At 65.4% G+C, this 55,527-nt stretch carries 59 protein-coding genes (1 of these 59 only partly in view); 18 read left to right on the top strand and 41 right to left on the bottom strand.

The genetic code is table 11. The features are described from left to right. The 4 genes from ACOOHP_RS19315 to ACOOHP_RS19300 all read right to left on the bottom strand — a co-directional run. Positions 1-954: the 5' portion of an efflux RND transporter permease subunit gene (locus ACOOHP_RS19315; RefSeq protein ID WP_420468103.1), read on the bottom strand. 1,914 nt of this gene lie to the left of the window's left edge; 954 of the gene's 2,868 nt are visible here — the first part of the coding sequence; its start codon is at positions 952-954; the stop codon falls past the left edge of the window. Positions 955-996: 42 nt separating this feature from the next. After that, positions 997-2,010 (bottom strand): YCF48-related protein, encoded by a 1,014-nt coding sequence (locus tag ACOOHP_RS19310; RefSeq protein ID WP_420468102.1) that lies wholly within the window; start codon positions 2,008-2,010, stop codon positions 997-999. Positions 2,011-2,299: 289 nt separating this feature from the next. Continuing rightward, positions 2,300-3,040, bottom strand: coding sequence for a peptidoglycan editing factor PgeF (gene pgeF / locus ACOOHP_RS19305; protein ID WP_420468101.1), 741 nt, complete (start codon positions 3,038-3,040; stop codon positions 2,300-2,302). 2 nt (positions 3,041-3,042) lie between these two features. Beyond that, positions 3,043-4,311: a DEAD/DEAH box helicase gene (locus tag ACOOHP_RS19300; RefSeq protein WP_420468100.1), complete on the bottom strand. Its 1,269-nt coding sequence runs from the start codon at positions 4,309-4,311 to the stop codon at positions 3,043-3,045. 265 nt (positions 4,312-4,576) lie between these two features. On the opposite strand from ACOOHP_RS19300, the gene trxA reads away from it, so the two are divergent. Further along, complete coding sequence (gene trxA / locus ACOOHP_RS19295) at positions 4,577-4,912, top strand: thioredoxin TrxA (protein WP_420468099.1); 336 nt, start codon at positions 4,577-4,579, stop codon at positions 4,910-4,912. A 349-nt stretch (positions 4,913-5,261) separates the two neighbouring features. Then, complete coding sequence (rho, locus tag ACOOHP_RS19290) at positions 5,262-6,479, top strand: transcription termination factor Rho (RefSeq protein ID WP_420468753.1); 1,218 nt, start codon at positions 5,262-5,264, stop codon at positions 6,477-6,479. Between the two features lie 145 nt (positions 6,480-6,624). Here the strand turns inward: rho and purD are convergent, their stop codons facing one another. Further along, the gene (gene purD / locus ACOOHP_RS19285; protein WP_420468752.1) at positions 6,625-7,911 is read right to left on the bottom strand and encodes a phosphoribosylamine--glycine ligase; all 1,287 of its coding nucleotides are present in this window, start codon (positions 7,909-7,911) and stop codon (positions 6,625-6,627) included. Positions 7,912-8,109: 198 nt separating this feature from the next. Between purD and ACOOHP_RS19280 the strand changes: the two genes are divergently transcribed. The 3 genes from ACOOHP_RS19280 to ACOOHP_RS19270 all read left to right on the top strand — a co-directional run bounded on the left by ACOOHP_RS19280 (position 8,110) and on the right by ACOOHP_RS19270 (position 10,331). Continuing rightward, positions 8,110-8,694, top strand: coding sequence for an autoinducer binding domain-containing protein (locus ACOOHP_RS19280; RefSeq protein ID WP_420468098.1), 585 nt, complete (start codon positions 8,110-8,112; stop codon positions 8,692-8,694). A gap of 176 nt (positions 8,695-8,870) precedes the next feature. After that, the gene (locus ACOOHP_RS19275; RefSeq protein ID WP_420468097.1) at positions 8,871-9,758 is read left to right on the top strand and encodes a phosphoribosylaminoimidazolesuccinocarboxamide synthase; all 888 of its coding nucleotides are present in this window, start codon (positions 8,871-8,873) and stop codon (positions 9,756-9,758) included. A 264-nt stretch (positions 9,759-10,022) separates the two neighbouring features. Further along, a complete protein-coding gene (locus tag ACOOHP_RS19270) occupies positions 10,023-10,331 on the top strand; it encodes a DUF6489 family protein (RefSeq protein ID WP_420468096.1) in 309 nt (102 codons plus the stop codon). 89 nt (positions 10,332-10,420) lie between these two features. Here the strand turns inward: ACOOHP_RS19270 and ACOOHP_RS19265 are convergent, their stop codons facing one another. Continuing rightward, positions 10,421-10,897, bottom strand: a complete 477-nt coding sequence (locus ACOOHP_RS19265; RefSeq protein WP_420468095.1) for a hypothetical protein — start codon at positions 10,895-10,897, stop codon at positions 10,421-10,423. A gap of 216 nt (positions 10,898-11,113) precedes the next feature. Between ACOOHP_RS19265 and ACOOHP_RS19260 the strand changes: the two genes are divergently transcribed. Then, positions 11,114-12,433 carry a YhjD/YihY/BrkB family envelope integrity protein gene (locus ACOOHP_RS19260; RefSeq protein WP_420468094.1) on the top strand — a complete coding sequence of 440 codons (1,320 nt, stop codon included), beginning with the start codon at positions 11,114-11,116 and terminating at the stop codon, positions 12,431-12,433. 127 nt (positions 12,434-12,560) lie between these two features. Here the strand turns inward: ACOOHP_RS19260 and minE are convergent, their stop codons facing one another. The 3 genes from minE to minC form a co-directional block, all read right to left on the bottom strand. Then, the gene (gene minE, locus ACOOHP_RS19255; protein ID WP_420468093.1) at positions 12,561-12,845 is read right to left on the bottom strand and encodes a cell division topological specificity factor MinE; all 285 of its coding nucleotides are present in this window, start codon (positions 12,843-12,845) and stop codon (positions 12,561-12,563) included. Position 12,846: 1 nt separating this feature from the next. Further along, on the bottom strand, positions 12,847-13,656 hold the full coding sequence (gene minD, locus ACOOHP_RS19250; protein WP_420468092.1) for a septum site-determining protein MinD: 810 nt from the start codon (positions 13,654-13,656) through the stop codon (positions 12,847-12,849). 114 nt (positions 13,657-13,770) lie between these two features. Further along, on the bottom strand, positions 13,771-14,484 hold the full coding sequence (minC, locus tag ACOOHP_RS19245) for a septum site-determining protein MinC (protein ID WP_420468091.1): 714 nt from the start codon (positions 14,482-14,484) through the stop codon (positions 13,771-13,773). A gap of 201 nt (positions 14,485-14,685) precedes the next feature. On the opposite strand from minC, the gene ACOOHP_RS19240 reads away from it, so the two are divergent. From ACOOHP_RS19240 to ACOOHP_RS19230, 3 genes are all read left to right on the top strand, one after another. Then, positions 14,686-16,224, top strand: coding sequence for a circularly permuted type 2 ATP-grasp protein (locus ACOOHP_RS19240; protein ID WP_420468090.1), 1,539 nt, complete (start codon positions 14,686-14,688; stop codon positions 16,222-16,224). Next, positions 16,224-17,156 carry an alpha-E domain-containing protein gene (locus tag ACOOHP_RS19235; RefSeq protein ID WP_420468089.1) on the top strand — a complete coding sequence of 311 codons (933 nt, stop codon included), beginning with the start codon at positions 16,224-16,226 and terminating at the stop codon, positions 17,154-17,156. The genes ACOOHP_RS19240 and ACOOHP_RS19235 overlap by 1 nt, the downstream gene beginning before the upstream one ends. A 199-nt stretch (positions 17,157-17,355) precedes the next feature. Next, positions 17,356-17,919, top strand: coding sequence for an HNH endonuclease (locus tag ACOOHP_RS19230; protein ID WP_420468751.1), 564 nt, complete (start codon positions 17,356-17,358; stop codon positions 17,917-17,919). A 21-nt stretch (positions 17,920-17,940) separates the two neighbouring features. On the opposite strand, the gene ACOOHP_RS19225 is transcribed toward ACOOHP_RS19230, so the two are convergent. The 3 genes from ACOOHP_RS19225 to ACOOHP_RS19215 form a co-directional block, all read right to left on the bottom strand. Then, positions 17,941-19,725, bottom strand: coding sequence for an SLC13 family permease (locus tag ACOOHP_RS19225; protein ID WP_420468088.1), 1,785 nt, complete (start codon positions 19,723-19,725; stop codon positions 17,941-17,943). A gap of 119 nt (positions 19,726-19,844) precedes the next feature. Then, positions 19,845-21,563: a SulP family inorganic anion transporter gene (locus tag ACOOHP_RS19220; RefSeq protein ID WP_420468087.1), complete on the bottom strand. Its 1,719-nt coding sequence runs from the start codon at positions 21,561-21,563 to the stop codon at positions 19,845-19,847. A 4-nt stretch (positions 21,564-21,567) separates the two neighbouring features. Next, complete coding sequence (locus ACOOHP_RS19215; protein ID WP_420468086.1) at positions 21,568-22,263, bottom strand: MBL fold metallo-hydrolase; 696 nt, start codon at positions 22,261-22,263, stop codon at positions 21,568-21,570. 238 nt (positions 22,264-22,501) lie between these two features. Here ACOOHP_RS19215 and ACOOHP_RS19210 point away from each other — a divergent pair, with 238 nt between their 5' ends. Both ACOOHP_RS19210 and ACOOHP_RS19205 read left to right on the top strand, forming a co-directional pair. Continuing rightward, positions 22,502-23,101, top strand: coding sequence for a Tll0287-like domain-containing protein (locus ACOOHP_RS19210; RefSeq protein WP_420468085.1), 600 nt, complete (start codon positions 22,502-22,504; stop codon positions 23,099-23,101). 201 nt (positions 23,102-23,302) lie between these two features. Next, entirely contained in the window at positions 23,303-24,550 is a 1,248-nt protein-coding gene (locus tag ACOOHP_RS19205; RefSeq protein ID WP_420468084.1) for an NAD(P)/FAD-dependent oxidoreductase, read from the top strand. Between the two features lie 49 nt (positions 24,551-24,599). Here the strand turns inward: ACOOHP_RS19205 and ACOOHP_RS19200 are convergent, their stop codons facing one another. Further along, positions 24,600-25,040 (bottom strand): DUF6691 family protein, encoded by a 441-nt coding sequence (locus tag ACOOHP_RS19200; RefSeq protein ID WP_420468083.1) that lies wholly within the window; start codon positions 25,038-25,040, stop codon positions 24,600-24,602. Further along, positions 25,037-25,477: a YeeE/YedE family protein gene (locus ACOOHP_RS19195; RefSeq protein WP_420468750.1), complete on the bottom strand. Its 441-nt coding sequence runs from the start codon at positions 25,475-25,477 to the stop codon at positions 25,037-25,039. The genes ACOOHP_RS19200 and ACOOHP_RS19195 overlap by 4 nt, the downstream gene beginning before the upstream one ends. A gap of 344 nt (positions 25,478-25,821) precedes the next feature. Here ACOOHP_RS19195 and ACOOHP_RS19190 point away from each other — a divergent pair, with 344 nt between their 5' ends. Beyond that, on the top strand, positions 25,822-26,058 hold the full coding sequence (locus ACOOHP_RS19190; protein WP_420468082.1) for a metal-sensitive transcriptional regulator: 237 nt from the start codon (positions 25,822-25,824) through the stop codon (positions 26,056-26,058). Positions 26,059-26,147: 89 nt separating this feature from the next. Here the strand turns inward: ACOOHP_RS19190 and soxB are convergent, their stop codons facing one another. Genes soxB through soxC form a run of 8 tightly spaced genes read right to left on the bottom strand, consistent with a single transcriptional unit; the run spans position 26,148 to position 33,132 of the window. Continuing rightward, entirely contained in the window at positions 26,148-27,857 is a 1,710-nt protein-coding gene (soxB, locus tag ACOOHP_RS19185; RefSeq protein ID WP_420468081.1) for a thiosulfohydrolase SoxB, read from the bottom strand. Between the two features lie 10 nt (positions 27,858-27,867). Then, positions 27,868-28,563: a sulfur oxidation c-type cytochrome SoxX gene (gene soxX, locus ACOOHP_RS19180; RefSeq protein WP_420468080.1), complete on the bottom strand. Its 696-nt coding sequence runs from the start codon at positions 28,561-28,563 to the stop codon at positions 27,868-27,870. A gap of 10 nt (positions 28,564-28,573) precedes the next feature. Continuing rightward, positions 28,574-29,374: a sulfur oxidation c-type cytochrome SoxA gene (soxA, locus tag ACOOHP_RS19175; protein ID WP_420468079.1), complete on the bottom strand. Its 801-nt coding sequence runs from the start codon at positions 29,372-29,374 to the stop codon at positions 28,574-28,576. A 45-nt stretch (positions 29,375-29,419) separates the two neighbouring features. Beyond that, positions 29,420-29,731, bottom strand: coding sequence for a thiosulfate oxidation carrier complex protein SoxZ (gene soxZ, locus ACOOHP_RS19170; protein ID WP_420468078.1), 312 nt, complete (start codon positions 29,729-29,731; stop codon positions 29,420-29,422). A 34-nt stretch (positions 29,732-29,765) separates the two neighbouring features. Next, a complete protein-coding gene (gene soxY / locus ACOOHP_RS19165) occupies positions 29,766-30,227 on the bottom strand; it encodes a thiosulfate oxidation carrier protein SoxY (protein WP_420468077.1) in 462 nt (153 codons plus the stop codon). Positions 30,228-30,275: 48 nt separating this feature from the next. Further along, the gene (locus ACOOHP_RS19160; protein WP_420468076.1) at positions 30,276-30,626 is read right to left on the bottom strand and encodes a c-type cytochrome; all 351 of its coding nucleotides are present in this window, start codon (positions 30,624-30,626) and stop codon (positions 30,276-30,278) included. A 29-nt stretch (positions 30,627-30,655) separates the two neighbouring features. Further along, the gene (locus tag ACOOHP_RS19155; protein WP_420468075.1) at positions 30,656-31,780 is read right to left on the bottom strand and encodes a c-type cytochrome; all 1,125 of its coding nucleotides are present in this window, start codon (positions 31,778-31,780) and stop codon (positions 30,656-30,658) included. 8 nt (positions 31,781-31,788) lie between these two features. After that, positions 31,789-33,132 (bottom strand): sulfite dehydrogenase, encoded by a 1,344-nt coding sequence (gene soxC, locus ACOOHP_RS19150; protein WP_420468074.1) that lies wholly within the window; start codon positions 33,130-33,132, stop codon positions 31,789-31,791. Between the two features lie 139 nt (positions 33,133-33,271). Here soxC and ACOOHP_RS19145 point away from each other — a divergent pair, with 139 nt between their 5' ends. Continuing rightward, positions 33,272-34,252 (top strand): MBL fold metallo-hydrolase, encoded by a 981-nt coding sequence (locus ACOOHP_RS19145; RefSeq protein WP_420468073.1) that lies wholly within the window; start codon positions 33,272-33,274, stop codon positions 34,250-34,252. A gap of 18 nt (positions 34,253-34,270) precedes the next feature. Here ACOOHP_RS19145 and ACOOHP_RS19140 read toward each other — a convergent pair whose 3' ends face one another. The 15 genes from ACOOHP_RS19140 to ACOOHP_RS19070 form a co-directional block, all read right to left on the bottom strand. Then, positions 34,271-35,296 (bottom strand): sulfurtransferase, encoded by a 1,026-nt coding sequence (locus ACOOHP_RS19140; RefSeq protein ID WP_420468072.1) that lies wholly within the window; start codon positions 35,294-35,296, stop codon positions 34,271-34,273. A 6-nt stretch (positions 35,297-35,302) separates the two neighbouring features. Then, positions 35,303-35,947 (bottom strand): DUF6969 family protein, encoded by a 645-nt coding sequence (locus ACOOHP_RS19135; RefSeq protein ID WP_420468071.1) that lies wholly within the window; start codon positions 35,945-35,947, stop codon positions 35,303-35,305. Positions 35,948-36,028: 81 nt separating this feature from the next. Continuing rightward, on the bottom strand, positions 36,029-36,292 hold the full coding sequence (locus tag ACOOHP_RS19130) for a hypothetical protein (RefSeq protein ID WP_420468070.1): 264 nt from the start codon (positions 36,290-36,292) through the stop codon (positions 36,029-36,031). A gap of 75 nt (positions 36,293-36,367) precedes the next feature. Next, entirely contained in the window at positions 36,368-36,994 is a 627-nt protein-coding gene (locus tag ACOOHP_RS19125) for a DUF6691 family protein (protein ID WP_420468069.1), read from the bottom strand. Continuing rightward, positions 36,991-37,509 carry a YeeE/YedE thiosulfate transporter family protein gene (locus ACOOHP_RS19120; RefSeq protein ID WP_420468068.1) on the bottom strand — a complete coding sequence of 173 codons (519 nt, stop codon included), beginning with the start codon at positions 37,507-37,509 and terminating at the stop codon, positions 36,991-36,993. Before ACOOHP_RS19120 ends, ACOOHP_RS19125 begins: the two co-directional genes overlap by 4 nt. 275 nt (positions 37,510-37,784) lie before the next feature. Then, complete coding sequence (locus tag ACOOHP_RS19115) at positions 37,785-38,528, bottom strand: HAD-IA family hydrolase (RefSeq protein ID WP_420468067.1); 744 nt, start codon at positions 38,526-38,528, stop codon at positions 37,785-37,787. Continuing rightward, positions 38,521-39,216 (bottom strand): ribulose-phosphate 3-epimerase, encoded by a 696-nt coding sequence (rpe, locus tag ACOOHP_RS19110; RefSeq protein ID WP_420468066.1) that lies wholly within the window; start codon positions 39,214-39,216, stop codon positions 38,521-38,523. The genes ACOOHP_RS19115 and rpe overlap by 8 nt, the downstream gene beginning before the upstream one ends. Continuing rightward, positions 39,216-40,280 carry a class II fructose-bisphosphate aldolase gene (gene fba, locus ACOOHP_RS19105; RefSeq protein ID WP_420468065.1) on the bottom strand — a complete coding sequence of 355 codons (1,065 nt, stop codon included), beginning with the start codon at positions 40,278-40,280 and terminating at the stop codon, positions 39,216-39,218. Before fba ends, rpe begins: the two co-directional genes overlap by 1 nt. Before the next feature lie 66 nt (positions 40,281-40,346). Next, positions 40,347-41,048 carry a phosphoglycolate phosphatase gene (gene gph / locus ACOOHP_RS19100; protein WP_420468064.1) on the bottom strand — a complete coding sequence of 234 codons (702 nt, stop codon included), beginning with the start codon at positions 41,046-41,048 and terminating at the stop codon, positions 40,347-40,349. Between the two features lie 19 nt (positions 41,049-41,067). Continuing rightward, entirely contained in the window at positions 41,068-43,134 is a 2,067-nt protein-coding gene (tkt, locus tag ACOOHP_RS19095; protein ID WP_420468063.1) for a transketolase, read from the bottom strand. A gap of 13 nt (positions 43,135-43,147) precedes the next feature. Beyond that, a complete protein-coding gene (locus ACOOHP_RS19090; protein WP_420468062.1) occupies positions 43,148-44,020 on the bottom strand; it encodes a phosphoribulokinase in 873 nt (290 codons plus the stop codon). 152 nt (positions 44,021-44,172) lie between these two features. After that, complete coding sequence (locus ACOOHP_RS19085) at positions 44,173-45,258, bottom strand: class 1 fructose-bisphosphatase (RefSeq protein WP_420468749.1); 1,086 nt, start codon at positions 45,256-45,258, stop codon at positions 44,173-44,175. A gap of 16 nt (positions 45,259-45,274) precedes the next feature. Further along, complete coding sequence (cbbX, locus tag ACOOHP_RS19080) at positions 45,275-46,174, bottom strand: CbbX protein (protein WP_420468061.1); 900 nt, start codon at positions 46,172-46,174, stop codon at positions 45,275-45,277. An 18-nt stretch (positions 46,175-46,192) separates the two neighbouring features. After that, entirely contained in the window at positions 46,193-46,627 is a 435-nt protein-coding gene (locus ACOOHP_RS19075; protein WP_420468060.1) for a ribulose bisphosphate carboxylase small subunit, read from the bottom strand. A 67-nt stretch (positions 46,628-46,694) separates the two neighbouring features. Beyond that, on the bottom strand, positions 46,695-48,173 hold the full coding sequence (locus ACOOHP_RS19070; protein WP_420468748.1) for a ribulose-1,5-bisphosphate carboxylase/oxygenase large subunit: 1,479 nt from the start codon (positions 48,171-48,173) through the stop codon (positions 46,695-46,697). Between the two features lie 106 nt (positions 48,174-48,279). Between ACOOHP_RS19070 and ACOOHP_RS19065 the strand changes: the two genes are divergently transcribed. The 4 genes from ACOOHP_RS19065 to ACOOHP_RS19050 all read left to right on the top strand — a co-directional run bounded on the left by ACOOHP_RS19065 (position 48,280) and on the right by ACOOHP_RS19050 (position 50,747). Next, positions 48,280-49,290: a LysR substrate-binding domain-containing protein gene (locus tag ACOOHP_RS19065; protein WP_420468059.1), complete on the top strand. Its 1,011-nt coding sequence runs from the start codon at positions 48,280-48,282 to the stop codon at positions 49,288-49,290. An 80-nt stretch (positions 49,291-49,370) separates the two neighbouring features. Next, positions 49,371-49,814 carry a DsrE family protein gene (locus ACOOHP_RS19060; RefSeq protein ID WP_420468058.1) on the top strand — a complete coding sequence of 148 codons (444 nt, stop codon included), beginning with the start codon at positions 49,371-49,373 and terminating at the stop codon, positions 49,812-49,814. Positions 49,815-49,916: 102 nt separating this feature from the next. Beyond that, positions 49,917-50,372, top strand: a complete 456-nt coding sequence (locus ACOOHP_RS19055) for a beta-lactamase hydrolase domain-containing protein (protein ID WP_420468057.1) — start codon at positions 49,917-49,919, stop codon at positions 50,370-50,372. Positions 50,373-50,375: 3 nt separating this feature from the next. Beyond that, positions 50,376-50,747, top strand: coding sequence for a YidH family protein (locus ACOOHP_RS19050; protein ID WP_420468056.1), 372 nt, complete (start codon positions 50,376-50,378; stop codon positions 50,745-50,747). 72 nt (positions 50,748-50,819) lie between these two features. On the opposite strand, the gene ACOOHP_RS19045 is transcribed toward ACOOHP_RS19050, so the two are convergent. The 4 genes from ACOOHP_RS19045 to ACOOHP_RS19030 form a co-directional block, all read right to left on the bottom strand. Further along, positions 50,820-51,182, bottom strand: a complete 363-nt coding sequence (locus ACOOHP_RS19045; protein ID WP_420468055.1) for a hypothetical protein — start codon at positions 51,180-51,182, stop codon at positions 50,820-50,822. A gap of 67 nt (positions 51,183-51,249) precedes the next feature. Then, positions 51,250-52,365 (bottom strand): molybdenum ABC transporter ATP-binding protein, encoded by a 1,116-nt coding sequence (gene modC, locus ACOOHP_RS19040; protein ID WP_420468747.1) that lies wholly within the window; start codon positions 52,363-52,365, stop codon positions 51,250-51,252. Further along, a complete protein-coding gene (gene modB, locus ACOOHP_RS19035; protein WP_420468054.1) occupies positions 52,335-53,012 on the bottom strand; it encodes a molybdate ABC transporter permease subunit in 678 nt (225 codons plus the stop codon). The genes modC and modB overlap by 31 nt, the downstream gene beginning before the upstream one ends. 5 nt (positions 53,013-53,017) lie before the next feature. Continuing rightward, a complete protein-coding gene (locus ACOOHP_RS19030; protein ID WP_420468053.1) occupies positions 53,018-53,995 on the bottom strand; it encodes an MBL fold metallo-hydrolase in 978 nt (325 codons plus the stop codon). A 197-nt stretch (positions 53,996-54,192) separates the two neighbouring features. Here ACOOHP_RS19030 and ACOOHP_RS19025 point away from each other — a divergent pair, with 197 nt between their 5' ends. Then, a complete protein-coding gene (locus ACOOHP_RS19025) occupies positions 54,193-55,518 on the top strand; it encodes an OmpP1/FadL family transporter (RefSeq protein WP_420468052.1) in 1,326 nt (441 codons plus the stop codon). Positions 55,519-55,527: the final 9 nt, after the last annotated feature.

Here is a 55,527-nt window from a genome sequence, read left to right as displayed (position 1 = left end):
CAGCGTGGCATCGATGACATCGCCGACGACCTTGGCGAAGCCGATGATGTGGACGTCGATATCGGGGTTGTACTGCGGATTGTCGATCTCCTCGACGGTCACTTCCGAACCCTTGACCGGGATGATCTCGACGCGATCCTCCTCGTTCTTGTAGGTGGCCTCGAAGGTGGTCAGGAAGCGCAGCTTCAGATCGGAAATCGGCACGAAGCCGTCGGCAACGACATCCCCGGCCTTGAGCGGGCCCTTGTCCTCCTTGAGCTTGTAGACGAATTTGCGCGGGTTGGTGAAGCGGCCGCGCAGCTTGTCTTCCAGCTCGTTGGCCACGCGTCCGTAGTCGAGCTTCTCGCCGGTGACCGGATCGATCTCCAGCAACTCGGAGAAGATCATGGCGCCGGTCTGGTCGATGGTGGTGTAGCGCCCCACATGACCGCCCTTGCTGACGTTGCCCTTGACCAGGTCGTACATCTCCTGGGTCGGCGCGTACTCGGCGGGAATCACGTTGCCGCCGCGAAAACCGCCTTCCACCACTTCGATGTAGCGCACGTCCGGGGTGAACAGCGAGGACACGCGCGAGCGATCGACGCCCTTGAGGAAGAACACCTCGTCGGTGGCCTCCTTCAGATTGAGCAGGAACTTCTCGTTGTAGATCTCGCCCTTGCCGTCTTTCTGGATCAGCGCCACCAGCACCGTGTTGGCGCCGCCGAAATCGGCCATGTATTGCTTGAGCACCTGCATGTACGGGTGTTTCAGCGGCACCGATTTGTCGAAACCGGCATCCGGCTTGATCTGCACCATCTGCCAGAACAGCACCGCTGTGATGGCGACCAGAATCGCCATGGTCAGTTTGCGCCGCGCGAAGATCAGCGGCTCGATGGCACTGAGAATCCTGTGCGCCGTGGTGGTCGGGCCTTCCTGGTAGTCGCCCGAGTCGAGGCCGACGTCTTTATCGCTCATGTTGGTTCCCTAAGATGTTCTGTGCCGTCGGCGCGCCGCGCTCTAAAGTCCCACCGTACTCACGCCGAGTTCGCCCACGGCGAGCACGCCGCCGTTCCACGGGATGGCGCCGGACAGGGTGCCCGAGCCGGTGACGCCGGCCATGGCGTCGATCTTGGTGTTGCGTACGCTGCCGTCGGCCGACACGATGGCGACTTCGCCGGCAAGCCCCACCAGCGCGATGTCGCCACCGGGCAGCGCAGTGCCGCCGAAGAAGGACGCCACCGTGCCGGTGTCGATCTGGGTCCAGTTGCCGCTGCGCACGTCGTCGGTGACGTAGACGTTGCCGCGCAACCCGTACACCAGCGCGCCGCGATCGCCACGGGCGATGGCGCCGTAAAGCGAACCGTCGTACGGCGCCTGCAGCCGCTCCCAGGTCGCGCCGTCGGCGGAGACGCCCATCATCCCGGTCTCGCCCACCACGAACAGCTCGCCGTTACCGAGGCGGGTCACGTCGTTGAAGTGGAGCTCTTCTTCGCGGATCGGCGGCGCATCCAGTTCCGACCAGCTGGCGCCGCCGTCCTCGGTGACCATGAACAGACCGTAGGCGCCGATCGCCATGCCGCGGTTGGCGTCCAGGAACAGCACATCCAGAAAGGGCTTTTCCAGATCGGGCTGGAAATTCTGCAGCTGCCAACTGCGGCCGCCATCCTTGGAGTGCAGGATCACCGCGTCGTGGCCGACCGCCCAGCCGAGATTTTCGTCGACGAAGTCCACGTCGGTCAGGGTGGCACGCACCGGCGTCTCCACCTGTGCCCAGCTGGCGCCGTCGTTGGACGCCAGGATATGTCCACGATCGCCGACCGCGATCAGGTGCTTGCCGCTGTTGGCGATGCCCAGCAGCAGACTGCGGGACGCCGTCGGTGCGGGCTGCGACGGCCTGGGCTTGACTGCGGCCACGAATGGCTCGGCCTCCTCTTCCTCCTGCGCCACCACGTGTGAAGCCGGTGCCAGGGCCGCGACACACAAGGCCGGCCACAGCAGGGCCCGCAGCAGGGCCTTCGAGAAATTCTTCATTGCACTACCCCGTTAAGCTCAGATGGGTTGGCATCCATCGCAGTCGGCCACGCCGCCGAGCGCCGCCCTGCCCGCGTGATGGAGATCACGGGCGATCGACAACGGCAGAAAATACGTTCGGAATCTGCGGCGGGACCGCAACCGCCGACCACCATGGTCCGCCCCCGCATACCTCCTCCCGTTCGATGTCCGCCCTGCGGACGCCTTGTTATTCGTATGGGTCCGGAACCGGCCCATGCTTGATCGCAACCTTGTAGCAGAGGCCCCTAGGCCATGCAATGGCGGGAATTCAATCGATCCACACCAGGCTGGCCATGCGCCCGCACACGCGGTCGCGCCGAAACGAAAAGAACCGCGCTGCGTCTCCATGCGTGCAGCGCGCCTCGCCGAACACGCGCGTCACGCCGCACCGCCACAAGGTGCGCCGGGCCATCCCGCGCAAATCGGCGAAGAAGCGGTCATCGCGACCGGCGACGAAATCCCGGTCGTGTCCAGGGTCGATCCCGACGAATGCTGCGTGCACTTCCGGACCGACCTCGAACGCCGCCGGGCCGATCGCCGGGCCCAGCCAGGCGCTCAGCGAGGCCGGTGCGCAGGGCAGCGATCGCACGGTGTTCTGCAGGATGCCGGCCGCCAGTCCACGCCAGCCGGCATGGGCGGCGGCCACCACCTGACCGTCGTCGTCGGCCAGCAGTACCGGCAGGCAGTCGGCGGTAAGCACGACGCAGGCCAGGCCCGCGACCTGGCTGCGGGAGGCATCTGCGCAGGAAGCGGCAGCAGTGCTGCCTGCTTCGACGACCTCGGTGCCATGCACCTGGTCAAGCCAGGCCGGCTCGTGGCCCAAGCCAAGCTGCTTTAGCAAGGCCCGGCGATTGCATTCGACCTGCTGCGATCGGTCGCCGACATGCAGCGCCAGATTGAAGCAGTCGTAGGGCGCCGCGCTGCCGCCGCCCTGGCGAGTGGTGTAGCAGGCCTTGACGCGCGGGTGGCGCGGCCATTCGACCGCATCGATCCACTCGACGCCGCTCACGGTCAGCGCCGGCGCTGCGACCTCGAACCGCCCCCTCCACCACCGCGGCGGCCGGAGCCGCCAGGGCGCGGTCGCCGCGGCAGTCGCGGCGGCACCACGAAATCCTGCGGCAGCCAGTCGTCCGGGAAGGGCTCGGCCGGCAGGCGCATGCCGATGTAACGCTCGATCTCGGGCAGCGAGTAGACCCAGGTCTCGCAACACAGCGAGATGGCGTCGCCGGCTTCGCCAGCGCGCGCGGTGCGGCCGATGCGATGCACGTAGTCTTCCGGATCCTGCGGCAGGTCGTAGTTGATGACGTGGCTCACGGCCGGAATGTGCAGACCGCGCGCGGCCACATCGGTGGCCACCAGCAGCGGCAGCTTGCCCTCCTTGAAGTCGTCGAGCAGGCGCAGGCGCTTGTTCTGCGGCACATCGCCCGACAGCGTGCTCGCCTCAAGACCGTTGGCGCGCAGGGTGTGCTCGACCTCTTCGGCACCGCGCTTGGTATTGACGAACACCAGGGTGCGGAACGGATCGTGATGGCGCAGCAGGCCGACCAGCACCTTGAGCTTGTCGTCGTTGGCGACATGGATCATCGACTGGCGCACGCGCTCGGCGGTGACCTGCTCGGGTTCGATGGTGACCTGGTGCGGGTCGTTCATGTGCTCGAACGCCAGCTCCAGCACGCGGTGCGACAGCGTGGCGGAGAACAGGTAGTTGAGTCGCTTGGCCGGCGCCGGCATGCGCCGCAACACATAGCGGATGTCGTCGATGAACCCGAGATCGAACATGCGATCGGCCTCGTCGAGCACGACCACCTCGATGTGCTTGAGGCTGTAGATGTCCTGCTTGTAGTAGTCGATCAGGCGCCCCGGCGTGCCGATCAGAATATCGATTCCGCCCTGGATCGCCTGGCGCTGCGACTCGTAACCGGTGCCGCCAAAACACACCGCCATGCGCAAGCCGGTGTCGCCGCGCAACTGCAGCGCGTCTTCGTGAATCTGCACAGCCAATTCGCGCGTAGGTGCCAGGATGAATGCGCGCGGTTGACCGTCGGGGCCGGTGGGCGCGTGCGTGAGCAGACGATGCATGGTGGCCAGCAGGAACGCGGCAGTCTTGCCGGTCCCGGTCTGGGCCTGGCCGGCAACATCGCGTCCGCTCAATGCCAGCGGCAAGGTCTCGGCCTGGATCGGCGTGCAGTAGTCGAAACCGCGAGCGGAAATGGCGGCCAGCAGACCCGGATGAAGGGGCAGACTGTCGAAGCGAATATCGGATAAGTGATCGGCTTGCATTTAAAAATCGAATTGGGATTGCGCGGCAAGCGCTTGCAAGGCCCCTGGGAATCGGCTCAAATAGCCGCACGCAGGGATTTCAGGGCGCTGGTCAAAGGCTCTCGGCGCAACCTCACCGATCGTCTCCCCGTCGTCATCTATCCATCATAACCGTCCGGTGCAGCCCTTGCGCAGCCGGTACCGGTCTTGAGTCGGATCGGCTAGCACCCCATCTACTTCCGTCACGCGCAATATCCGCCGCGTTCATGACTCCCGAGGCCACTCCATGAGCGAACATATCTCTCCCGTTTCCGACGCGTCCTTCGAACAGGACGTGCTCAAGTCCGACATCCCGGTGCTGGTGGATTTCTGGGCCGAATGGTGCGGGCCCTGCCGCATGATCGCGCCGGTGCTGGAACAGATCGCGGCGGAAAACGTCGGCAAGCTCAAAGTCGTCAAGCTCAACGTGGACGAGAACCCGGGCACACCGCCCAAGTTCAACATCCGCGGGATCCCCACGCTGATCCTGTTCAAGGATGGACAGGCAGCGGCCACCCAGGTGGGTGCGGCGCACAAGGCGCAGCTCACCGCTTTCGTCACTCCGCATGTCACAACCGCCTAAACCCCCCCGCATGATGAAACACCGCCGTCGACACAACGGCCCCCGCAACGGTAACGGCAACAGCAACCAGCGAGGCGGCAACGGCGGCAACCCTTCTCAGGATGGACTCCCGGTCGACATGACCGAGGAGGAGTTCGAGGCCGAACTGGCGCTGGCGGCAGCCGCAGAAGCGCAAGCCGAGGGGACCCTGACGGTCCCTCAGGTTTCCGGCCCCGACGGACTTCCCGACGACAACGACGGCGGCGTGGCCACCGCGGTGGCGGCGCGGCCGCCGGTGGATTTTCGCTCCGGCGAGCCGCCCAAGATCGTGCGCATCCCGGACATCAAGAAGCTGACCGCAGCGACCCTGATGGAGATGGCCGAGGCGCAAGGCCTCGAGAACATCTCGCGCGCACGCAAGACCGATCTGGTCTTCAATCTGCTGAAAACGGCGGCACGGCGCGGCGATCACATCATCGCCGACGGCGTGCTCGAGCTGATGCCCGACGGCTACGGCTTCCTGCGCGGTTCCGACAGTTCTTATCTGGCCGGACCCGACGACGTCTACATTTCGCCTTCGCAGATCCGCCGCTTCGGTCTGCGCACCGGCGACACCGTCTGCGGGCGCGTGCGCAGCCCCAAGGACAACGAGCGCTACTTCTCGCTGCTCAAGGTCGACACGATCAACTACGAGCCGCCCGAGGCCAGCCGCAAGAAGGTCAACTTCGAGAACCTCACGCCGCTGTTCGCCGACGAGCAGTTCAAGATGGAGCGCGGCAACGGCACCACCGAGGATCTCACCGCGCGCATCATCGACCTCGTGGCGCCGTTCGGCAAAGGCCAGCGCGGTCTGATCGTGTCGCCGCCCAAGGCCGGCAAGACCATCCTGATGCAGAACATCGCGCAGTCCATCGCCGCCAATTATCCGGATGTGTACCTGATCGTCCTACTGATCGACGAGCGCCCGGAAGAAGTCACCGACATGCAGCGCACGGTGCGCGGCGAGGTGGTGGCGAGCACTTTCGACGAGCCCGCCGCGCGTCACGTGCAGGTCACCGAGATGGTGATCGAAAAAGCCCGTCGCCTGGTCGAACACAAGCGCGACGTGGTCATCCTGCTCGACTCCATCACGCGTCTGGCGCGCGCTTACAACACGGTGGCGCCCTCTTCCGGCAAGGTACTTTCCGGTGGTGTCGATGCCAATGCGCTGCAGAAGCCCAAGCGCTTCTTCGGCGCGGCGCGCAACATCGAGGAGGGCGGTTCGTTGACCATCATCGCCACCGCGCTGATCGAAACCGGCTCCAAGATGGACGAGGTGATCTACGAGGAGTTCAAGGGCACCGGCAACATGGAAGTGCACTTGGAGCGCCGCATCGCCGAGAAGCGCATCTTCCCCGCCATCAACATCAACCGCTCCGGCACCCGCAAGGAAGAGCTGCTGATGAGCGACAAGGATCTCAACAAGATCTGGATCCTGCGCAAACTGCTGCACCAGATGGACGAGCTGGCTGCGATGGAGCTGCTGCTGGATCGCATGAAGGCAACCAAGACCAACGAGGCGTTCTTCGATTCGATGAAGCGCAATTGAAGCCTCGGGCAGCAGGGGTAGCCCGGGTGCAACCCGGGGTCGCAGGCCACGGTGACGGGTTGGACCCAGGTTTCACCCGGACTACGACACTACTTCACCAGGATTGGACCCGGGTTTCACCCGGGCGACGACACTGTGGCCGCCATCAGACTCGGCCCATCCGCGTGATCGCGCGATGCCCGATATCGGTGCGAAATTGCACGCCGTCCCAGGTGATCTTGTGCACGGCTGCGTACGCGCCCTGCTGCGCAAGCCGCACGTCGGCGCCGCGCGCCACCACGCACAGCACGCGCCCCCCTGCCGTCGCCGGCTGACCCTTGTACATGGCGGTGCCGGCGTGAAAGGCCTTGGCGCTGCCCAGGTCCGCGTCCAGCCCCTGAATGACATCGCCCTTGCGCACCGTGCCGGGGTAGCCGTGCGCCGCCATCACCACGCCCAGCGCCGGCTGCGGACTCCAGCGCACCTCCACCCGGCCGAGGCGATCATCCAGCGCGGCTTCGATCAGATCGAGCAGGTCCGATTCCAGCCGATACAGAATGGGCTGGGTCTCCGGGTCGCCCATGCGCGTGTTGAATTCCAGTACCTTGATGCCGCCGCGCGCGTCGATCATCAGCCCCGCATACAGAAAGCCGCCGAACGGATTGCCTTCCGCATCCATGCCGGCCAGGGTCGGCTCGATCACTTCCTTGCAGATGCGCGCGTGAAGTTCGGGGGTCACCACCGGCGCCGGCGAGTACGCGCCCATGCCGCCGGTATTGGGGCCCTGGTCGCCGTCGAAGATACGCTTGTGGTCCTGGCTGGTCGCCAGGGTCACGTAGCGGAGCCCCTGGGCAACCACGATGAAGCTGGCCTCTTCACCGTCGAGAAACTCCTCGATCACCACGCGGGCGCCAGCCTGTCCCAACGCGGAGCCGGACAGCATGTCGCGTACCGCTGCGCGCGCCTCCTCCTGACTCTGCGCCACGACAACGCCCTTGCCGGCAGCCAGACCGTCGGCCTTGACCACGATGGGCGCCGGATGCGCTTCCAGATAATCCAGTGCCGGCTGCAGTTCTGTGAACACCGCATAGGCGGCGGTGGGAATGCGATGCCGCGCCAGAAAATCCTTGGTGTAGGCCTTGGAACTCTCGAGCTGGGCAGCCGCCCGGGTCGGGCCGAAGATGCGCAGACCGGCAGCACGAAACGCATCGACGATGCCCATCGACAACGGCACCTCCGGTCCAACCACGGTCAGGCCGACGTTTTCGCGTTGCGCCAGGCTCAGCAGGGCCTCCACATCGTCGGCGGCGATTTCCACGTTGCGGCAACCGGGCTCGACGGCGGTCCCCGCGTTTCCGGGCGCGACCAGCACTTCGGCAACTCGCGCGGACGCCGCCAGCTTCCAAGCCAGCGCGTGCTCGCGCCCGCCGCCACCCACCACCAATACTTTGATCGATTCGCTCATATGTCTCTGTTCGATTGATGCGCGGGAAGGTTCAGCATAAGGTTGAGGAACCCTTCGCATACGCGGCGGAGCTCGGCATCCTCCCCAAGGCAGAGGCTGCGCGCAAGCCGCGAGGTGCGCCGCGACCCCGGCGAAGGCGCCGGCGGATGCGCACTTCATGAGGGCTAGGGAATTTCGAGACCAGCAATGCGCGGCGACCACGAACTGGGCCTTGCGATCGCCTCCGCAGCCGATCTGGGGGCTGCGGGCACGGCTGCTCGCCGCGCCGCCAACCGTCTCGGATTCGAACACTTTCTGTACGGATTGCGCCGCGTGCCGGCATCGGGCGTGCCCGAGCAATGGGTACTGTGCGGCTATCCCAAGGCCTGGCGCGATCGTTACGACGAACAAGGCTACCTGCTGATCGATCCGGTGATTGCGCGCTGTATCGAAAGCGTGAGTCCGTTCGGCTGGGACGAGCTGCCGCGCGACACCGCGCAGGTGCGGCGCATGTTCGATGAGGCCGCAGCGCACGGTCTGCTGCACGGCCTGACCGTCCCTTTGCACGGTTTCCAGGGCGAGTTCGGCATGCTTTGCCTAGCCCGTCAGACGCCACTGCCGCAGAGCGCAGCGCGCACCCGCCTGTTCCAGCGCGCGCACTGGTTGACCGGACTGCTGCAGGCGAGGCTGCGACAGTGGGCCAGCGACCGGGAGGCCGCCGAGGTACCGGCGGCGAGCGCCGCATCTCCCCTGCCGGAACCCGCCCGAATCCGTGCGGAGAGCACCACCTAGTTCCGCCGAATAAACAACATCGCCGCGACCGCCCCTGCTGGCCGGCTCGGGGTTGCGAGATCCTGGATTGAGCCATCCCGAGCAGCGCCGGATCGACAAACCCGCCCCCCACCATCCGGCTGGTGCGCAACCGGAGTCGGCGGGATAATCCGCGACCCCGATCTGCGTCGATCCTCATGAACGCTCCGCTGCATCAATCCCAGCTGGCCAGCCTGCCACTGGTACATCGCGGCAAGGTGCGCGACATCTACGCGGTCGGCGACCGACACCTGCTGATCGTCACGACTGATCGACTGTCTGCGTTCGACGTCATCCTGCCGCGGCCGGTCCCCGGCAAGGGCGCGGTGCTGACTCGGGTGACCGAGTTCTGGATGCGGCGTTTCGCTGATCGGGTGCCGCACCAGATGGCACCGGACATGCGGCTGACCGACTGGCTGACGCCGGCTGAATGCGGCGAGGTCGAGGGCCGCGCCGTGATCGTGCGCAAGCTGCGTGCGATCCCGGTGGAATGCGTGGCGCGCGGTTATCTGATCGGCTCGGGCTGGAAGGACTACCGGGCCAGCGGCGGCGTCTGCGGCATCGCCCTGCCGGCCGGGCTGCAGATGGCCAGCCGGCTGCCGCAGCCGATCTTCACACCGGCCGACAAGGCGCCGGCGGGGCAGCACGACGAGAACATCGACTTTGCCCGGATGTGTGCCCGGCTCGGCGACACGCTGGCAGCGCAGTTGCGCGAACTGACCTTGGCGATCTATCGCGAGGCCGCCGCCTACGCGCTGCAACGCGGCATCATCGTGGCCGACACCAAGTTCGAGTTCGGGCAGGACGACGACGGCAAGGTCCATCTGATCGACGAGGTGCTCACGCCGGACTCGTCGCGGTTCTGGGACGCCCAGGGCTGGCGCGAGGGCATCAGCCCACCGAGTTTCGACAAGCAGATCGTGCGCGACTGGCTGGAGACCCAGCCGTGGAACAAGCAGGCGCCGGGCCCCTGGCTGCCGGACGACATCCTGCAGCGCACCGCCGATCGCTACCGCGAAGTCGAGCAGCGGCTCACGCAGGCGTAAGCCGGGCGGCGGGCGCGGCCCACCCTGCCGGACAGCAACCATCGCGGTCGTGGGGCGGCCCGCGGCCGCCGCCGACGCTTGATGGAGGAACCGACCTTGGACAGCAACCCCGGGGGCGGCCGCCCGACGCGGTGGATGGCGCATGGAAGCCGCGCCTGCGTCCCCTGGACCGGTTTCGCAGTCGAGGTCGTTTCCTTTCCGCCACGTCTCGCCGCCACCCCTGCGAACGGCTACCCTGCCCGCACCACGCCGCCGGAGCCCAGCATGCAGATCAGGATCGAAATCGACGTCAAGCCGGAAGAACTGCGCCGCTTTCTGGGGCTGCCGGATGTCGCCGGCCTGCAGGACGACGTGGTGCAGTTCCTGCGCGAGAAGGTCGGCCAGGTGAATGAGAACTTCAATCCGGCGGACTTCGTCAAAGGTAACTTCGATCAGCTGCGCCAGTCGCCGGCGTGGAAAAAGCTGATGACGCGCCTGTCGGTGAATCTCGACGGCGAGCAGATGCCGGAACCGCCGGCGCCCAAGGCGTCTGCGAAGCGTGCGCGGCGGACCACGCGAAAGAAGTCCGGTTAAGGAGCGCTTCAACGAAAAGAGCCGGGACCAGGGTCCCGGCTCTTTTCATGTCCGCATAGGACCAGGCCGAGGCCCGGCCACAACGAGACTTACTGCGCGGTCGCTTTCTTGGCGGCGCCAGTGGCCTTCTTGGCGGTCTTGCGTACGGTGGCCTTGGCCTTCTTGACCTCGCCCGACAGCGTGGTGGAACCGGTCAGCTTGGCGCTGACGTCGCCGAAGCCCTTCTTGACCACGCCGTAGAGCTCTTCGCCGGTCTTGGTGACGATGGTGACGGTGTCCTTGTACGCCGAGATCACCAGAGTCTTGCCCTCCGGCAGATAAGCGACCGGCTTGGCGGCGACGGCCTTGATGCCATCGAGCTTGATCTTCTCGTAGCTGCTCTGGGCAGCCGAGTACAGGCCCTTGCCGGCGTCCAGATTGGTCTTGACCAAGCCCTGCACGCCATCAATCACGATGCTGTTGGCCTGCTTGAGGGTTTCAAACGACAAGGTCACCACATCCTGACCCTTGGCCACATACGGTTCCACCGCACCTTTCACGTCACTCACGATCGTTTCGACATTCATTGCGCCACACCTCGCATAAGTTACTGACTGTATTGATTGATATGATTGTGCTGCAATGCAACAACCATCGCTCGCATCGTATTGCTGCGCTGCAACATATGTCAAGGACTCCCCCTCCTTCCGGGTAGCCGTTTATCGGATCGCGGGGTAGTCGGGCGCAGCGCTCGCGAAGGAGCTTCGGCAAACGCAAAGCGCACGAGCGACTAAACTCGATTCATGTTGCCTGATCGTCTGCTGACAAGACTGCGCGCCTGGCTGTGGGAATCCTCGCCGCGCGCGCGCCGCTGGGAAGCCCTGGTCGCCCGCTTCGGACGCTATTTGTTCGCGCTGGTTCGCGACCTGCTCGACGGCCAGATTTCCATGCGCGCCATGAGTCTGGTCTACACGACCTTGCTGTCGCTGGTGCCGTTTCTGGCATTGGGTTTCTCGGTGCTCAAGGCGCTGGGCGTACACAATTCGCTAGAGCCGGTTCTGTACGAATTCCTGCGGCCGCTCGGCCCGCAGGCGGAGAGCATCACCTCCAACCTGATCGGCTTCGTGGAAAAAATCCAGGTGGGCGTGCTGGGTTCGCTGGGAGTTGCCCTGCTGTTCTACACCGCGATTTCGCTGATCCAGAAGGTCGAGTCCAGCTTCAATTTCATCTGGCGTATCGAACGGCCGCGACCATTCGGCCAGCGCGTCGGCGAGTACCTGGGCGTGCTGATGGTGGGCCCGGTGGTGGTGTTCTCGGCGCTGGGCATGACCGCCACGGTGCTCAACAGCCAGGTGGTCACGCAGATCCAGAGCGTGGAGCCGTTCGGGTTTCTGCTGTACGCCGTCACCCGGGCGATTCCCTACGCGCTGATCGTGGGCATGTTCACCTTCATGTACGCCTATATCCCCAACACCAAGGTGAAGCTCAAAGCCGCCGCTGTGGGCGGCCTGGCTGCAGGCGTACTGTGGCAGACCGCAAGCTTGGCATTCGCTTCGTTCGTGGCTGGTGCCACCGACTACAACGCCATCTATTCCAGCTTCGCGATCGTCATTTTTCTGCTGATCTGGTTCTACGTGGGCTGGCTGATCCTGCTCACCGGCTGCCAGCTTGCGTTCTACGTGCAGCATCCCGCGCACCTGAAGCCGGAACGCAGCGTGCCCTTGCCGGCCAGTCGCGAGTGCGAGTACACCGCGCTGCTGGTGATGGGCACCGCCGGCCGCCGTTTCATCGCCGGGCAGCCGGGACTGACCCAGGAAGAGCTCGCACGTGAACTGGGCACCTCGCCCGAGCACGTCGCGCGCGCGGTGGAGACGCTGATCTCGCAGGGGTTCCTGACCGAGGCCGGACAGACGCGTACCCAGCTGGTACCCGCACGGGATCTCGAAGGCGTCAGTCTGGGCGCGCTGTGGCAGGCGATACGCAGCGGCCGCCATCGGCTCAAGCCGCAGCAGGCCTTCGGCCATGAGGTCATGCGGGTTCTGGACGAGGCCGAAGCGCCGTTTTCGGAGCGCTACGGCAAGGTCAGCCTGCGCCAGTGGCTGAGTAGCGACGCCACCGGCTGAGGCGCTGCAGGCCCGGCCCCTCCCGCAGGAGCATGACAGGGGCCTGCGCGTTCATCGATCTCCGCATCCGACGCACCGGCGCCGTGCCGGAAAATTCCGGCGCGTCACCGCGCCCGGCCACACCGGGCTAGTTGCCACGCTCCGGCAGCGTGATGTTCATCTCCAGCACTTCCAGACCGGACTCGCGCTGCAGGTTGACCTGCACCGCACTGTCGGGCACCGGCACGTACTTGCGCACCACGGCCAGCAACTCCTCGCGCAGCTGCGGCAGATAGGACAGGGCCCCCGCATCTCCAGTGGTGGTGCGACGGCCATCCTGATCGCGCTGGATGGCAACCACCATCATCAGACGATCCCGCGCGGTGTTGGCGGAAGGCGGATTCTTTGACTTGAACCATCCGAACCAATCCATTTCAGCCTCCGAAGAGCTTCGCGAAGAGGCCCTTCTTCTGTGCGTCCACGAACCGATGCGGGCGATCCTCTCCGAGGAAGCGCGCGACGAGATCGTCGTAAGCCAGACCGGCATCGTTGGTCTGGTCAAGGATGACCGGCGCACCGGCGTTGGACGAGGTCAGTACAGAGGGAGACTCGGGAATCACGCCGAGCAGCGGCACCGCCAGGATGTCCTGCACGTCCTTAACCGACAGCATCTCGCCCTTCTCGACGCGAACGGGGTTGTAGCGGGTGAGCACCAGATGCTCCTTGACCCTGCCCTGATTGCTCTCGCTCAGGCGGGTCTTGCTCGACAGCAAGCCGAGCACGCGGTCGGAGTCGCGCACCGAAGACACTTCGGGGTTGGTCACCACCAGCGCCTCATCGGCGAAATACATGGCCAGGTGCGCGCCGCGCTCGATGCCGGCGGGCGAATCGCAGACGATGTAGTCGAACTCCTGCGCCAGTTCGTCGAGCACGCGCTGCACGCCGTCCTGGGTCAGTGCGTCCTTATCGCGTGTCTGGCTCGCCGCCAGGATGCAGAGCTTGTCGTTCTGCTTGTCCTTGATCAGCGCCTGGCGCAGGTTGGCCTCGCCCTGGATGACGTTGACGAAGTCGAACACCACGCGCCGCTCACAGCCCATGATGAGGTCGAGATTGCGCAGACCGACGTCAAAGTCGATGACCACGGTGCGCTTGCCGCGCGCTGCCAGCCCAGTGGCGAACGAGGCGCTGGTGGTGGTCTTGCCGACCCCGCCCTTGCCCGAAGTGACCACAATGATCTTTGCCAAGTGAAGCCCTCTCGTTTGTCGATGCCGGCCTGCGGGCCGCCATCCCTGCACACCAGCCGACGACACCCAAGGCCGCCAGCATCCCCAAATTAAAACGGCCCGACCAACCCGGCTTCAGCTTTCGAGTTTTTCGATCCGCAAGGCGCCGTGATCCAGAAACGCCTGCACCGACAGTCCGCGCAGCGCGCCCTGCACCTGATCGGCGACGGCGTAGATGCCCGCCACCGCGAGCAGCTCGGCCTCCATGCGCCGGCAGAACACGCGCGCCAGCACGTCGCCACGGGCGCCAGCGATGGCGCGTCCGCGCAGCGCACCGTAAACATGCACGCAACCGTCCGCAATGACCTCGGCACCGACACTGACGGTGTTCACCACCACCAGGTCGGCCGACTCTGCATAGATCTGCTGACCTGAGCGGATCGGTTCGGTCACCACTCTGGTAGGCCGGCGCTCGACCGCCGCCGCCGACACGCTGGGCGCAGGTGCGGGTGCCGCTGCCGGCTCGGGCGCGGGTCGCGCGACGGTTTCGCTGGCGATGTCGGCGGCAAGAACCGGCAGGCCTGCACGTCTGGCGGCGTCAGCCAGTGCGCCTTCCAGCGCAGCGAGCGGCTGCAGCCCGACGTCGTGCATGAGCTTGAGAATCGGTTCGAGCTCGACCGCGATATCCGCCTCGAGGATCACCGGCAGCCCGGCCGAGGCTTCGCCCAGCGAGCGGCAGAACGACTGCAGCTGAGCCTGGATGGCAGACGCATCCGGATCCAGGATCCGGACCCGGGTCAGGGACAGCATGCGGCCCTTGATCTCAAGGGCGGATCGGGTCTTGGCCATGGGCGGGACGAGTGAAGTACAGCGAGTTTAACCCGCATTGCGCACCGGGTCGCCTTCAGGACCTGCACCGCACACTTCCTCCATCCACCGCGTTGGTCTGATCGCCAGCGACAACGGTAGGATTCAGCGATGGCCTGTGTTTTGCGTTCGCATTTCAGGTAGGTTTCGGTTCATCCATAACAACAGCGCCACCCCGCGCCCATGTCCATAGATTGGCGGCAATACCACTGCGAAGACTTCTACGACGAGCTGTTCCAGGCCCCTGGCCTGCCGCGCGAAGCCGCGCGCAGGGTGGCCGAGTACCTCGATGATCTGACCGAAGCCGAACTTGCCGAACGCCGGCTGGCGGCGGATCTGGCGATCAAGGTCATGGGCATCAGCTTCACTGTCTACAGCGAAGGCAAGAACGTTGATCGCGCGTGGCCGTTCGATGTCATTCCGCGCGTCATCCCGCGGCTGGAATGGGAGCGCACGGAAGCGGGTCTGAAACAGCGGGTGGCTGCGCTCAATTACTTCATCCAGGACATCTACAACGAGCGCCGCATCATCCGCGACCAGGTGTTTCCCGCGGAACTGCTGAAGGATTCGGTCAACTTTCGTCCGCAGTGCGTTGGCACCACGCCGCGCAACAGCGTGTGGGCGCACATCTGCGGTAGCGATCTGGTACGCGACAAGGACGGAACCCTGTACGTGCTGGAAGACAATCTGCGCGTGCCCTCCGGCGTCAGCTACATGGTGGAAAACCGCATGGTGATGAAGCGCGTTTTTCCCGAACTGTTCGGTGAAAACGCGATCCTGCCGGTGGACGACTACCCAGCGCAGCTCTACGACATGCTGGTGGCCATGAGTCCGCGGCCGCTGGACCAGCCCAACATCGTGCTGCTCACGCCGGGCATCTACAACAGCGCGTACTTCGAGCACGCGTGGCTGGCCCAGCAGATGGGCATCGAACTGGTGGAAGGTTCCGACCTGTTCGTCAATGACGACGACTGCTGCTACATGCGCACCATCTACGGCCCCAAACGCGTGGACGTGATCTATCGGCGCATCGACGATCTGTTCCTGGACCCGGAAGTGTTCCGCGAAGATTCGGTGCTGGGTGCGCCGGGCCTGATGCGGGCCTGGCTCAAGGGCAAGCTGGCACTGGCCAACGCGCCCGGGGCCGGCGTGGCGGACGACAAGGTCGTCTACGCCTTCGTGCCGCAGATGATCAAGTACTACCTGGGCGAAGACCCCATCCTGCCCAACGTGCCCAGTTTTCTGTGCATGTTCGACCAGGATCGCGAGTACGTGCTGGCCAACCTCGACAAGCTGGTGGTCAAGCCCGCCAACGAGTCCGGCGGCTACGGCATGTTGATCGGCCCGCGCGCCAGCCCCGAAGAACGCGAAAAATTCCGCGCGCTGATCCAGGCCAATCCGCGCAACTACATGGCGCAGCCCGCCCTGTCGCTTTCCACCGCGCCGACCCTGATGCTGGATGAGACGGTGGAGCCGCGGCACCTGGACCTGCGGCCTTTCGTGCTGTCGCGCGGGCCGCTGAACGATCGCGGTTCCACCTATGTCACCACCGGCGGCCTCACCCGCGTGGCGATGGTGCGCGGATCGCTGGTGGTCAACTCCAGTCAGGGTGGCGGCGCCAAGGACACCTGGGTGGTCGACACCGATGCCGATTCCCAGGCTGCGACGCCGTCGCAATCGCAGTCGCAGTCGCAGTCGCAGTCGCAGAGCGGAGGCCGCTGATGCTGTCGCGCGTCGCCGACAATCTCTACTGGTTTGGGCGCTATCTGCAGCGCGCCGAAAACACCGCGCGTCTGATCAACGTCAACAGCAACCTGCTGCTCGACCTGCCGCGCAACATCGTGTTCGGCTGGGAACCGCTGATCCAGATCGTCGGCGCCGACGAGCAGTTCCGCGAGCGCTACGTCGACGATTTTTGCGAACACAACGTGCTGCGCTTCCTGATGCTGGACGAGCACCATCACGGCTCCATCCTCACCTCGCTGCAACTGGCGCGCGAAATCCTGCGCACGGTGCGCGACACCGCGCCGCGCGAGGTTTGGGAGCGCCTCAACGACCTGCACTACTTCGTCCAGGGCCGCGGCGAGATGGTGATGTCGCGCACGCGCCGGCAGGACTTTCTGCAAAGAGTCATCGACAGCGCGGTGCTGGTGTACGGCACCCTGATCGGCAACATGAGTCGCGACGTCGGTTTTCACGTGCTGCAGGTGGGCACGCATCTGGAACAGGCCGACATGACCACGCGCATTCTGGACGTGCGCTCCACCTCGCTGATCGACACCGGCCCCAAGCAGGATCTGGCGCCGTTCTACAACATCCAGTGGATGAGCGTGCTGCGCTCGCTCACCGCCTATCAGATGTATCGCCGCCATGTGCGTGCGCGGGTCAACCGCTCCGGCGTGCTGCGCTTCCTGCTGCAGAACCGCGAATTTCCGCGCAGCGTCATGCACTGCATGGCCATGATCGGAGCTTCGCTGCCGCAGTTGCCGCAGAACCGCAACGTGGAGCGCACCCTGTGGCGGGTGCGCGCCATCGTGCAGGATGCCAGCATCGACCGCCTGGTGGAACGCGGCTTGTCGGAGTTCATCGACGAGGTGCAGATCGGCCTGGCCGAGCTGCACGAGGCACTGGCGCAAGCCTACTTCCGCGGTTGAGGCCGGGGCTCAGAAAGGGCGTGAGGTCTCTGTCGAGCTCCCAAGGGTTGTTACTAAATATCTAAAAACAGCGAATCGTCCTATATTTACTTCGCCCCGTGTCTTGAAGCGGCCATGTAAAACAGGCACATTCCACGGGTTCTTGAAGTCGTTCCAAACCTTCGGCGATACACGTTTTCCAGGATTCAAGGTCAAGACCATGATTCCCTCGATCCTCAAGCTCGACGCCGGCGGCCAGCCGGTCGCCTGGATCCGCTGGCAATCCGCGGTGACCTTGTATGCGCGCGACCGCGTGTGCTGGGAAACCGGCGAGGAACGCTTCCGGGTCTACGGTGGCACCTGCGCGCGCACCGGACTTCGCTCCAGCTTCGAGATCGGGTCGATCATCGCGGTGGCCGACCGCACGCGGAAGTTCTCCACCGGCGTGCCGCTGCTGACCAACCGCACCCTGTTCCAGCGCGACCGCAATCTGTGCCTGTACTGCGGCCATCAGTTCGCGCCCAGCCAACTCACGCGCGACCATGTGATGCCCGCCTCGCGCGGCGGCGAAAGCGTGTGGGAGAACTGCGTCACCGCCTGCGAAAAGTGCAACCACCGCAAGGCGGACCGTACGCCGGAAGAGGCCAACATGAAGCTGCTGGCAGTGCCCTACACGCCGAATCTGGCCGAGTACCTGATCCTGTCCAATCGCCGCATCCTGGCCGACCAGATGGAATTCCTGCTCCACTTCGCGGCCAAGAAAAAGGCGCGCGCGCTCCAGTAGCACGCCTGCGGGTGCGACCCGTTAGTAGATCAGCGGCACGATCACCACCGCGAGCAGGCCGAAGATGGCGACCAGGGGCAATCCGAAACGCGCGAAGTCGCCCACGGTGTAACCCCCCGGCCCCATCACCATCAGATTGGTCTGGTAAGCCATGGGCGTTGCGAACGAGGCCGAGCAGCCCACGATGACGGTAATGGTGACGGCGTGCGGCGACAGCCCGGCACCGGAACCGGCCGCCAGGGCCAGCGGCATCGTCAGCGCCACCGCAGCGGCGTTGGACACCAGGGTGGTCACCAGTGCGGCCACAGCGAAAATGGCCGCGACCACCAGACGCGGACTGTCGCCGGCGGCGGCGATGGTCATGTCAGCCAGCGGCCTGAGCACACCGCTGCTGTCCAGTGCGTTGCCGATGCCGATGGCCGCGGCGATGACGATCAGCATCGACCAGTCGATCGACTGGCGCGCCTTGGTCAGCGTGGTGCAGCGTCCGGCCAGAATGGCCGCGGCCGCGATCAGGGCCCCTTGCAGGACAGTCCACAGCCCCAGTGCGTTGCCCACGATCATCGCGCCGGTGGCGGCCAGGGCCAGCCAGGGCCGCTGCCGCGAGGGCACCTGATCGCCGTCCAGGGATCGCACCAGCAGGAAGTCGCGCGAGCTGGCCCACTTGGCGATGAACCCGAGCGCGCAGTCCAGGATCAGGGTGTCGCCGGGTTCGAACGCGATGTCGCCGATGCGGCCGGAAAGCTGGGCGCCATCGCGCGACACCGCGATGATGGCAGCGTCGTAGGTTTCGCGAAATCCACTGTCGCGCACGCGCTTGCCCACCAGCGGCGAGCGCGTGGAGATCACTGCTTCGGCCAGATGCCGGCTGCGGGTGGCGGCGTCGATCGAGAACAGTTTGTCCGACGGCGGCGAGATTCCGGAGATGCGCAGCAGATCGGAAATATTGGACGGATCGCCGAAGAACACCAGGCGGTCGCCGCGCTGCAGCCGCGTGGCGGGCTCGACCGGGGCGATCACCTCCGCTCCGCGGATGACTTCGGAAAGGAACAGTCCGGACAGTTGCCGCAAGCCGGCCTGCGCCACCGTGCGACCCACCAGCGGGCCATCCGGATCGATCACCATTTCCAGCGAGTAGCGACGGGCGTCGGCCAGGCGTTCGGTCGGCGGCTTGCGCACCGGGATGCGGTGGCCGAACAGCATCACGTAACCAATCAAGGCAGCGGTCAGCGGCACGCCGATCCAGGCCTGCTCCAGAAACCCCAAGCCCGGATCTTGCGGCGCCGACGCGCGCAGGGCGCTGTTGGCGACCAGGTTGGTGGCGCTGCCCAACAGGGTCACGGTGCCACCGGCCACCGCGGCAAAGCTCAGCGGCATGAGCAGGCGCGACGGCGTCAGCCCATAGCGGTCGGCCCAGTCGCGCACCATCGGCAGGTACAGGGCGACGATGGGCGTGTTGTTGACGAAGGCGCTGAGCAGGGCCACCGGCCCGGTCACCATCCACTGCGCATGACGCTCCGAACGCGGTGCGCGCAGCAAGCGCGTGCCGAGCAGGTGCATAGCGCCACTGTCGCGCAGCCCGGCTGCCACCACGAACAGGATGGCAATGGTGATCACCCCCGGATTGGAGAACCCGGCAAGGCCGCGTTCCAGCGGCACCGTACCGGTGATCAGCAACAAAGCCAGGCATCCCATCACCACCGCATCGGCCGCCTGCGGGCGTCGCGACAATCCGGCAAAGCACAGCAGCAGCGCGGCCAGGGCCAGATAAGGGTGCGCAGTGGCGGGAATCAGGTCTTGAATCATCGAGCCCGGCGGTTCGCAAAACGGCGAGCATCCTGCCACGCGCGATCCCGGAAATGGGCTGCCGCCCTCCGCCGCGACGACTCCGGCCGAAATTGTTCTAAGTACCCGGCGTGATGCTTCTATCCCGCAGCCACCAGCGCCTCGACCGCGGCGTCGGTGGACAGATGCACCCGCGCATCGCCCAGGGATGCCAGCAAGGGCGTGTGCCGCAGCCGATCCATCACCGGACCCTTGACCTCTGCCAGATGCAGGCGGATGCCCTTTTCCGACAGCGAGCGCTCGAACGATTCGAGCATCTCCAGGCTGCCGGCATCGATATAGCCGACCCCCGACAGGATCAGCACCACGTCGCTCAGGCCGTCGCGTTCGAGCACGCGACTCATCAGCTGGTCTTCCACCCGCGGCGTGTTGGCGAAGTAGAGATTCTCGTCGACCCGCAACAGCAACAAGGCCGGCCAGGTCTGCACCACATGGCGGTGGATGTTGCGGTAGTGCTCGGTTCCGGCAACGCGGCCGACCACCGCGATATGCGGCCGGCTGGTCCGATAGAGAAAGAACGCCGCACCCAGCGCCGCACCGGCAATCAATCCACCTTCCACGCCCAGGGCCAGCACGCCGAAGATGGTCGCGGCCTGCGCAATGCCGTCACCACGATCGTATTTCCAGGTCCGCAGCAAACTGCCGAAATCGATCAACTGGTACACCGCCACCACGATGATGGCGGCGAGCACGGCCTTGGGTAGATCGTTCAACAGCCCGGTGAAGAACACGGCGCCCAGCGCAACCCAGATCGCCGTCACAATGGCTGCTGCCTGCGTTCTCGCACCCGCCTCGAAATTCACCATGGACCGCGCGAAGCCGCCGGCCACCGGCATCGCGCCGACGCAGGCGCCGGCCATGTTGGTCACCCCCAGCGCCATGAGTTCGCGGTCGGGGTCGATCTTCTCGTGGCGCCGGAACGCCAGCGCGCGCGCCACCGAGATGCTCTCCACATAGCCGATCAGCGCAATCATCAAGGCCGAAGGCAGCAGACCCAGCCAGCCGGACTCGCGCAGGAACCCGAAGTCCAGTCCCGGCAGTCCGGCAGGAATGCTGCCCACCACCGCCAGATGCCCCGCGTCGCCCAGGTGCAGGAAAGCGGCGACGAGCGTGGCGACCACGACCAGTATCAGCGGTGCGGTACGACCGACGATGGCCGCTTTGGCGCGCGGCATTCCCACGCGTGCCAGACCGTCTACCAGCGGCTTGCGGGCCAGGATCAAGGCCACCACGGAGAGGCCACCGAACAGGGCGGTCACGCTGCTGAACTCGGACAGGCCTTGCCACAGGTGGACGAGGATCTCGGCGAAGCCGGCCTCGCGCGGCACCGTGATGCCGGTCAGTGGCGCGAGCTGGGTGCCGATGATGAAGATCGCCGCGCCGGTGGTGAAACCAGATAGCACCGGGTGGCTGATGAAGTGCGTCAGCCAGCCCAGGCGCAGCACCGCCAGCAGCAGCAGAAAGGCGCCGGTCAGCGCCGACAGCATCAACGCCCCGGTGAGATAGCGTTGCGGGTCGCCGTCGGCGAACGGGATCAGCGCGGCCGACACCATCACCGCGGCGACCGCGACGGGGCCGACCGCCAGGGTGCGGCTGCTGCCCAGAAACGCATACAGCAGCGGCGGCAGCACGCTGGCATACAGGCCTACCTCGGCCGGCAGGCCGGCGAGCAGCGCATACGCCAGCGCCTGAGGGATCAGCAGGATGGCGGTGATGGTGCCCGCCAGCAGATCCGGCCCGAGGGTGGCGCCCCGCGTGCGAAGCAGATCGTCGATCAGCGGCAGCGCGCGGCGCAGCACGGCCTCAGGTTTGTCCGCACGCGAGATTGGCCGGCACCGCGACGTCCATCAGCTTCGGATTGGGCAGGTTGAGGTTGTTCATGATCTGCACGTAGTCGGCTTCGGTCTTGCCGGCCAGACGCGGATTGGCGCGCTTCTCCTCGCCGATGCTGGAGGCCATCCAGCCCTTGTAGTCGTGCGCTGGATACACCGTGGTGTCATCGGGCAGCCGGAACAGCTTGTTGACGATCGAGTCCCAGGACTTGTGCGGATCGCCGCCTTGGAAATCGGTGCGTCCGGTGCCGCGGATCAACAGGACGTCGCCGGTGAATACCGCCTCTGGCCGATCCGGGTTGAGCACGAAGCTGAAGGACTCGTCGGTGTGCCCAGGCGTGTAGATCGCCCCCAGACGGATGCCATCGACGTTAATGCGCTCGCCTTCGCGAACACTCTGCGACACGCAGGCGGCCTTGGTGAACTCGCCCATGATGGTCACACAGCCGGTGCGGTCGCGCAGATCGCCCAGCGCGGTGATGTGATCGGCATGCGTGTGGGTGTCGATGGCGCGCACCAGCTTGAGGTCGAGGTCCTCGATCAGACGCAGGTAATGATCCAGCAGCTCCTTGACCGGATCGATGATCAGCGCCTCGCGACCGCGTCCCGAGGCCATGACGTAGGTGTAGGTGCTGGAAACCGGGTCGAACAGCTGGCGGAAGATCATGAGAAGTACCTCGCTGGCTTGAACGGTGACGCGGAAGATTCGCGACAGGTCTGGATTATGTACCCTAGGGGGTATACTCTCAAGTCCTCCTGGGCGATGCTGCCGATCGTCGTGGTCGGGTTGGCGTCGGTGGCAGCCTTTTCGCCGATCGTTGGTCCCCGCGCCGAGGACAAGCTACGCGCGGGCCGAAATCCTCGGCGCATGCAACGCCGACCGCAGCATCTGCCGGAGCACCGCCATGGATCGACTCAAGCTGCTTGCGCTTCTGGTGCCGATGATGAACCTGGCCGGCGCTGGCGCCCAGGCGGGCAATGCGCCAGCGGCGTCCGAGCCGACGATGCTGATGCAGGCCAGCGCCATCGCCGATCGCTTTCAGCAGGAACTGGGTGGTCGCCTGCAGGCGGCGATACGCGACGGCGGACCGGCCGACGCGGTGCGCGTATGCAGAGACGAGGCGCCGGCCATCGCGGCCCGGCTTTCGCGCGAAACCGGCTGGCAGGTCAAACGCGTCGGCACGCGGGTGCGCAACCCCCAGAGCGGCCTTCCAGATGCGTGGGAGCAACAGCGTCTGCAGGAGTTCTCGCGGGATCTGCAAGCGGGCGCCGAGGCCCGGGTCCCGAGTCGTTTCGAATCGGTGACCGAACCGGGCGGGCGCTACCAGAGATACGCCCGCGCCATCGTCGTCGCGCCTCCTTGCCTGACCTGCCATGGCGACACGCGGACCCAGCCCGAGGCGCTGCGTGCCGCGCTGGCGGCCGATTATCCGCACGATCGTGCCACCGGCTACGCGGTCGGCGATCTGCGCGGCGCCTTCTCGCTCAAGCGAGCGTCGCCGTGAGTACGGCGCGCGGTCCTGTGCCAACCTGTGGCGAAGCGGCCCCGGGCACCGGGCCGATCCCATGGAAGCGGCGCCGGTGCCTGGCGAAGGTGGCGAAAATGAGCCATGCCGGGTGGCGACGCCGCCCGGTTGGTCTCGACCGCCGCCGGCTGTCGTATCGTGATCCCCGCGCCATCTGACTTCGCAACCAGGAGAGCCCTCATGTCCCATCCTGCCCATCACGTCGTGGTTATCGTTGGCGGCGGTGCCGCCGGCGCCACCGTGGCGTCGCTGCTGCTCAAGCGCCGGCCCGATCTTGACATTGCGGTGGTCGAGCCCGCGGAAACCCATTGGTACCAGCCGGCTTGGACCCTGGTCGGCGCCGGCGCCTTCGACGTGGCCGCTACCGGCAGGCCGATGGCCAGTTGCCTGCCCGGCAAGGTCACCTGGGTCCGCGCCCGAGCGAGCGGCTTCGACCCCGAGAACAACCAGGTGCTGCTGGAAGACGGCCGCCGGATCGAGTATCGCTTTCTGGTCGCCGCCGCCGGACTGCAACTGGACTGGCACAAGATCGAGGGCCTGGAGGCCACGCTCGGCAACAACGGCGTGACCAGCAACTATCGGCACGATCTGGCGCCGTATACCTGGGAATGCATCCGGAATTTCAGCGGCGGCCAGGCCTTGTTCACGCAACCTCCCATGCCGATCAAGTGCGCAGGCGCACCGCAGAAGATTCTGTACATGGCGGCCGACCACTTTCGCCGCCGCGGGCTTTCTGCGCAACTAAGCTTCCACACCCCCGGGCCCGCCATGTTCGGCGTGCCGTTTTATTCCAAGGCGCTGGAGCGCGTGGTGGCCGAGTACGCCATCCGGCCCGCCTACGGCCAGAACCTGGTGGCAGTGGACGGCCCCGCGCGCAAGGCCACCTTCGAGGTCAAGCAGGCCGACCGGTCGGAGCGAATCGAGCAGCCGTTCGAAATGCTGCACGTGGTGCCGCCGCAGTCGGCGCCGGACTTCATCAAGTCCAGCCCGTTGGCCGATGCCAGCGGCTGGGTTGCGGTGGACAAGCATTCGCTGCGTCACGCCCGCTACGACAACGTGTTCGGCCTGGGCGACTGCACCACCACGCCGAACAGCAAGACCGCGGCGGCGGTGCGCGCGCAGGCTCCAGTGGTCACCGCCAACCTGCTCGACGCACTGGAAGGCCGCGAAATGTCGGCGAAGTACGACGGCTACGCGTCCTGCCCGCTGACCACCTCGGTCGGAAAAATCATGCTGGCGGAGTTTCTCTACGACGGCGTGCCGGCCCCGAGCTTTCCGCTGGACCCGCGCATCCCTCGACGTGCCTACTGGTGGCTGAAGAAGTCCTACCTGCCGGCTCTGTACTGGGGAATGCTGCGCGGCAATCTGGGCCTGGACTGGCACGCGCCACGTCAGTTCCCCGAAGCAGTACCCGCGTTCAAGGCCTGAGCGTCCGGGCGCTTGGGTTCATCTCCGATATGCGGAGACGAACCGTCGCTCAGCGGACCGTGGCGGCTGCCGCCGGCATCGACAGCGCGCTGAGTCGATCCTTCAGCCACATGCCGGCCAGCATCGCCGCAACAAACACCAGCACCTGCGGACTGCCCGTCCACAGGTTGGCGATCGCCGGGCCGGGACACAACCCGGCAAGGCCCCAGCCGGTGCCGAACAGCACGGCGCCGCCGATCAGCTGCGGGTCCAGGTCCTTTCGGGTAGGCAGGTAGAAACGGTCGTCGAATAGCGGCCGCTTGCGGCCCTTGAGCAATTGGAATGTGGGCAAGGTCACCAGCAGTGCCGTGCCCATCACGAACGCCAGCGACGGGTCCCACGCGCCCGCCAGATCCAGGAAGCCCAGCACCTTGGCGGGATCGGTCATGCCGCCCACCACCAGTCCCGCCCCGAACAGCACACCACTGGCCAACGCAACAAGGCTCCTCATGATCCGGCTCCCAGCACATGACGCATGACAAACACGGTGACGAAGCCGGCTCCCATGAACGCGGCCGTCGCCACCATCGAACGGGCCGACAAGCGGCCAATGCCGCACACGCCATGTCCCGAGGTGCAGCCGCTACCCATACGGGTACCGAAGCCCACAATCAATCCGGCGATGGCCATGCCCACCCAGCCGGTCTGCAAGGCGGCGCTGGCGAGGTCCGGCCGCAGCAGGCCGGTGAGCATGGCGCCGCCGATCAGCCCCCCGAGGAACAGCGAACGCCAGGGGGTATCCGCGCCTTTCCGGTCCAGCAGCAAACCTCCCAACACACCGCTAACCCCAGCAATGCGGCCGTTCAATGCGAACAGCAGCGCTGCAGCCAGACCGATCATGGCGCCACCCAAGGCCGCCCGGGTCCACGAATTGAAGTCCACCACGATGTCCACGACTCACTCCTGACAATGGTTACAACGATAGAAAGAACTGCTGGCGATGTTGCCGCATTCAAACTTCCGATCCGGCCTGATCTGTCCCAAAAGCATCCATGGATTCGAATACTTCTAAACTTAGACCGCCCTGGCATAACCCCGGGGGTATGCAAAGCCTCACAATCCGCACCTCACCGGGTCCCGCCAACTGACGCAATTCACGAGCCAAAGGATACTACATGGGGTATATTCGAAAGAAGAGTCCAGCGCCTTCCAAGCCCACCCGGACTACGCGACTGGCTCCCAAGGGAAAAGCCGATATGCCGTCTGTTCAGCGACCGCATCAGCAGGAAGTCATGCACCGTCTTCGCCGTGTCGAAGGTCAGATTCGGGGCGTGCTGGCGATGATGGAACAGGACCAGCCCTGTGACGCCATCGCGCAGCAATTATCCGCAGCGCGCAAGGCCCTGGACCGCGCCTTCTACGAAATGATGGCCTGCAGCATGGAGATGGAGGCCACTGACGCTCCAAACAACGCCGTGTTGTGCGAACGGATCGCCGAGAAAACGCGGCTGATGGCCAAGTACGCCTGAATCCTGATGGCGGGTTGGCGACCGTCAGGTTTCTGTTCGAAAGCACGCGACGGCTCGTCGGGCCATAGCCCGACCTTCACGAGTCCACGCTACATCAGGCCCTGATTGTCGTCGATCCCGATGAGCCTGGGCTCGTTGGCCTGCTTGATGGAAACCGACTTCTGCGCGCGCAGCCAGCGCGCCACCACATCCCAAACCGGCTCGCCCTCGACCCCGGCGGCCACTGGCGCCCAGCCGGCCACCTTGTAGGTCTTTGAAGCCTCGATCAGCTTTCCGTCAAGGCGCATGTCCTGGATGCGTTTGCCGGCTTCGGCCTTGGGTTCGATGGCGTAGCTGAGACCGCCGACGCGGACCATGTCGCCGCCCTGCTGCAGGTAGGGATCGGGGTTGAACAGGTTGTCGGCGACGTCTTCAAGCACCACCTTGATGCGCTCGCCGGTCATCTCGGTAAGGGTGGTTTGCGGGTAGCTCATGGCAGTCTGGTCGAGCAGACGCTCCATCGTGATGTCGCTGCCGGGCAGCAGGCTGGTGCCCCAGCGAAACCCCGGCGAGAACGCGATCTGTGCGTCCTTCTCGGCGATCAGCGCATCGAGGATCAACTGGTCGAAACTGCCGTTGAAGTTGCCGCGGCGATACAGCGTCCCGGTACTCGTCGCAAGCACTTCGGACAGCTTGGCCAGATGCGGCTCCCGATGCCGCTGGATCAGCGCCGCCATGTCGGCGTCGGCCGGCAGCGCATCGGCGAATACCGGCAACAGCCGATACTTCCACGCTGCGGGTTTGCCGTTCTTGATTTCGAAGTCCAGCACGCCGAGAAATTTGCCGTTGCTGCCGGCATTGGTCACCAGGGTCTGCCCGCTGGCGTTTTTCACCATGACCGGCTGTGGCACGCCGTCGTGGGTATGGCCGCCGAGAATGGCGTCGAGGCCGGTCACGCGACTGGCGAGCTTGAGATCGACGTCCATGCCGTTGTGCGACAGCAGTACCACGACCTGGGCACCCTTGCCGCGCGCCTCGTCGATGGTGGCCTGCAGATTCTGATCCTGGATCCCGAAACTCCAGTCCGGCACCAGGTGGGAGGGATTGGCGATCGGGGTATATGGAAACGCCTGGCCGATCACCGCCACCGGCACGCCATTCATCTCGCGCATCGCGTAGGACGGAAACACCGGATCGCCGAAGTCCTTGGTGCGCAGGTTCTGGGTCAGAAACTCGACCTTGCCCTTGAAGTCCTCGGCCACAATTTCTTCGACACGCGCGGCACCCAAGGTGAATTCCCAGTGGCCGGTCATGACCTCCACGCCCAGTTGCAGCATGGCGTCCACCATGTCTTGGCCGTTGCTCCACAGCGCCGTGCCGGAACCCTGCCAGGTATCGCCGCCATCCAGCAGCAGCGCGCCCGGGCGCGAGGCCCGCATGCGTTTGACCAAGGTAGCAAGGTGCGCGAAGCCACCGACCTTGCCGTAGCGCTGCGCCGCGGATTCAAAATCCAGGCAGGTGAAGGCATGCGCTTCAGCGGTCCCGGGCTGCAGCCCGAACTGCCTGAGCAGGTGTTCGCCCACCAGATGCGGTGGCCGGTTGTAGGCGTCGGCCAGCCCGAGATTGACCGAGGGCTCGCGAAAGTACACCGGCATCAACTGCGCGTGGCTGTCGGTGATGTGCAGGAAATGCACGTTGCCGAAGCGGGGGGCTTCGTACAGACCGTCCCAGTCCGGCCTGGAACGCGCAGAGCACGCCATCAGCGGCAGGCCTGCACCGGCCGCAGCGGCGAGTACCTGCAGGAATTCTCGGCGGTTCATCGGGGCCCCTCTAGAGGTTGACCGGGGATTCCGGGTCGAACAGCAGCGCCATCAGATCCTTGATCTGCTGCTCGGTGAGGATGCCCGCCTCGCCGAAACGCGGCATGTGCGAGCACGGGTTGTAGGCGTGCGAATTCCAGATCCGTGTCCAGGTGTACTTGAGCATCTGCTCCGACTGCCCGCGCAGCTTGCCGTAGCCCGCCAGCGGCGGACCGAGGGTGCCGTAGGCGATCTCCTTGGGATCTAGCTGATGACAGGCGTAGCAATTGCCGCCGTTGGGCACAGCGGGATCGTCGGAGTACTGCAGGCCGGTACCGGTTTGCGCCACTTTCTCGCCGGCCTGCCAGTCGCCCAGGAACTGGCTGTCGGCCGGAAACACCACCGCAGCGGTGGCCGCCTCCATGATCGCCTTGCCGGCCTCGGCGGCCGGCTGGTCCTTGGGCGCATCGCTGCAGACGGTCTGCATCGGGTTGCGCTGCAGCCGGTCCAGTTGCGCCTGGCCGCGCGCGCGGAACGAGCCGTCCAGCGCCGCCCGCAGGTCGACGCTGCTCGCATCGACGGATTCGGCGGCGACCGAAGACGACGACGCGGACGCTCCGGTCTCGCCGGCGCCCACAGCGCTCGGAGCAGGATCGGAACCTCCTGGCGAGCAGGCGGCCAGCAGGGATAGCAACAGCAGCAACCCGGCATTGCGATAGTTCGTCATGTGCTCGACCTCAGCGCTTCAGGCCGGGCGCAGCCATCGGCTCGCCGTTGGCCCGAACCGCCATGTAGGTAATCAGACCGATCGCGATGTCGGAGCCATACACCAGCTCGGGAAGCCGTTGCTGGCGGAAACAATCGCCCACCCGCCATTCCATGGTGCGAACCGCGCCCTGGGAGATGCGATAGCCCGGCCAGGTGGAATGCGCAAATCTGGCGCCCTCGTCGGTGGTCAGGTTCGGCAGCGCCTGCAGGCGGATGCGCTTGCCGCTCTGCGAATGGCAGGTGGCACAGGAAAAATCGTAGGGGCCGGCCCGAAATGTGAACATCTTCTCGCCGGTCGCGTACGCCAGCTTTTCCTTCGGATGATCCTGCGGCACGGCGATGGGCACGCCACGCGACAGGCCGGCAATGTAGGCGCTGAGTTTTTCCAGGTCGGTCTGCGGCTGTCCCTGTTCCGAGAACGGCGCTGCCACCAGCGCGTCGCGCTCGAACCCCTGCAGGGTCTCCATGCAGTAGACCAGGCGCATCTCCAGATCCATCACCTGGTCGGCGTCCTCGAAGTAGCGTGGCAGTTGCGCATAGGCGCCTTCCAGCACGCCCGGCCCGATGCCCAGGTCGCATTGCTCCAGGCTGACGTTCTTGGGGCCGCGCGCCTCGGCCCACAAAATCTCGCCTTCAAACTCGACCAGCTCGGCGGGGTTGTCGTCACCGAACATCTCGCGGTACTGCGCGAAGATGTTCTCATCGTCCTGCGCCCACACCGACAGAGCCAACAGCCCTGCGAGCGCGGACAGCCATGGCTTCCACTTCATGATGACGTGCCTCGCGGGTTCGTTCGAAAGGAGAAGACTTCGGCGCTAGCGCAGCGCAACTTCGTCGGTGCGGGATTCGCCCTTGTTGTCTTTCCAGGACACGATCACCTTGTCGCCCGGGGCACCGCCTTTGAACTTGAACGACAGGAAGGGATTCTGCGACACCGCCGCGCCCCAGTTGGCCGACAGCACCACCTTGTCGTTGTGCATAGCGGTCACTTCAGTGATGTGGTGTGCCGGCACCAGCTTGCCGGCTGAGTCCTTGCGCTGTCCGGTTTCCATCGGGTGCGACATCAGGGCTTTGACTTCGGTCACGCCATCGACGGTGGTGGCGCGAATTCGCATTGGGCTTGCCATGGCTCTTATCTCCTGTGATTCGTTGCTTCTGCGATTAGCCGCCGCAGCCGCCAAGGGTGACCTTGGTCTCGCGGTGCGCGCTGTACAGCTTGCCGTCGGCACGGACCACGGCGTAGACGTTGCAGGTCTGGCCGATCTTGACGCGCGTGCTGATCGCGCCCTCGGTGCCTTCCGCGATAGTGAAGGAGGCAGCCATCGGATTCGGGTTCTTCTCCACCAGAATCATGATCTGCTCGGTGTTCGGGATCTTGCTGGTCACCGAGACCGGCACCACCGCGCCGTTCTCGGCGATGTCCGGCGTCATGAGCTGAATGTCCTTGCTCTCGGTCGGCGTGCTGCCCAGGTCCTTGAACACGTCCTCCACCGATTTGGCCTTGAAGGCCGACTCCAGGCCGGCGGCTGCCGCGATGGCGCGCAAGGGCCACAGCGCACCGGCTGCGGCAAGGCCGAGCGCGCTGACGCCCAGTCGAATGAAGCTTCTGCGTTGGTTATTCATGGTGATGTCCTCAGGGGTTGCAGTTCAGGTGCGGTCTACGCGCCTGCTTCAGGGCTTGGCGCCCGCCAGCAGCCAGTCGACCACGGTGGCCAGATCGGCGTCTGACAGATTGGGTTGCGGCGGCATCGGAACCGGGCCCCAGGTGCCCGACCCGCCCTCGCGGATGCGCTTGGCCAGGCCCCCCTTCGCCTTTGGGTCCCTTGCATATTTCTCGGCCACCGCCTGGTAGGCAGGTCCGACGATGGCCTTGTCGATGCCGTGACAGGCCGAGCAGGCGTTCTTGTTGAGAATGTCGGTGGGCGCGGCCGCCTGCAGCGCGGGTGCCGCGATTGCCAGAACCAGCACCAGTGCAGTCCATAGCGAAGCTCGCAGCCTTCCATCTTCACGCGCGTTGTTCATCGATGCTCCGTTGAATGCAGGTGATGCGATCACGGCTTGGCCCCGTCAGCCAGCCAAGCGGCGAATGCCTGAACGTCGGCTTCCGAAACCTGCGGCTGCGCCGGCATGGGGATGGCCCCCCACACGCCGCCGCCGCCCCCGGCGATCTTGCCGGCGAGATACGCTTCGCGATCTGCCTGGTCGGCGTACTTGGCGGCGATCTCGTTGAAGCCAGGCCCGACGATCTTGCGGTCCACGCCGTGGCAGGCGGTGCAGGCGTTGGCCGCCAGCTTCTCGATCAACGCCGCGTTTGCGGGTTCGGGCGCCGCGTCGGACGGGGGTTCTTCCGATGCGTCGGTGGCGTTCTCGTCCCCTGCTGTGGCCGGCAAGGTCACCGCGCCGCGCACGGGGCCCCAGGTACGGTTCTGATCGGCCAGATTGCCGTGCGCCGGGCGCGCGTAATCGGGCAACTCCGACAGGATTTCGACCTGCTCGACGCAGTTCTTCATGCAAACCGTGTTGCGGGTGTCCGGCTTGCCGTTGATGTCCCACAGCCCGTGATCGCGCGTCATGCCGTTGCGGTTGGGCATACGCGCCTGCACCTCGGCGATGTTGTCGTTGGACAGCACGTAGTCCATCGGCACGATCTCGGCCAGATTCAGCAGATAAGCCAGGATGGCGTAGACCTCATCGTGGCTGAGCGACTTGGGCGCATCCCAGGGCATGGCGCGGTAGATGTAATCCCACAGGGTCGACACCGTCGCCACTTTGGTGAAGGTGGTGCGCACGGCACCGCCGGACTTCAGCGAGGCGACATTGCCGCTTTCGATGTCCGCCGCGGTGGTGTTGCCGACCAGCGGCACGAACACGTGATTGGCGTCGCCGAAATCGCCGTGGCAGGACGTGCACTTGGCGATCCACAACTCCTCACCGGTATAGACGTCACCCGAGCCCGGCGGCAGTCCGGTGAAGTCGGGCCTGACGTCGATGTCCCAGGCCGCGACCTCATCGGCCAGGGCGTCACGCCCGACGCCCTGATACCCGTCGGCAGGCGCGGTCGGTTTGGCGTAACTCACCGGGCTTGCGCTCGGCGCGGCCGACCCGCCGCCTGGAGCACCGCCAGAGCAGGCCACCGTAATCATTGCGATGGCGACCAGCGACAGCGGAGTGCGCATGGCCGGCCTCATACGTGGACGTTGGAGACTTCGCCGGAGTCGGCGATGCTCCAGGATTGAATGGCGTTGTTGTGATAGACCGAGCGCGATCCGCGCACCGCGCGCAACTGCGTGTAGGTCGGCTGCACATAGCCGGTGCTGTCCACCGCGCGGCTCTGCAGGATGGCGGGACTGCCGTCCCACACCCAGTCGATGTTGAATCGGGTCAGGGCCTTGGGAAGAATGGGATTTTCCAGCCTTGCCGTGCGCCAGTTCCTGCCGCCGTCGAAGGACACATCCACTTTCCTGATGCTGCCGCGGCCGGTCCAGGCCAGGCCGGTGACATTGAAATAGCCCTTGTCCATCAGCAACTGGCCGCCGGAAGGACTGGTGATGACCGACTTGGCCTCATGGATGGATGTGTACTGCCGCATCATGCCGTCCGGCATCAAATCCACGTAATGGGAGGCCTCGTCCTTGGTCGCATAGGGCTGGTCGCCAACCTCCAGGCGCCGCAGCCACTTGACCCAGCTCACGCCCTGCACGCCCGGCACCACCAATCGCAAGGGATAGCCGTTCTCGGGCCGCAGCATCTCGCCGTTCATGCCGTAGGCGACCATGGCATCGTCGAGCGCGCGGTCGATGTCGATGGTGCGCGTCATGCTGGACCCGTCCGCGCCCTCGGCGAGCAGGTACTTAGCTTTCTCGCGATCAAAGCCTGCATCGTCCAGCAGCGTCGACAACAGCACACCAGTAAATTCGGACCCCGACAGCATGCCGTGGGTGTACTGCACCGTCGGCACCGCCACGTTGCCCCACTCCATCGCCCCGTTGGCGCCGCATTCCAGCCAGTGGATGCGCGACACCGAAGGCAGCCGCAGCAGATCGTCCATGGTGTAGACGCGCGGCCGCTTCACCAGCCCGTTGAGCATCAGCCGGTGGCGGGCGGGGTCGATGTCCACCCAGCCCTGATGATGGCGCTCGAAGTGGAGCCCGGACGGCGTGATGATGCCGAACATGCCCTGCAGCGGCGTGAACGCCACCGACGCCTGCGGGACGCTGGCCAGTCCCGGTGACTCGCGTCGGACCAGGTTGGCTTCGTACTTCGAAGGCATGCCGTAGGGCCGCATCGCCACCGGATTGCCCAGAATCTTGCTCCACTCGGGCAGGTTCAGGATGTCCGGATCGCCCTCTGCTGCTGCCGCCAGCGCAGGCGCGCCCATTGCCGCGGTCGCGGCCAGGAATGCCTTGCGCAGAAAATCGCGCCGCCCTTGATTCATGCCCTCTTTGCGCAAGGTCTGGAGAAACGACGGCTCCAGAAAATTCTCGGGTGCCTTGCGGATACGGCCGGGCTTGCGCTCGGAAGCTTGCATCTGGCGTTTCTCCTCGATGAGGCGGCCGCCTGGTTCGCCCCTCGTTTTATCTGAACCTCCGGCTTATACCGCCCGGGGTACCATATCAAGGTCCTACGGTACACTCTTAGGCCTCGATTGTATACCCTACCCGGTATCTATGATCCGATCAATCCTGCTGATCGTTACCCTGATCTGCTGCCACGGCACCGGCGCTGCGTCTGGCACTCCCGCCAAATTCGCGCTGGAACCTGCCCAGGTAGCGGAGCGCGTGTGGTATTTCCAGGGCCAATCCGGCATGGCGTCGCGCGACAACCGCGGCTTCATGAGCAATGCCGGCTTTGTCGTCACCGACGACGGTGTGGTGGTGTTCGACGCGCTGGCCACGCCGGCGCTGGCCAGTGCAATGCTCGACGCGATCCGCACGATCACCCCGCAGCCCGTGCGGCGGGTGATCGTGAGCCATTATCACGCCGACCACGTCTACGGACTGCAGGTCTTCAAGCAGGCCGGCGCCGAAATCTGGGCCCGCAACGAGGGCAGAATCTACCTGCGATCCGACCTGGCGGCCGAGCGCCTGGCCCAGCGTCGTCGCGACCTGTCGCCCTGGGTCGATCTGCACACCGAATTGATCCGGGCGGATCGCTGGCTGATCTTCGAGGACGACGCGCCACAATCCTTCGAACTCGGTGGCATGCGCTTCGAACTGCTCAGCGGCGGCGACTCGCATGCCCCGGACGATCTGATGCTGTGGGTCCCCGCTCAGAGCGTATTGTTTGCCGGCGATCTGTTCTTTACCGGACGCCTGCCATTTGTGGTCGACGGCAACACACGTCAGTGGCTGCAGGCACTGGGGCGTATCGACCCGGGTCAGGCGCGCGTGGTCATCCCGGGTCACGGCCCCGCCTCCACCGACGTCGGCCTGGATCTGCAGGTCACGCGCCACTACCTGCAGTTCCTGCGCAGACATATGGGCGAAGCGGCTGAGGCATTGATGACTTTCGAAGAGGCGTACGCTGCCACCGACTGGTCGGAGTTCGAATCGCTACCCACGTTCGAGCAGGCCAACCGGCGCAACGCATACACGGTGTTCCTGGAAATGCAGGCCGAAATGCTTGAACCCGAAACCGCAGGTCCGTAGCGCTTCCAAGGAGGAGACTCAGCCGCCGATGCCGACCACCGGACGACCGAGCGTGGTCCACTCATGCATGGAACCGTCGTACAGACGGACCTCGGCATTTCCCAGCAGCTCGCTCTGAATGAACCAGCTTCCAGCGGCCATGTGTCCGGTGTTGCAGTAGGTCACGCTGGGAGCGGCCACGTCGATGCCCTGCGCCTGAAACACGCCGCGGTACTCTTCCGGCGTCAGAAAAATCTGCGCCAGACCCTGCGAACGGAAGCGCACATCGGTCGGTAAATTGCGTGCGCCCTGGATGTGGCCGCCTGCGGCGACCGAAGGTTTCTTGTAGCTCAGGCCCAGGTACTGCGGCAGCGGGCGAGCGTCCACCATCTGTACGCCGTCCTTGACCGCCTGTTCCACTTCGGCAATCTCAGCCAGCAAATCCTTACGCAGTTCGCCCGCTTCCCAATTTCCGGCACCGGGCTTGAACGCGGTGGTCGTCACCGGAAGACCGGCCTGCAGCCAGGCGGCGTTGCCACCGTCGAGCAGCGCCACCGATTCCGCGCCGTAGGCCTTGAGCGTCCAGTACAGGCGCGCAGCCTCCTCGATCTCGAACGCGGCCTCGCCCGGCGAGGTGATCACAATGGTCTGCCCCTTGTTCAGTCCCACCGAGCGCATCAGTGCCTGCACATACGCCGCATCCGGCAACAGCTTGGAGATCTTCTTGCCCTCCACCTCGCGATCGACGCGAATCTTGTCGAACTCCACCAGCAGCGCGTTCTCGATGTGGCCGCCGACCACGCTCAGGGTCTGCGCACCGGTCTTGGCGTCCTTGTCGAACTGCGGCCCAGCGGTCCAGGTCGCGGGATCATCCCTGACGTCCAGCACGGTGACCTGCTGCGCGTTCGCCTTCAGCCACCGGACATCGACCACCGGCCCGGGCAGCGTGACCGGGGTCGGGGTCGCGGGCGCGGCGGATTCGCCGGCCGAACAGGCCATCGCGGGCAACGCCAGACCGCACAGTGCCAGCATGCGTACCGCCAGTGAACTACGTCGAGTGATCATGTTCGATTACCTGTTCCCGTCATCAGCCTGTCTTGCGCGCCAGCGCTCGATCGCCTGTACCTGTCTCCCGAGATCGACGCCGCAGCGACCCAGCACGGACACACGCCGATCTTCAAAAACGTCGGATTTCAAACCTGCCTGCAAGGCCCGCAACCGCTGATCGCGTGCCTTCACGGTGTGGATCACCTGCGGCATGAATGCCGCCAGCACCAGCTTCAACCAAAGATGCACCCCGCCCAGCGCTTGCGGATGCTTCAGGTCGAAGCCGCGAAGCATGCGCAGCACGCGCGCCGCCGGCTGCCATGTCTCATCGGTCACCCAGCGGTTGGGCGCAAACAATTCCCGCGGCCTTCCATAAGGGTCGACCGAGACCGCAATCAGGTGGGTCACCGCCGCCCCGCCATCCGCGGCGTCCGCAAACAGATGAAAATGACCGTGCTCTCCTGCGCTGCGCCCCTGGCCGGGGTGACTGTGGTAATACCAGCGATAGCCCAGCTCGACGTCATGCGCATCGTCGCCTGGGTAGTGCGTCCAAGGACCGGGCACTGCGCCTGCTCCCAGAGTCTGTGTCAGCACCGTCTGCCCTTGCTCTGCCCAGAGCCGGCTGATGTCCATCAGCGCGTTCAGCGCCTGCGCGGCCCGTTTCAGCATCGTGGCCGATGGCCGCGCCAGGTGGCTTAGAGGCGGACTCATGGCGACCGCAGGGCACCGCCCGGCAAATACGCGGCCGTATCAGCCTCCGACCGCGCAGGGACCGGTTTTCTTTTTCTTGACCGCGCAGGGGTTGGCCGCTTTCTGCTCACCCTCGGCCGCGCTGCCAGCCGCTTCGTTGGGCTGTGCGGAATCCGCCGACTGGTCACCACTGCAGCCGGCCATCGGTACTACCGCGCCCATCGCCAGACCGAGCATCGCCAAGGTCTGGGCCAGACTTCTGGGCTGGCGACGCTTGTCGCCACGGTTGGACCGGCGCGCGGCTGGCCTGGATTCTGACTTCATGAATGGGGTTCTCCTGATACGAAATCGATGCCCTGCGCACGGCTCACGCCGTGTCGAAGGGCATCTGATATTTACTTACGACGCCTGGGCGGCCGCGCCCGATGGTGCCGGCTGCTGCGCAGCCCGGACTGCCGTCACCGGTGCCGAGGGCTTCTTGTCTCGCGTCAGCCAGCCCACCCCGACCAGACAGGCCAGCAGCATGAACAGCACCACCGGGGTCGGCAGATGCAGGAGTTCGGGCACGGTCTGCGCCTCCGGCCCGGGCAGGGCCTCCAGCATCGGCGCCAAGGCGTCGTAGGCACCGGCGAATACGAAGGTCCCGAGAATCAGGCCGACGAAGAACACCAGACCGTCGATCTTGCCGGACACGAACCCGACCACCGACGTACCGGGGCAATAGCCGCCGACCGCCATGCCGGCCCCCACGCCGACACCGCCGAGCAGCGTCGCCCACAGGAATACCGTGGGGATGTAGATCGCCTCCTTGGTCATCATGCCGCTGGCCTGCAAGAAATACAGGCCGAAGGCCGCGACGATGATGGCGGTGAACATCACCTTGAACACGCGCCAGTCCTTGAAGCGCAGCTGTGCAGTGAGATTGCAGGCGCTGGCGAAGCCGGCACGCTCCAGCGCAAAGCCGAACACCAGTCCGCACAGCAGTCCGCTGATGATGATGGACGAAATTCCGATAGGCAGAGTCATGAGTAGAACCTCTTCATGTAGAAGCCGAACGCAGCCCCGGTGGCAAAAAATCCCATGAGAAACAGAAATCCGGCGGTCGCCAGCGTGGCTGCGCCGGAGAGACCGAGGCCGCTGGTGCAGCCCAGCGCGATGCGGGCTCCTGCACCGGCGATCATGCCGCCTACCAGGGCCAGGCCCAGGCGCTTGGCATTACCCAGCTTGGTGGGACCATCGACGGTCCAGCGAAAACGTCCGGCGCTCAGCGCGGCGATCAATGCCCCCACCGCCACGCCAATCACCTGCCAGGTGATCCACGAATTCAGCGGATTGCCGCCACCTTCGAACATCGAGCCGAAATAGCTGCTGGACTCCACCGCGCCGGGCGCAACCGCATGTGCGCCTACCGCGGCCAGCGAAGTGGTGAAGCCGCTGGCGCCCAACCCGTGACCGGTGATGACGAAAGTCATCAGCAGGCCCAAACCGAGCAGCACGCCGGCGATGTAGGGATTCCACAGGGGTTTGGGCGCACTGGTCATGAGCTCACCCCCGACGATGCCGCGCACGGCATCCCGGCCTCAGTACGACACCCGGACTTGTTTGGATCGATCTTCATCAGCTTTCCTCCAGCGATGTTTTTGTGGTACCCACACCCGTATCATCGACTATACCACCACCGGTATCTCGGTCAATCTCCCGGGGGTATATTTCACGACGGCAATGAAGCACATGGGCCGCGAACGATGCGGGTCCGAGTTCGGTCCGGGAATCGGTTGCAACGAGCTCGGCAAGTCGCGACAACGCCGGTGCCGGCCTACCGGCCTGGTGCCGAATGCCAACGGCGCAGATCGGCGATGCCGATCATGGCCAGGCCCTGTTCGAGATCGTCGATTTCGACTCTCGGCGCAATCGGGCAGGCGCTGAGGGCCACGGCATCGGTGTACGCGCTGCGGGTCAGCACGCAGGCGATGCCGGCGGCACCGGCCGCGGCGAGACCCGGCGCGGAGTCCTCGACCGCCATGCAGTCGTCAGCCGCCAGGCGCAAGGCTTTCAGCGCGCGCAGATAGGCCTCCGGATCGGGCTTCTTGCGGCCGACATCCTCGCCGCAGACCAGCGCCGAGAACAGGTGCTGCCAGTCCGGTCCGCAGGTGCTGGACAGCAGCACCTCGACATTGGCCCGCGAGGTGGTGGTGACGATCGCCTGCAGCAACCCAGCCGCCCGAATTTCGCGCAACAGACGCGTCACCCCGGGACGCAAAGGGATGCCGCCAGCTGCCACGATCCCGGCGTAGTGCTGGTTCTTGCGCTGGTGCAGTTGTGGGATCAGGTCGAGCAGTGCGGTGTCAATTGGCCCCCCGCCTGCGCGCTGCCGCGCCTCGTGCAGCATGCGCTCGCGACCGCCGGTCACCGCAAGCAGGCGCCCGTAGTGCTCGGCATCCCAATTCCAGTCCAGGCCAAGATCGGCGAACGCCCGGTTGAAGGCGACGCGATGGCCATCGCGCTCGGTTTCCGCGAGCGTGCCATCGACATCCCAGAGGATCGCTCTGAGTTCAGGCACAGCACTCGTTGAGCTTCAGCTCCATCCTGAAGCGCCGGATCGTCGCCAGATAGTCGGGCTGACCGAAAATGGCCGACCCCGCGACCAGGGTGTCGGCGCCGGCGGCGACGATCTGGCGGACGTTTTCAACCTTGACCCCGCCGTCGACCTGCAGGCGGATATCCCGCCCGGTTTCGGCCAGATGCCGGTCCAGCAGCTGGCGCACCTGACGCAGCTTGGCGAACGTGGACGGGATGAAGCTCTGGCCGCCGAAACCCGGGTTGACCGACATCAGCAACACCAGGTCGACCTTGTCCAGCACGTGATCCAGCCATTCCAGGGGCGTCGCCGGGTTGAATACCAGCCCGGCCTTGCAGCCTTGCTCGCGGATCAGTCCCAGGGTGCGGTCGACATGGCGCGTCGCCTCGGGATGAAACGAGATCTGCCCGGCGCCGGCCTTGGCGAACATCGGCACCAGCGCGTCCACCGGCTCCACCATGAGATGCACATCGATCAGGGCGGGGCCGACATACGGCTTGATGGCGCTGCACACCATCGGCCCAATGGTGAGATTGGGCACGTAGTGATTGTCCATCACATCGAAATGAATCCAGTCGGCACCCGCGGCGAGCACGTTGCGTACTTCTTCACCCAGTCGCGCGAAGTCCGCCGACAGGATGCTTGGTGCGATGACGGTCGGCAGCGCCATCAATGGATCACCGGCCGCAGCTCGCCCTTGGCGTAGCGCAAGGCCAGCTGCTCCAGCGGCGCAGGTCTGATCCTGGCGGCCTGACCGGCGCAGCCGAAGGCTTCGAAGCGTGCCTGGCAGATGTCGCGCGCCGCCGCGGTGGCCACCTTGAGGAAGGCGCGTGGATCGAACTCGCCGGGCTTGTCGCCCATCAGCTTGCGCATCGCGCCGGTCATGGCCAGACGGATATCGGTGTCGATGTTGACCTTGCGCACGCCGTGCTTGATGCCTTCCTGGATTTGTTCCACCGGTACGCCATAGGTTTCCTTGATGTCGCCACCGTAATCGCGGATCACCTGCAGCCATTCCTGCGGCACCGAGCTCGATCCATGCATCACAAGATGGGTTTTGGGGATGCGCGCGTGGATCGCCTTGATGCGGTCGATGGCCAGGATGTCGCCGGTGGGTGGGCGGGTGAACTTGTAGGCGCCGTGGCTGGTGCCGATGGCGATGGCGAGCGCATCGACCTGGGTCCGCTGCACGAAGTTCGCGGCCTGGTCGGGGTCGGTCAGAAGCTGGGAGTGATCGAGCACGCCCTCGGCGCCGGAGCCGTCTTCTTCAACGGCGGTGCCGGTCTCCAGCGAGCCCAGGCAACCCAGTTCGCCCTCCACCGACACGCCCACGGCGTGGGCCATGTCCACCACCCGCGCAGTGACCCCGATGTTGTAGTCGTAGCTGGCCGGCGTCTTCATGTCCTCACGCAGCGAGCCGTCCATCATCACGCTGGAAAAACCGCTGCGGATCGAGGCCTGGCACACCGCCGGCGAGGCGCCGTGATCCTGGTGCATGCAGACCGGAATGTGCGGGTACTGTTCCACCGCCGCTTCCACCATGCGGCGCAGGAAGGCTTCGCCCGCGTACTTCCGGGCGCCGGCGCTGGCCTGCAGAATCACCGGCGAGTCGCAGGCGTCGGCGGCCTGCATGATGGCCTGGATCTGTTCGAGGTTGTTGATGTTGAACGCGGGCAGGCCGTAATGGTGTTCGGCGGCGTGGTCCAGCAGTTGACGCAGGGCAATCAGCGCCATGAGCGATGCTCCTTGAGAGTCGGATGGGTGAATTCGACCGGCCGGGCGACAAGCGCCTGGGCTGCCCTACTCGGCGCCTGCGTGGGCGCGGTCGGCCCAGATCGGCTGGCGCGATTTCAGATAGGGCAGCACGTCGACGAAGCTGTCGATCACGCGATCGGCGCCCAGCTCGCGCGCCGTCGGCTTGTGGCGATAGCCATAGGACACCGCCCACACCGGCACTTCGGCATTGCGCGCGGTTTCGACGTCGATCTCCGAGTCGCCGATCAACAGGGTGCGCGGCGGGGTGGTGCGCAGGAGCTGCATGCAGTGCTGCAACGGCAGCGGCGAGGGCTTGCGCGCGGCCAGGGTGTCGCCGAACACCATCACGTCGAAATAGGCTTCCAGCCGATGTGCCGAGAGCAATTGGCGGCCGAATTCGCTCTCTTTATTGCTGACCACCGCCATCGGTACGCGGCGCGCGTGCAGCGCCGCCAGGGTTTCGATGACGCCGGGGAAAACGCGGCTGAGGCGCCCGGTGACCTGCCGGTAATTGCGGCGGAACAAGGGCAGCACCGATTCGGCCTTGATCGGTCCATGAGCCCCCTGGTGATGGGCCAGCGCCTCGGTGATCAGGTTCAAGGTGCCGTGACCGATCCAGGATCGCACCTGGCCGGCATCGGCACATGGCAGCTCCAGCTCCTGCAGACAGAGATTGAGGGCCTCTCCGATCTCGGGCGCGGTGTCGATCAGGGTTCCATCGAGGTCGAACAGTACGGCGTCGAACATGGCTGGATTCCAGAGTGGGTCAGTTGAGGGATAGCGCGGCGCCCGCCGTACCGGGGCGCTGCAGATTGCGCACGCGCACGCGGGCAGCCTCGGCCACCGCAGCGGCGTTGATGCCGAAGTGATCGAACAGTTGCGCCGCAGGCGCGGACTCGCCGAATTCGGCCAGCCCGATCACGGCACCTTCCAGACCGACGTATTTGCGCCAGAAATCCGGATGCGCCGCCTCCACCGCGATCCGCGGAATTGCGGGCGGCAACACGGCATGTCGCCAAGTGCCGTGCTGGCGGTCAAACGCCTGGGTGCACGGCATCGACACCACCCGGGCGGCGATGCCTTCTTCGGCCAGCAGGGTCTGCGCCTGCAGCGCAATCGCCACTTCCGAACCAGTGGCGATCAGCACAACTTGCGCGGCGTCGTCGGCCTCGGACAGCACATAGCCACCATGGGCGATCCAGGCTTCGCGCTCGGCGTCGGACGGGTTTTCGGGCAGGCCCTGCCGCGACAACAGCAGCGCGCTGGGTCCGTCGTCACGCTGGATCGCCTGCTGCCAGGCGACGGCGGTTTCCGCACCATCGCAGGGGCGCCATACGTCGAGGTGCGGTATCAGGCGCAGGCTGGCCGCATGCTCCACCGGCTGGTGGGTGGGACCATCCTCACCCAGGCCGATGGAGTCGTGCGTCAGCACGTGGATGACGCGTATGCGCATCAAGGCTGCCATGCGGATCGCGTTGCGCGCGTAGTCCGAAAACACCGCAAACGTGCCTCCGAACGGAATGTAACCGCCGTGCAGGGCCATGCCGTTCATGGCCGCCGCCATGCCAAATTCGCGCACGCCCCAGCTCAGGTATCGCCCGCTCAGTTGCCGCGGCTGCACCACCGCCGCGTCGTGCCAGCGCGTGAGGTTGGATTCGGTCAGATCGGCAGAGCCACCGAACAGTTCGGGCAGACGCGGTGCGCAGGCATCCAGCACCTGCTCGGAGCTCTTGCGGGTCGCCACCGCTTTGGCGACGGCGCGATGCTGGGCGCGCATCTGTTCGGCGGTGTCGGCCCAGTCCTGCGGCAGCACGCCGGACATGCGCCGCTGGAACTCCAGGGCGAGGTCGGGATGCGCTTTGGCATACCCGTACATCCGCTGTTCCCACTCGTGGTGGGCTTCGCGCCCGCGCAGGCGCGCGTTCCAATGCGCCGCCACGTCCGCCGGAATCGCGAATGGCGCGTACGGCCAATCCAGCGCCGTACGCGCCAACGCGATCTCCTCAGCACCCAGCGGTGCGCCATGCACCTTGGCGCTGCCCTGGCGGTTGGGCGCACCTTTGCCGATGACGGTCTTGCAGCAGATCAGGGTCGGCCGGCCGTCGCCGCCCTTGGCGGCGAGGATGGCGCGGAACAGCGATTCCGGATCGTGGCCGTCGATGTCGCTCAGCACTCTCCACCCATAGGCCTGAAAGCGGGCCGGGGTGTCGTCGCGAAACCAGCCGTCGACGTCGCCGTCGATGGAAATCCGGTTGTCGTCGTAGAACACGATCAGGCGATCCAGGCCCAGGGTGCCGGCCAGGGACGCCGCCTCGTGCGAGATGCCTTCCATCAGGCAGCCGTCGCCGACGAACACGTAGGTGCGGTGATTCACCACGTTGAAGCCGGGGCGATTGAACTCGGCGGCGAGCAGGCGCTCGGCCAGCGCCATGCCCACCGCGTTGGCCAGGCCCTGGCCGAGCGGGCCGGTGCTGGTCTCCACCCCCGGCGTCACGCCGTACTCCGGGTGCCCGGGGGTGCGCGAATGAAGCTGGCGGAAGCGGCGCAACTCTTCCATCGGCAGCTCGTACCCCGACAGATGCAGCAACGCGTACAGCAGCATGGAGCCATGGCCGTTGGAGATCACGAAACGGTCACGGTCCGGCCACTTGGGATCGGCCGGATCGTGCTCCAGAAAATGATTCCACAGCACTTCGGCGATATCGGCCATGCCCATCGGCATGCCGGGATGGCCCGACTTGGCCGCCTCCACCGCGTCCATCGCCAGCGCACGCAAGGCGTTGGCGGCACGGCGATGGGTGACGGGCTTGGGCGCTTCGGGCAGCTTGAACATGGTCCGGATCTCGTTACGCGCGACGCTTCAGGTCCATCAGCCGCAGGATCATCGGCGTCAGGATCAACTGCAGCGCCAGGCCCATCTTTCCGCCCGGCACGGCGATGTTGTTGGGGCGGCTCATCCACGAGCCGTCCAGCATCGACAGCAGATAGGGAAAGTCGATGCCGTGCGGATCGGCAAAGCGGATGATCACCATGCTTTCGTCGGCGGTCGGCACGTCGCGGGCGATGAAGGGATTGGAGGTGTCCACCGTCGGCACGCGCTGGAAGTTCACGTGCGTGCGCGAAAACTGCGGGCAGATGTGATTCACGTAGTCCGGCATGCGCCGCAGCATGGTGTCGACGATCATCTCCTGCGAGTGCCCGCGCAGGGTCTTGTCGCGATGCAGCTTCTGAATCCATTCCAGATTGATGATGGGCACCACGCCGATCAGCAGATCCACGTGCCGCGCAACGTTGATCTGCTCGTCGGCGTAGGCACCGTGCAGGCCCTCGTAGAACAGCAGGTCGGTGCCATCGGCGCTATCGCGCCACGGGGTGAAGGTTCCCGGCTCCTGAGCGTGCGGTGCCGCCTCCTCGACATCGTGCAGGTAATGTCGGGTCTTGCAGCGTCCGCGTACGCCGTAGTCGGCAAAGGCGGCGTCCAGGTCGGCGAGCAGGTTGGCCTCCGGACCGAAATGGCTGAAGTCGCGCTGGCCCGCCGCTTCGCGCGACTTCATCTCCCGCTTCATCGCCAGGCGGTCAAAGCGATGAAAGGCGTCGCCTTCGATCACCGCGGCCTTGAGCTTCTCGCGCCGGAAGATGTGATCGAAGCTGCGCATGACCGTGGTCGTCCCTGCGCCCGAGGAACCGGTCACGGCGATGATGGGATGCTTGACCGACATCGCTCAGCTCCGCGGTCGCCGCAGGCGACGCTGATGCTCTTCTACCGCATGGCGGGAGAGGGCGGGACCGGACGCAGCGCGTCCGCTGGGGTGAGGGCTGACCATGCCCGGATCGCGGTCGACAACCCGCATGACGATCGCCGGCAGGCTCATCAGGCTTCCGCCCGGTACAGCGAGCGCGGGCGGAACAGCGGCGAGCGGAACGGCTTGTCGCTGCCGTCGTCGTAGGCCTGGTGATAGGACTCGATGCGCTGCACCTCCTCGCTGGAACCAAGGATGACCGGCACGCGCTGGTGCAAGGATTCAGGGGCCAGCTCCAGCAGGCGTTGTCGCCCGGTGGTCGCCCGCCCGCCCGCCTGCTCCACCAGCATCGCGACGGGATTGGCTTCGTACATCAGGCGCAGACGTCCAGGTTTGCGTGGTTCCTTCAGGTCCAGCGGGTACATGAACACGCCGCCGCGCATCAGCACGCGATGCACGTCGGCCACCATGGTGGCAATCCAGCGCATGTTGAAGTCGCGACCGCGGATGCCGGTGCTGCCGTCCTTGCACTCGGCCACGTAACGTTGCACCGGCGGCTCCCAGAAGCGCTCGTTGCTGGTGTTGATGGCGAATTCGCTGGTGACCTCGGGGATGCGGATGTCCGGATGGGTGAGCACGAAGTTGCCGATCTCGCGGTCCAGCGTGAAGCCGTGCACGCCCTTGCCGACCGTGATCATCAGCATGGTGGCGGGCCCGTAGATGGCGTACCCGGCGGCCACCTGCGCGGTTCCCGGTTGCAGAAAGTCGCTGGTCTGCGGCACGCCCGCGCCGGGATGCCGCAGAACCGAGAAAATGGTGCCGATGGAGACGTTCATCGCCACATTGCTGGAGCCGTCCAGCGGATCGAACATCAGCAGATAGGGTCCGCGCTGGAAGTCGTCCGGGATCTGCACCGGCTGCTCGCGCTCCTCCGAGGCCATGCCTGCGACCAGACCGCTCCATTCGCAGTGTTCGATCATCAGCTCGTCGGCCATCACGTCCAGCGGCACCTGCATCTCGCCCTGTACGTTGGTGGCCGCCGCGAAACGGCTGGTGTCGGCCAGCGCACCCTTGGCAGTCGCCACCGAGATCGCCTTGATCGCTGCCGCCACGTCCACCAGCAGGCCGGCCAGTTGCCCATTGGCGTGCTCGTCACCCTGCTGATCCTGCAGTTGCTCGATCAGGAATTTCGACAGCGTGGTCCTTCCGGAGTACAGACGCATGCTTTTCTCCTCAGGACGGTGACTGCTGGAACACGCGCGATGCGCTCAGATCGGCCGCCTCGATGGAACTGAGCGCCTCCACCCCCACGGCTTGCCCCGACGCCTGAGCCCGCCCGAACAAGCGGTTGGCCTGGCGCAAACGCGCGCGGTCCAGCGCATTGCGTACCGAGCGGGCGTTGGCAAAGTTCGGCTGCTGCAAGCGCAGGTCGATGTACTGGCGCAGCACCGTCTCGGCGTCTGCAGAAAGCCGGTAATTCATCTCCCGCAACATCATCGTGGCGATCTGGAACAGCTCGTCCTGGCTGTAATCCGGAAAGTCGATGTGGTGCGCGATACGCGAGGACATGCCCGGATTGGACTGAAAGAACGTGTCCATGCGGTCCTTGTAGCCGGCCAGGATCACCACTAGGTCGTCGCGGTGGTTCTCCATCACCTGCAGCAGAATCTCGATGGACTCCTGGCCGTAATCGCGCTCGTTCTCCGGGCGATAGAGGTAATAGGCCTCGTCGATGAACAGCACGCCGCCCATCGCACGCTTGAGCACTTCCTTGGTCTTGGGCGCGGTGTGGCCGATGTACTGCCCGACCAGATCGTCGCGGGTCACCGCCACCACGTGCCCTTTGCGCACATAGCCCAGCCGATGAAGGATGTCGGCCATGCGCTGCGCCACCGTGGTCTTGCCGGTGCCGGGATTGCCGGTGAAGCACATGTGCAGCGACGGCGGCGCAGCGTCCAGCCCGAGTTGCTTGCGCGCCTTGGTCACCAGCAGGTAGGCCGCGATCTCGCGGATGCGGCGCTTGACCGGTGCCAGGCCGACCAGCTCAGTGTCGAGCTGGTCCATCACCCGGGTCACGTCGGACTCGCGCAGCAAGGCCGTCAGATCGACGCTCGTCGCTGCCAGCGCCGTCATGGCGTTGCCCTCCGCCACCTAGTAACGCTCGCCTTCCGGCTTGTCGGTGGCGTAGGAGGTGACTCGATAGCGGATGCGACGACCGTCAATCTCGTCGCGCACCAGTCCAAAGCCCGGCTCGTTCTCGGGACGGTTGACGATATAGGACATGGTCGGCGACTCCACCCCGCGCGTGTTGTCGAAGGCCGTCACGCGGATGTAGTGGCGCGGGAAGGTCTTGCGGCAGTGGTTGATCTCCAGCAGCGCACCGGCGGCATCCTTGAGATCGAACATCGGGTTGCCGAACATCTCCCAGTAGGTGTTGCGCGGGTGCGGATCGTCGGTGTACTCGACGCCGACCGCCCAGCCCTTGCCAAGCGCGTACTCGAGCTGCGCAGTGATCTGCGCGTCGGTCAGAGCGGGAAGAAAGGAAAACTGGCCCTGCGTGAGGCGGGCATTGGTGTTGGTCATCATGGTGTTTTCTCCGTAGGTCGGGCTTCAGCCCGACATCCTGGCCTCGCAAGTCGGGCTGAAGCCCGACCTACATGGACGCCGTCGCCGTGGCCACGAAGTCCGCGGTGTCGGTGGACTCGTAGTTGAACTGGATGTCGCCCCAGGTCTCGATGGCTTGCTTGAGCGGGCCGCACCACTTGGCTGCTTCTTTGAGAATCTGTGGGCCCTCGTTCCAGATGTCGCGGCCCTCGTTGCGCGCCAGCACCATCGCTTCAAGCGCGACGCGATTCGCCGTCGCACCGGCCTGGATGCCCTGCGGATGACCGATGGTGCCGCCGCCGAACTGCAGCACCACGTCCTCGCCCAGGTAGGTGAGCAACTGATGCATCTGGCCGGCGTGGATGCCGCCGGAGGCCACCGGCATGACCTTGTTGAGCGATGCCCATTCCTGCTCGAAGAACAAGCCCTTCTCCAACTGCACGGGCGTGTGCGTATCGAGCAGCGTGTCGTAGAAGCCGCGGATCATCATCGGATCGCCTTCAAGCTTTCCGACCACCGTGCCTGCGTGAATGTGATCGACACCTGCCATGCGCATCCACTTGCAGATGACGCGGAAATTCATGCCGTGATTCTTCTGCCGCGAGTAAGTGCTGTTACCAGCGCGGTGCAGGTGCAGGATCATGTCGTTTCTGCGCGCCCACTTGGCCATCGACTGGATCGCGGTGTAACCGACGACGAGGTCGATCATGATGATCACCGAGCCCAGCGACTTGGCGAACTCGGCGCGCTCGTACATCTCCTCCATGTCGCCGGCCGTGACGTTGAGATAGTGGCCCTTGATCTCACCGGTGGCAGCGCTGGCCTTGTTCACCGCCTCCATGCAGTACAGGAATCGATCACGCCAGTGCATGAAGGGCTGCGAGTTGATGTTCTCGTCGTCCTTCATGAAGTCCAGACCGCCCTTGAGGCCCTCGTACACCACGCGCCCGTAGTTGCGGCCTGAAAGACCAAGCTTGGGCTTGGTGGTGGCTCCGAGCAGCGGGCGGCCGAACTTGTCGAGTCGCTCGCGCTCCACCACGACACCGGTCGCCGGACCTTGAAAGGTCTTCAGGTAGGCGACCGGGATGCGCATGTCCTCCAGGCGCAGCGCCTTGACCGCTTTGAAGCCGAACACGTTGCCGATGATCGAGGCGGTGAGATTGGCGATGGAGCCCGGCTCGAACAGATCGAGGTCGTAGGCGATGTAGGCAAAATACTGCTGCGGCGTGGCGCTGCCCGGCCCGGTATTCGGCACCGCATCCACGCGGAACGCCTTGGCTCGATACAGCTCACAGGCGGTGAGACGGTCGGTCCATACCACCGTCCAGGTCGCGGTGGACGATTCGCCCGCAACGGCGGCGGCGCATTCCTCCGAATCCACGCCGTCCTGAGGGGTGATGCGGAACAGCGCGATCACGTCCGTGTCCTTGGGCACATAGTCGGGCTGCCAGTAGCCCATCTTCTTGTACTCCATCACGCCCGCGTCGTAGCGGCCGCGCGGCTGGCCTTTCTTCACCACATCGGTCATGTCGTTCATCAGCGGTCCCTGCCGTATCCGTGTTCGACAGATACTACCGGGGGGTATTGGCTCGGGACTATTCAATATGGCTGAGCAATCGGTTAAGGTTTTGTTGATGCTTCACATCACCGTCCGTCAATTGCAGGTGTTCAACGCGGTCGCACGCCGACACAGCTTCGTGCGCGCCGCCGAGGAGTTGCACCTGACGCCACCGGCAGTCTCGATGCAGATCAAGCAGCTCGAAAACCAGCTGGGTCTGCCGGTGTTCGAGCGCGGTGCCGGCGAGGTGCGCCTGACCGCGGCCGGCGAGTTCTTTCTGGTCCACGCGCGCAAGATCCTGGGCTCGCTCAAGGAGGCCGAAGACCTGGTCGCGCGCCTGCGCAAGGTTGAAACCGGGCGGCTGGCACTGGGCATGCTCAGCACCGCCAAGTACTTCCTGCCGCGTCTGTTGACCGGCTTTCTACGCGAGCATCCCGGTGTCGAAGTCAGCCTGGTGGAAGGCAATCGCGAACAACTGATCCAGAGCGTTCAGCGCAACGAGGTCGACCTCGCGGTGATGGGCCGCGCACCCGGCGAACTGGAAGCGCGCGCAGAAGTGATCGGCGTCCATCCGCTCGGCATCATCGCGCCACCGCAGCACCCCCTGGCCAAGGCTGAGGCAGTGCCGCCGGAACGGCTCGCGACCGAGGCCTTCGTCATCCGCGAGTCGGGCTCCGGCGGTCGCGCGGCAATGGAAGCGTTCTTCCGTGACAGCCACGTCCGTCCCCCCATCCTGATGCAGATGAGCAGCAACGAAACCATCAAACAGGCAGTGATGGCTGGAATGGGACTGTCGTTCCTGTCGCTGCATACGGCGGCGGTGGAGATCGAGCGCAATCTGCTGACCGTGCTGCGCGTCCCCGGCCTGCCGGTGCTGCGCAACTGGCACGTGGTACACCGCCGCGCGCGCGTGCTGTCGCCCGTCGCGGAGAGCCTGCGCTACTTTCTGATCGAACGCGGACCTGCGTTCCTGACTGAGCATTTCGCGGTGCTGGCGCAGCAGATTCCGGGCTGGAGCCAGGGCCGCATCAAGGCGGCGACGAGCCGACGCGGCGAACGCGCCAGCGCGCATCGCAGTCGCCGCTGATCAGTGCCTGCCCGCTCAACCCCGCCCCCAGGCGCCGACCAGCGACTGTCTGATCGGTATGCACAACATAGGAGATACCAATGCAGCACGCCCCTCGAACCCTGTTTCCTCTACTACTGTCGATCTGCGTGCTGCTGCCCTCCGCGGTCGCGGCCGGGTCAGCCGATCAGGGCGGCGCCAAGGTCGTCTACCACATCGACGATACTGCGCGCGCGATCCCGGCGATCCGCAATATCAACAATCATCTGAAGGCGGCGCCCGACACGAAGATCGTGGTGGTCGCTCTGGGCCATGGCATCGACTTCATGCTGGATGGCGCCAAGGATGATCGCGGCAATCCCTTCGAACCGATGATCGACGACCTGAGCTTTGCCGGCGTCAGTTTCCGCATCTGCGGCAACACGCTGGAAGGTCGCCAGATCGACGCCGATCAGGTGCATCCGGAGGTCGAGCCCGTGCAGTCCGGCGTTGCGGAAATCGCGCGTCTGCAACAGACCGAGCATTACGCCTACATCAAACCCTGAGTGCGCGGTGTCCGGCTGGCGGGCCTCGGCTGGCGCTTCGACCGATCGCTACGTTCATGTCACCCTTCGCATACTCCTCCACCCATCAACTCGGAGTTCGCAATGACCCAACTGACATCTATTCAACTGCCCTCGGGCGGCAATCCCCAACCGAATCTGCTGACCGCCGGCCAACCCAGCCCGGCCGATCTCGAAGCGCTGGCTGCCGCCGGCCTGAAGCACATCGTCAACCTGCGTCCGGCCAGCGAAGACGCCGGATTCGACGAGGCCGCGCTGGCCGCCAAACTCGGCTTGAGCTACCGCGTGATTCCGGTGGCCGGCCCGGGTGATCTCAATCTGCAGCGCACTCAGGCACTGGATGCTGCGCTCGCAGAAGTCGGCGACGAACCCGTGCTGGTCCACTGCGCCAGCAGCAACCGCGTCGGGGCCTTGCTGGCGCTGCGGGCAAGCTGGTTGCAGAACCAGACGGCTGATCAGGCGCTGGAACTCGGCCGCGCCGGTGGCCTCACCAAGATGGAGCCCGCGGTCGCGCAACTGCTGCAGAACAAGCCCGCCTGAGCCATGTCCTATCTGCAGGACCCCCGCGTCCTGTTCGCGGCGGAACGCACCCTGATGGCCTGGAGCCGCACCAGCGTGGCGCTGATCGGCTTCGGCTTTCTGATCGAACGCTTCCGGCTGTTCGAGCAACTAGTCAATCACGAGGCGGGAAACGGCGGACTGGAAACCGCGTCTTTTCTGGTGGGTCTGGCCTTCATCGGTCTGGGCGCGATCATTTCGGCAACCTCGGCCTACCAGTACGTGCGCGTGCTGAAGGATCTGAATCCCGCGGAAATCCCGCGCGGCTACTGGATCCACCAGGGCACCCTGCTGAACGTGGTGCTATCGTTGGCCGCGATCACGCTACTGATCCTGCTGGCGGCATCGGGTCTGTGATGTCGGTATCGCCGACCTATCGGCTGCTCGGTGTACCGCGCATCGTGATCGCGGCCGCTGCCGGCTGCGCGTCTATCGGGCGTCCTGCTGCGTTCGCGGCTCCAGCTCGTGCAGCAAGGCGGTGAGATTCATCCAGAACAGTTCGTCGCTGCTGTAACCCTCGAAGCGCCCCAGCTCGCGGCCACCCTCGACCAGCACGAAAGTCGGCGCTACCTTGGATTCGCCGATAAATGCGTAAGGTTCAGGAGCGGGCGCGCCATACGGAATGCGCCGCAACGGGGCCACTGCAGCTTCGTCGGTCTTCGGGTAGATGCGCCCCACCTGGCGATCAAACAGGATGCACGGACCGCAGGCCGGATCCTCCACCACGAGCAGCTCGGCCGCTTCCAAGGCCACGCTGACGACCGCGAGCAACCCCGCGATTGCGCCGCGCAAACCCGTTTCGAAGTAAATTGTCCTGACCATTCTGCATACCATACCCGGTATACGTAAATTTATCCTTTCAGGCCAGCACGGCGGCGGATTTGACCTGCGCCCAGACCGCCATTCCGCTGTGCAGATCCAGCTTGCGCGCCGACCGCGTGGTGATGCAGGCGAGCAAGGGCGTGCCGCCGGCGTCCAGTCTCACCAGTACCTGCGCCGGGTGCGTGGCGCCGCCGATCTCCACCACTTGCGCAGCCAGAAGGTTGAGGATGCTGCTGTCCGTCGGCTGATCGCGCACCAGGCTCACGTCACGGGCCTGGATACGGCAGCGCAGGCGCTGGCCCAAACGCTCGTTGCGCAACGGCACAAACAGCTCGCCACCGGCAAACCTCAGATGCGCGAGATGGTCGTCGGAATCCAGCGCCACAACCTCCGCTTCGAACACTACGGCGGGACCTTCGGCATAGCGGTCGGCCAGATCGATGCGCGACATCGTCTGCTGCACCGGCCCCTGCGCCACCACGCGTCCGTCGTCCAGCAGCACGACGAAATCCGCCAGCCGCGCCACCTCTTCGACAGCGTGGCTGACATAGATCACCGGGATCGACAGGCTGGCGTGCAGGCTTTCCAGATAGGGCAGGAACTCGGCCTTGCGCGCACCATCCAACGCCGACAAGGGTTCGTCCAGCAGCAGCATCTTCGGCTGGGTCAGCAAGGCACGCGCAATGGCCACACGCTGACGCTCGCCACCGGACAGTTGCGCCGGCATGCGCTCCAGCAGGCCACCGATGCCGAGCAGGGCCACCAGTTCATGGTCTTGCACCGCGCCATGGCCGCGGCGCTGACCAGATCGCCTCCACCCGTATTGCAGATTGGCAAGCACGTTCAGATGCGCAAACAGGCTCGCATCCTGGGGCACATAGCCCACCGCACGCCGCGCAGCCGTGACGAAGCGTCCGCTGGACTCGTCCTGCCAGCACTCGCCGTTGACCTGCAGGAATCCGCCGTGGATACGCTCCAGCCCGGCCATGGCACGCAAGCACGTCGTCTTGCCAGAGCCGGAAGGTCCGAACAGGGCGCTGATGCCGCGACCCGGAAGCTCGAGTTCCACGTCCAGCGAAAAGCCCGGCCGCTGCCAATTCCACCGGGCATGAACCCCCGCGTTCACCGCAGCCCCCGGGCGCGAGGGTTGAATGTGTACAGCGCCAGCAACGCCACGAACGACAGCACCAGCAGCAACGCGGCCAGGGTATGTGCCTGCGAATAGTCCAGGGCTTCGACGTGATCGTAGATCTGCACCGACACCACGCGGGTCTGGCCGGGGATGCTGCCGCCGATCATCAACACCACGCCGAATTCGCCCACGGTATGCACGAACCCCAGCGTCGCAGCCGTGAAGAAGCCGGCACGGGCCTGCGGCAAGGCGATGGAAAAGAAGCGATCGACGGGTCCGGCACCCAGCGTCGCCGCGACTTCCAGCGAGCCGGCGTCCACCGCCTCGAACGCGCCCTGCAGCGGCTGCACCACGAACGGCAGGGAGTACAGCATCGAGGCGACCACCAGACCGGTGAACGTGAATGGCAGCAGCCCCAGACCCAGGGCCTGGGTCAGCTCTCCCAGCGGGCCGTTTGGGCCGAATCCCACCAGCAGATAGAAGCCCAGCACGGTCGGCGGCAACACCAGCGGCAGCGCTACCACCGCCGCCAACGGCCGCTTCCACATCGAGCGCGTGCGCGCCAGCCACCACGCCAGCGGTGTCCCCAGCAGCAGCAGCAGCACCGTCACGGTGGCCGCCAGCTTTAGGGTCAGCCACAGTGCCAGCCAGTCGGCTTCAGACGGCATGAGCTTCAGTCCGTCTTGGACGCGGGCCAGGGAGCGGAAAGCGGGTAGCAATCCAGATCATCGGCGAAGCGTAACGGGCCGGCGTAGTGTTCTGCGATCTGGCGGCGCGTCTCCGGTTCGCGACCGAGGCTGCGACGCATCCGATGCGACAGCAGCAGGCGCCTAACCTGAGCCGCGCCGGCCAGCTTGCCGATCACCGACGGCGGCATGTGCAGCGCCCGCGCGGCACCGACGGCATCTTCCGGCACTGCGTTGTGCGCCACCAGCAGATCCGCGTGTCTTGCCAGGGTCGCCAGCACGACATCGTTGCCGTGGGTGTCGCCGCTGAACACCACCGTCCTGTCCCCGATCTCCACCCGCCAGCCGACGGCAGGCACGATGCCATGACCCAGACCGGCCGCGCGCACGATCAGGTTGCCGGCCTCGAACACCGTCTTCACCTCGCCTTCCGGCACCGTCACGTCCCGCGGTCGCAAGGCATAGGCGCCCGCGGGCACCGCGCCGTCCGCGGGCAGATAGTCCTGCAAATAGGCATAGGCACCACGCGGACCGAACAGCCGCGCCATCCACTCGCGGGTGGCCGGAAAATCTCCGGCGCCGGAGGGCCCGAGCACCGGCAGGTCTCGCCGACGCCGGGTGAAGTAGGACGCCTTGACCAACGCCGGCAGGTCAGCGCTGTGATCGACGTGCAGATGGGTGAGCAGAATGAGTTCCAGGTCCTCGACCCGGCCTTGGGCCTGCGCAAAGCGCTGCGCGCTGCCACCGCCGATGTCCACCAGCACGCGGCCGAGACCACCATCACGGATCAGGTAGCTGCTGGCCGCGCGATCCGCCAGCAATTCGGGACCGCCGGAACCGAGCACCTGCAGCTCGATACCTTCGCCGGTGCAGTTAGAAGGCCCCGCCTGAGCCGCTGGCGGAATCGACAGACAGAGCGCGGACGCGCCGCACAGAACGACGGCTGCAAATCTGGCGACAGTCATGGCCGTGCTCTCCATTGAGCCAGTGATCGGATCAGCGCTCGCGGACATCCGCTGACCGTCTTCCGAATACCGTCGATCAGCGAATGTTCGCGTCCATACACATTACCCCGTACCGTATGTTCTCGAATACTCCGACGCCGCCCGCACCTGATCGGGGCATCGCTTTCGCACAACAACCAGAAACAAGAGGAGCGCTCATGAAACATCTGCTCGCGTCGGCAGTTGCTGGCGGCACCCTGCTGGTCTGCGGCCCAACATGGGCCACCAACGGGTACTTCGCCCATGGCTACGGCACGCAAAGCAAGGCGATGGCCGGTGCCGGCGTTGCGCTGTCGCTGGACAGCCTGACACCCGCCACCAACCCGGCTGGCGTCGCCGGCTTGGGCGGGCGCATCGACGCTGGCGCGTCGCTGTTCAGCCCCTTGCGCGGACACGACGTTTCCGGCACGGCGAGCGGCGCCTGCGCCAGCGCCCAGCAGTGCACGTTCGGCGTCGGGCCGCAGGACATCGACAGTCGCAACGAGTTGTTCGTGATACCACACTTCGGCTGGTTGCGCGTGGTGTCGCCACAGGCCGTGGTCGGCATCTCGGTGTATGGCAATGGCGGTCTCAACACCGAATACCGCCGCGGCAGTGCCACCTTCGGCGTCCCGCAGGGCGAAGTGCCACCGGGTCAGGCGGTCACCGCGCCCGGCGTGTTCGGCGCCAACGATACCGGTGTCGACCTGACCCAGGTCTTTGCCATGTTCACCTACGCACGCAAGGTCAACGATGACCTGTCCTGGGGGGTCTCTCCAATCCTGGCAGCGCAGCGCTTCCGCGCCAAGGGACTGGGCAACTTCGCGCCGTTTTCCGCGGACCCACAGAACCTCAGCAATCGCGGCTACGAAGATTCCTTCGGTGGCGGCGTACGGCTGGGCGTTCAGGGCGCACTGACGTCGACGGTGCGTATCGGGGCCTCCTGGCAAAGTCGCGTCTACATGTCGGAATTCGATCATTACGCCGGCCTGTTCGCCGAGCAGGGCGATTTCGACGTGCCGTCCACCTTCACCATCGGCGCCGCCGCCAATCTGAGCCCGACGCTGACTGCAGCGCTGGACGTGCAGCACATTGCCTTCAGCGAAGTCGATTCGGTGGGCAACCCGCTGCTGCCGAATCTGGCCCAGGCGCGTCTGGGCGACGACGGCGGGGCCGGTTTCGGATGGGACGACGTGACGGTGATCAAGCTCGGCTTTGCGGTGCAGGGTGCGGGCCAGCGCACCTGGCGCTTCGGCTACAGCTATGCCGATCAGCCGATTCAGGACACTGAACTTCTTTTCAGCCTCCTGGCGCCGGCGGTGGTCGAGCATCACTTCACCGCCGGCCTGACGCAGAAGCTGACGGGCAGCAACGCGTGGAGCGTGGCGCTGATGTACGCGCCGCGCAATTCCGTCGACGGGACCAATCCGCTGGACCCGGCCCAGCGCATCGAACTGGAGATGCAGCAGTTCGAGCTGGAACTGAGCTATAGCTGGGGGCGGTGAGGCGCGCTG

This window comes from Panacagrimonas sp. (assembly GCF_965216805.1).
In the GTDB taxonomy this organism is placed as follows: Bacteria; Pseudomonadota; Gammaproteobacteria; order Nevskiales; family Nevskiaceae; genus Panacagrimonas.
This window is presented reverse-complemented; position numbering and strand designations above follow the sequence as displayed.

Coding starts and splice junctions, on each gene's coding strand:
- ACOOHP_RS19310 (WP_420468102.1), bottom strand. CDS start 2,010: ATGAAGAATTTCTCGAAGGCCCTGCTGCGGGCCCTGCTGTGGCCGGCC.
- ACOOHP_RS19300 (WP_420468100.1), bottom strand. CDS start 4,311: ATGCAAGCCGATCACTTATCCGATATTCGCTTCGACAGTCTGCCCCTT.
- trxA (WP_420468099.1), top strand. CDS start 4,577: ATGAGCGAACATATCTCTCCCGTTTCCGACGCGTCCTTCGAACAGGAC.
- rho (WP_420468753.1), top strand. CDS start 5,262: ATGGAGATGGCCGAGGCGCAAGGCCTCGAGAACATCTCGCGCGCACGC.
- ACOOHP_RS19280 (WP_420468098.1), top strand. CDS start 8,110: ATGCGCGGCGACCACGAACTGGGCCTTGCGATCGCCTCCGCAGCCGAT.
- ACOOHP_RS19275 (WP_420468097.1), top strand. CDS start 8,871: ATGAACGCTCCGCTGCATCAATCCCAGCTGGCCAGCCTGCCACTGGTA.
- ACOOHP_RS19270 (WP_420468096.1), top strand. CDS start 10,023: ATGCAGATCAGGATCGAAATCGACGTCAAGCCGGAAGAACTGCGCCGC.
- ACOOHP_RS19265 (WP_420468095.1), bottom strand. CDS start 10,897: ATGAATGTCGAAACGATCGTGAGTGACGTGAAAGGTGCGGTGGAACCG.
- ACOOHP_RS19260 (WP_420468094.1), top strand. CDS start 11,114: ATGTTGCCTGATCGTCTGCTGACAAGACTGCGCGCCTGGCTGTGGGAA.
- minE (WP_420468093.1), bottom strand. CDS start 12,845: ATGGATTGGTTCGGATGGTTCAAGTCAAAGAATCCGCCTTCCGCCAAC.
- minC (WP_420468091.1), bottom strand. CDS start 14,484: ATGGCCAAGACCCGATCCGCCCTTGAGATCAAGGGCCGCATGCTGTCC.
- ACOOHP_RS19240 (WP_420468090.1), top strand. CDS start 14,686: ATGTCCATAGATTGGCGGCAATACCACTGCGAAGACTTCTACGACGAG.
- ACOOHP_RS19235 (WP_420468089.1), top strand. CDS start 16,224: ATGCTGTCGCGCGTCGCCGACAATCTCTACTGGTTTGGGCGCTATCTG.
- ACOOHP_RS19230 (WP_420468751.1), top strand. CDS start 17,356: ATGATTCCCTCGATCCTCAAGCTCGACGCCGGCGGCCAGCCGGTCGCC.
- ACOOHP_RS19225 (WP_420468088.1), bottom strand. CDS start 19,725: ATGATTCAAGACCTGATTCCCGCCACTGCGCACCCTTATCTGGCCCTG.
- ACOOHP_RS19215 (WP_420468086.1), bottom strand. CDS start 22,263: ATGATCTTCCGCCAGCTGTTCGACCCGGTTTCCAGCACCTACACCTAC.
- ACOOHP_RS19210 (WP_420468085.1), top strand. CDS start 22,502: ATGGATCGACTCAAGCTGCTTGCGCTTCTGGTGCCGATGATGAACCTG.
- ACOOHP_RS19205 (WP_420468084.1), top strand. CDS start 23,303: ATGTCCCATCCTGCCCATCACGTCGTGGTTATCGTTGGCGGCGGTGCC.
- ACOOHP_RS19200 (WP_420468083.1), bottom strand. CDS start 25,040: ATGAGGAGCCTTGTTGCGTTGGCCAGTGGTGTGCTGTTCGGGGCGGGA.
- ACOOHP_RS19190 (WP_420468082.1), top strand. CDS start 25,822: ATGCACCGTCTTCGCCGTGTCGAAGGTCAGATTCGGGGCGTGCTGGCG.
- soxB (WP_420468081.1), bottom strand. CDS start 27,857: ATGAACCGCCGAGAATTCCTGCAGGTACTCGCCGCTGCGGCCGGTGCA.
- soxX (WP_420468080.1), bottom strand. CDS start 28,563: ATGACGAACTATCGCAATGCCGGGTTGCTGCTGTTGCTATCCCTGCTG.
- soxA (WP_420468079.1), bottom strand. CDS start 29,374: ATGAAGTGGAAGCCATGGCTGTCCGCGCTCGCAGGGCTGTTGGCTCTG.
- soxZ (WP_420468078.1), bottom strand. CDS start 29,731: ATGGCAAGCCCAATGCGAATTCGCGCCACCACCGTCGATGGCGTGACC.
- soxY (WP_420468077.1), bottom strand. CDS start 30,227: ATGAATAACCAACGCAGAAGCTTCATTCGACTGGGCGTCAGCGCGCTC.
- ACOOHP_RS19160 (WP_420468076.1), bottom strand. CDS start 30,626: ATGAACAACGCGCGTGAAGATGGAAGGCTGCGAGCTTCGCTATGGACT.
- ACOOHP_RS19155 (WP_420468075.1), bottom strand. CDS start 31,780: ATGCGCACTCCGCTGTCGCTGGTCGCCATCGCAATGATTACGGTGGCC.
- soxC (WP_420468074.1), bottom strand. CDS start 33,132: ATGCAAGCTTCCGAGCGCAAGCCCGGCCGTATCCGCAAGGCACCCGAG.
- ACOOHP_RS19145 (WP_420468073.1), top strand. CDS start 33,272: ATGATCCGATCAATCCTGCTGATCGTTACCCTGATCTGCTGCCACGGC.
- ACOOHP_RS19140 (WP_420468072.1), bottom strand. CDS start 35,296: ATGATCACTCGACGTAGTTCACTGGCGGTACGCATGCTGGCACTGTGC.
- ACOOHP_RS19135 (WP_420468071.1), bottom strand. CDS start 35,947: ATGCTGAAACGGGCCGCGCAGGCGCTGAACGCGCTGATGGACATCAGC.
- ACOOHP_RS19130 (WP_420468070.1), bottom strand. CDS start 36,292: ATGAAGTCAGAATCCAGGCCAGCCGCGCGCCGGTCCAACCGTGGCGAC.
- ACOOHP_RS19125 (WP_420468069.1), bottom strand. CDS start 36,994: ATGACTCTGCCTATCGGAATTTCGTCCATCATCATCAGCGGACTGCTG.
- ACOOHP_RS19120 (WP_420468068.1), bottom strand. CDS start 37,509: ATGACCAGTGCGCCCAAACCCCTGTGGAATCCCTACATCGCCGGCGTG.
- rpe (WP_420468066.1), bottom strand. CDS start 39,216: ATGGCGCTGCCGACCGTCATCGCACCAAGCATCCTGTCGGCGGACTTC.
- fba (WP_420468065.1), bottom strand. CDS start 40,280: ATGGCGCTGATTGCCCTGCGTCAACTGCTGGACCACGCCGCCGAACAC.
- gph (WP_420468064.1), bottom strand. CDS start 41,048: ATGTTCGACGCCGTACTGTTCGACCTCGATGGAACCCTGATCGACACC.
- tkt (WP_420468063.1), bottom strand. CDS start 43,134: ATGTTCAAGCTGCCCGAAGCGCCCAAGCCCGTCACCCATCGCCGTGCC.
- ACOOHP_RS19090 (WP_420468062.1), bottom strand. CDS start 44,020: ATGTCGGTCAAGCATCCCATCATCGCCGTGACCGGTTCCTCGGGCGCA.
- cbbX (WP_420468061.1), bottom strand. CDS start 46,174: ATGACGGCGCTGGCAGCGACGAGCGTCGATCTGACGGCCTTGCTGCGC.
- ACOOHP_RS19075 (WP_420468060.1), bottom strand. CDS start 46,627: ATGATGACCAACACCAATGCCCGCCTCACGCAGGGCCAGTTTTCCTTT.
- ACOOHP_RS19070 (WP_420468748.1), bottom strand. CDS start 48,173: ATGACCGATGTGGTGAAGAAAGGCCAGCCGCGCGGCCGCTACGACGCG.
- ACOOHP_RS19065 (WP_420468059.1), top strand. CDS start 48,280: ATGCTTCACATCACCGTCCGTCAATTGCAGGTGTTCAACGCGGTCGCA.
- ACOOHP_RS19060 (WP_420468058.1), top strand. CDS start 49,371: ATGCAGCACGCCCCTCGAACCCTGTTTCCTCTACTACTGTCGATCTGC.
- ACOOHP_RS19055 (WP_420468057.1), top strand. CDS start 49,917: ATGACCCAACTGACATCTATTCAACTGCCCTCGGGCGGCAATCCCCAA.
- ACOOHP_RS19050 (WP_420468056.1), top strand. CDS start 50,376: ATGTCCTATCTGCAGGACCCCCGCGTCCTGTTCGCGGCGGAACGCACC.
- modB (WP_420468054.1), bottom strand. CDS start 53,012: ATGCCGTCTGAAGCCGACTGGCTGGCACTGTGGCTGACCCTAAAGCTG.
- ACOOHP_RS19030 (WP_420468053.1), bottom strand. CDS start 53,995: ATGACTGTCGCCAGATTTGCAGCCGTCGTTCTGTGCGGCGCGTCCGCG.
- ACOOHP_RS19025 (WP_420468052.1), top strand. CDS start 54,193: ATGAAACATCTGCTCGCGTCGGCAGTTGCTGGCGGCACCCTGCTGGTC.